The organism is Pantoea sp. sgz302252, from assembly GCF_042610525.1.
Taxonomy (GTDB): Bacteria; Pseudomonadota; Gammaproteobacteria; order Enterobacterales; family Enterobacteriaceae; genus Erwinia.
In genome coordinates, this window is record NZ_JBHDVM010000008.1 from 141004 (window position 1) to 197809 (window position 56806).

Sequence of the window (56806 nt, forward strand, 5' to 3'; positions counted from 1 at the left end):
GCGATCCATACGCTGGCAGTACTGGATGCCGCGCTGCTCAGCGCCAAAGAAGGGCGTCTGGTAACGCTGGATTAAGCCAGTTCTTTATCCGCTTTAGCGAACCGGCGGCGATTATCGATAACCTGCTGCATATTGGTCTCTATCCAGTCGGCAAGGCCGGTAACCCGATCGCGTGCTTCATAGCCAAGCGGCGAGAGTCTGTACTCGACGTGCGGCGGGATCACCTCATAAGCGATACGCTCGACAAAGCCATCCTCTTCCATAAAGCGCAGCGTCTGTGCCAGCATCCTTTCACTGACGCCGCCAATTTTGCGGCGCAGTTCGCCAAAGCGCAGCGTCTCTTCATCCAGCGCGAGCAGCACCAGTAGACTCCAGCGGCCAATCAGACGTTTTAATACCTCGCGCGATGGGCAGTCGCTGTTTAGCAATTCACCCCGCTGCAGCCTGTCGCGCAGCGAAGCCGGAACATTATTTTTCATACTAACAAACCTGTAAGTACTTACTTTTTGTTAGTGTATGGCATAGTCTGGTTGGACACAAGGCTTCCGGCGCCGGGCCGGATCCGCTTTTCTCGCTAAAAAGGAGCACATCATGATTGCAGTAACTGGCGCAACCGGCCAATTGGGCCGCCTGGTGATTGACGCTTTACTGAAAAAAGCCTCTGGCGAAGAGATCGTCGCCGTTGTACGCTCGCCGGAAAAAGCGGCCGATCTGGCCGCGCTGGGAGTACAAATCCGTCAGGGCGACTATACGCAACCGCAAACGCTTATCGAGGCTTTTCGCGGCGTGGAAAAAGTCCTGCTGATCTCTTCCAGCGAAATCGGCCAGCGGGAAGCGCAGCATAAGGCAGTAATCGACGCCGCAAAAGCAGCGGACGTGAAGCTGCTGGCCTATACCAGCCTGCTGCATGCCGACAGCACGCCGATGGGCCTGGGCGGCGAACACCGCACAACCGAACAAGCGCTGATCGCTTCCGGTATTCCTTACGTCATCTTGCGTAACGGCTGGTACAGCGAGAACTATGCTGCCAGCATCGCGCCCGCGCTGGCGCACGGCGTTTTTATCGGTGCGGCGAAAGAGGGTAAAATCGCCTCCGCCAGCCGTCAGGATTACGCGGAGGCGGCCGCCGTAGCGCTGACTGATAAAGAAAGCGTGAATAAAATCTATGAGCTGGCGGGCGACAGCGCCTACACGCTGGCGCAGTTTGCGGCAGAGATAGCCAAAGCCAGCGGCAAAGAAGTCAGCTATCTCGATCTCCCGCAGGCAGATTTTGCCGCCGCGCTGACAAAAGCGGGTCTGCCAGAGGCGATAGCAGAAATGCTGGCAGATTCCGATGCCAACGCGGCGAAAGGCGCGCTGTATGACGATAGCCATACATTGAGCAAGCTGATTGGCCGCGCGACCACGCCCTGGCAGGATGTGGTTAAAGCTTTTGTCGCCAGCGCCTGAGTTAACGCAGGGAGAGCAGTATGCTCTCCCTGGATCGGTGAGCGATCGCTAAAGATCAACGGCGTAAAAAAGATCCAGCCCGTGTCCTTGCCTAATCTTTTTGACAAAGCCGGTCAAATATCTTCACTATCGGGCAAAGAAAGAATCCTGCACTATCCTTAAACACTTCCGGTGAAAATAAGGATAAATCGCATGTCGCTACTCAAAAAAGTTACTCTGCCGTTGTTAATCAGCTCCGCGCTCTGGTCACAATTCTCTACCGCTGCGCCGGTCACTTATGCAATGGATAGCGGACATACCTCCGTAGTGGTTTCCTGGACGCACTTTGGTTTTTCCCATCCAACGGCCGATCTCTCTGATATCACCGGCAACATCGATTATGATGCCGCTAAAGTCAGCGATTCTAAAGTTGACGTAACTATTCCGCTGAACAGCATCGATACGCATGTGGACAAGCTGACCGAAGAGTTTAAAGGCGCGGAATACTTTGACGTCACCAAATATCCGAATGCGACCTTTAAGAGCACCAAAGTGGTCAGCACCGGCAAGGATAAACTGGACGTACACGGCGATCTGACTATTAAAGGCATCACCAAGCCGGTTGTACTGCATGCGGTACTGAACAAGCAGGGCATGCACCCGATGGTGAAGAAAGAGGCGGTTGGTTTTGACGCCACCACCACTTTCAAACGCTCTGACTTTAAGCTGGATAAATACGTGCCAGCCGTCAGCGACGAAGTGAAGCTGACTATTACCACCGAAGCCTACGCGAAGTAAGTTTCCTCCCGGTCGCTGCTATTCAAACGCGGCGACCGGCGCTTTAAAGCGGCTATACATAATAGCGCCTGCGGTCGGCACTACCTCTGCCTCCGCATCCGGCAAGCTGCGCTCGTCCTCCAGCGAAAAGCTGTCCAGCATCAGCTCATTCACCCGATATGGCGTGAGATTGCCGATAACCGCGAAACCGCGTGCGTCAGTAGTAGTGCCGTACTGGTTGATAATGCCGATGCCGCCTGTTTCCGGGACTTCCAGCAGCGCCACTGTCTCGCCCAGAGTTTGTCCGAGCGTAATGCCATCCTGATGCAGCACTGCGCTGCCTGTCAGCCCCAGGTATTTGCTGCCGCCGTGTTTTTTCCGGTTATAAATGCCGAGCGCGTTGCCCGCATTGTACTGATAGTTCAGGCTCATTTTCTGCGTGCTGTTTACGCCCTTTTCTTGCGTATTGCTGAGGCTATAGCTCAGGCTGTAATCCTCCAGCAGCGTGCCGCTGACACCCACGTTACGGCTGGAGGTAGGCAGTCCGCTTTCCAGGTTTAGCCTGGCGTGCGGCAGGCCGAGGCTTTTTAGCGGCAGCGTCAGCGATAAAGTGAACAGGGCCTGTTCCCGCTCGCCCTGCCGTTGCTGCCAGCTGAAGCCCAGCGCGTAGTCCACAGCGCCGTAGCTGCCGCTGTAGCCCGCTTCCAGCAGCCTGTCGCGCTTTTTTTTGCCGCGCAGCGTCTTGCTGGTCAGCGTCAGATAAAGATTATCTTCTTCGGAAAAGTTCTGGCTGTAGCTGAAGGCGAGCGAATGCTTTTTCTCTGTGCCAAACTCGCCGATAAAGCGGTCACCTTCCCAGTCCCACCCGTAGCGGGTTTGTTGGGAAACCGCCTCGCTGAAGCTGCGGTAGCGCTGTTTAGGATACCAGGCGGCGGTCAGGCTAAAGGCGGATTGCCAGTCGGAGAAGGCTTTAATATAGCGCCAGCGGGCCTGAGTACCGCGATCGGCCTGCTGACGGCGAGGATCGGCGGCCTGCGAGAAAGCGATATCCATGGAGACAGCCCCCCATTGCGCGAATCTTTTGCCCGTGCCGATCGCGCCGCTGTGATAAAGCGACGACAGCATGGCGCCGCCGTACAGCGTAATATCGCCCGGCAGCCCATAGCTGAGCGTGGTTTGCGAGAATAGCGGCTGCTGTTCGTCCAGCAGATAATAGGGACGATAGTTGCCAAAGGTGACGGCATATTTCCACTGGCCTTCACGTACCAGATTGGGCATGGCGGTATAGGGAATAGTGCGTACGGTTTCCGTGCCGTCTTCTTCTTTAATCGTCATTTCAAGGTCAGCGCTGGCGTCCACAGGATAGATATCTTTCAGGATGAAAGCGCCTGCGGGCACGGTGATTTGATAGATCAGCGTGCCGTACTGACGAATTTTTACCTCCGCTTCGGTACGGGCGAAGCCGCGGATCCAGGGCGAAAGCGGGCGCAGCTCGTCGGGCAGCATGCGATTGTCAGTGACGAGGCTAACGCCACGGTAGTCTACACTGTCGAAGACGCTATCGGGCGTTGTGCCGTCGCCGAGCGTAAGAAGCGCGCGTAGCGAGCGGAAAGTACGGAACGCGTTCGCTTTTTCTGTCCGCCAGCGCGGATCGCTATAAATATCCTTGCTCCAGACCGGCTGGTAGCGAAAGCGCCAGGCGCCAAGGTTGAGTGCCCAGGTGGTGGCGACCTCCAGCGAATGCTGGCGCAGGCCGTAATTAACGCCGGTGTAGTGCGTGTAGCCGATGTCGTAATCGAGAAAGGCGGCATTGATGCCGTCATCCCAGCGGCTGGTGGCCACGCCGTTGGTAACATGATTGAGTATGTCCTGCGGAATTTGCAGCGTCAGTACCTGCGCTTCGCTGACATACCAAAGGCGAATCTGATGACGGGCCAGCGCCTCTGGCAGCACGCAGCCGGAAGCGGAGAACGTCAGGGAAGCCAGCACGCCGCGCAGCATGCCCCATTCCTGTAGCAGCGGCGCAGTAATGCAAGGCTGCCGACGTTCGTCAACGTCGAGCGTGACGAACCCGCGCCAGCTTTCGTTGACGATAATAAATACCGGGGTGCTTTCAGCCGCGCAGGCAAAAGCCGCAGCGAACAGCAGCGGCATCAGCCGCAGTAAGCCTCTCATCCGTGAACGGTTTTATCCCTGGAAACCCTAACAAAAAGGCGCCAGCGGCGCCTTGAACAGCAAGGAAGAACTTAGCTCAGCGCGGCCAGCTCCGCTTTGGCTTTTGCCAGATCGGCTCGAGCCTCTTTCAGATCCGCCTGCTCCTCCAACAGTTTTTTCTGGTATTTGGCAATTTTTTTGCTGTTGCCGGCCGCCTGAGCCGCGCTTAAATCAGCCTGTGCTTCGGCGACTTCCGCCTGCGCTTTAGCGACTTTAGCCTCCTGTTTGGCGACTTTTTCCTGCGCGCGCACCAGCTTAGCGTCGTCGGTGCAGTTCGCTTTCACCTGCGCCAGCGATTTTTGCAGCCCGGCGACTTTCGCCGTATTGCCGTGCGCCTGCGCCGTAGCGATTTTTGCCTCCAGTACGCTGATTTTAATCTCGCAGTCGGCAAGAGCCATGCCGCTGAAGCCTGTGCCCAAAACCAGAATCAGTAAACTTGATTTCATATTCATGATGACATCCTTGACTGTTGACATAATCGGGCGTTTTTCTTTCCGCCCCGTAGAGCACAGACTACCGCGATAGCGCAGAAGTAAAAACGCGTCGGCGGCTTCATTGTTTTGTAGGAACGGCTTCATTCTCTGTAGTCCCTGAAAGCTGGTGCAGCGCGGCTATCGCCCGGTTCGCCGCCTGCAAAACCTTATCGATGTTTTCAGTCGACGGCGCAGCGTGCAGCTCGCGGCAGGCGGCCTCCAGCTCAGCCGCCTGCATCAGCCGCGCGCCGCCGAGCAGCTTATGCGCCAGCGCGGCTATCGCTTCTTTTTGCCATTGGGAGCGCTGCCTTTCCGCCGCCAGCGTGACCGTATCCTCTTCCAGGCTGGCTAACAGGGTTTGAGTAAATTCGCGGAAAACAGCAGGCGACCGTAGTTCTTCCGGCAGCCTGCTGGCGTCAAAAACGGCGCGCTGCGGCGCGTGCAATTCCTGAAGCTTAAGCCTCAGCGTCTTCAGCCCCACCGGTTTAAACAGACAATCATTCATTCCTGCTTTGATACAGGCTTCGTAAGCACTGCTCTGCGCATCAGCAGTGATTCCCCAGACCAGCGTGGGCGGTTGCTGTTGTTCCTCTTCCAGCTGGCGCAACTGGCGGATAAAGCGGTAGCCGTCGATATCCGGCATATGGCAGTCGGTAATAATCAGATCAAAATGCTGCTGCCGACAGCGCTCAAGTGCCTGCCTGCCATTTTCAGCCGGGACTGCCCGATGCCCCAGGTGGTGCAGCTGTTGCAGCAGCAGGAAGCGTCCAGGCTGGTGATCTTCCGCCACCAGAATAGTTAGCGGCGGCATCTCTTTGGCTGGTTCGGGTAGCGCTGTCGGGAGCGACAGCTTCGCCATGCGCGGCAGGGAAAGCGTTACGCTGAATTCGCTGCCGATGCCAGGCTGGCTGGCCAGCGCGATTTCCCCGCCCATCATTTTTACCAGCACCCGACAAATATAGAGGCCCAGGCCTGCGCCTTCGTCTGGCTGGCCGCCCTGCACAAAAGGCTGAAAAAGCTGCTGCTGCACGGCGGGATCGATGCCCTGGCCGGTATCGGCAAGATGGAAACAGACTTCCAGCCGCTCCTCGCTGCTGGTGATTAGCCGGGCGCTGAACGTCACCTGGCCCTGCGCGGTGAATTTGATGGCGTTGCCGAGCAGATTCGACAGCACCTGTTTAAGCCTCACCGCATCCGTCAGCACGTCACCAGCGATGCCGTTTTCTATTTCCAGCCGGAAGAGCAGCCCTTTCTGCCGGGCGACGCCTTCAAACAGCATAGCGACGGTCTCAATCAGCTGGCGTAAGTCGGTTCGGGCCGGATGCAGGATCAGGCGGTTGCTCTCAATGCGGGAAATATCCAGGATATTGCCGATCAGCGCCAGCAGAGAGTGGGCCGATTCGTGGGCGAGGGTCAGCAGCGGAATATCGGCCTCTTTGCCCTGCTGACGCTGGCGCAGCGCCAGTTCCAGCGTGCCGATAATGGCGTTGAGCGGCGTACGGATTTCGTGGCTCATGGTCGCCAGGAAAGTGCTTTTCGCCCGGTTGGCCTCGTCCGCTTGCTGCTTCGCCTGCCTGTAGCCCGATGTCAACGCCTGCTGGCGGCTCAGCATCCGGCGGTGATAGCCGCACAGCCCCAGCAGCAGCGCCAGACAACAAACCGCCGCCAGCACCGTGGCCCGATCGAAGAGCGGTACGGGCAGGCTTTCGCTGTTTATACGCGTAACGCTGCTGTACCAGCTACGCGTCATGGCATGCATTTCTTCCGGCGTAAGGCTGGAGAGCGCCTTATCAAGAATGGTCGCCAGCGGATATTTATCGGCCGCCACGCCAAATACGAAGCGCGCCTGGTCGGTATTCAGCCCGTTCAGAATCGCCAGCTCCGGCTGCTGCGCCAGCAGATAACGTGCTTCCATCATCGGCAGCGCCAGCGCCTCCACGCGGCGATCCTTTACCGCTTCCAGCCCTTCCCGCGCGGTTTTAAAAGCCAGCGGCTGACTTTGCGGATACTGCTCCCGCAACACATCCTCCAGCCGATGCCCATCGGGCAGCGCGATGTTGCGTAGCTGCCGCGTCTCCTGACCGGATGAATAACCAACCAGCACCCAGGAATTTTGCAGCCACGACCGCGTAGTCAGCAAACCGTTAGGCCAGACGGTGTCTCGCGGTACGCCAGCGATAGCGTCGGCCCGGCCTGCTTTTATTTCGGCCAGCGCCGCCGGCAGGTTGCCTGCGCGGATCAGCGTGAATCGCAGCCCGGTGCGTTCCGCTATAGCGCTGATAATGTCAGCAGTAAGTCCTCGGAAATGGCCGGTGTCGTCAAAGTAGTGCAGCGGTGCGTAATCGTCGTTGACCACCAGCCTGACCAGCGGCGTTTCTTCCAGCCAGCGTTTTTCCTGCGAGGAGAAGAGCTGATTGGTCGCGGCGAAGGAGGAGGGCGCGCCGCCCCGCCAGCGGCCGATAAAAGCGGCAGGCATATTTGGCGGCATAACGGCGAGCAGGGCGTTGAGGATCGCCTGTAGCCGCTGATTTTGCGCGGCCAGGCCGAAGCAAAAGCCGCTGCCTTCTTCCTGGGTCAGAATTTGCAGCCGCAGATTGGTCAGGTTGATCTGGTTGATCAGATAGCGCGCCGCCGTGGCGTCGCCGATCCAGGCATCAAGATGATTAAAGGAAAGCGCCTCCAGCGCCAGACGAGGCGAATCATAAACCCGGATTGTATTGCCGCTGACGTAGCCCGCCAGGCTTTTACGATGGCGATACAGGCGCTCAATGGCTATCCGCTTTTCCGCCACCGGCTGGCCTTCTGTACGCTCCACCAGCGCGGGCATTGAAGGCTGGTAAGGACGAGTCAAGAGTATGCCGCGATCCTGCTGGCTGGCGTTACCGATCAGGTCGATTTCGCCTTCTGCCAGCGCCGCCAACAGCCGCGAGCGATCCGCATAGGCGTATATCACAATCTGGATATTGAGGTTAAAAGCCAGCAGGCTCAGATATTCCGCGTTCAGGCCATCATAATCGTGGTAGCCGGTACTGATGTCGTAAGGTGCGTATTCCGGCGCCGCGAAACCGTAGCGCAGCACGCGTTTATGCCGCAGCCACTGCCAGTCGGCCTGGCTTAACGGCGGTTCGGAAAGCTGGATCTGTTCGCGGCTGGTCAACTGCAGCTCACGCCAGGCCGGAGGCTCCGCCGCCAGCGCAGGCAGGCACAAAAAGAATAAAAGCAGCCAGTTAATCATTGTCCGACCCCGCTGGCTGAGGGGCAAGCAGCGCGCGCAGCGACTCGATATTTTCCTGCTGCAGCTTGTCGAGCAGCCGCCGTTTGTAAGTACTGATGGTTTTGTTGCTCAGCAGCAGGCGCGATGCGATCTCTTTATTGCTCATGCCGCTAACCAGATAACGTAAAACCGTCAGCTCCCGGTCGGAAAGCGCAGCCAGCGGATCCTCGACAGGCGTTACCGCAACCGACGTGGTGGGCAGCGTGCCCTGCGGAAAACAGCTGTAGCCCTGCAACACCAGCTGGCACAGCGGCGCCAGCTGGCGGATATCCGCATCTTTATTACAGAAAGCCGCCGCGCCTGCGCGCATTGCTCTCGGCGCATAGATTTCCGTTGGCAAACTGGTATAGATGACAACCTGAACGTTCACTGCCTGACGTCGGATATGCTGCAGCAGCTGCAAGCCGTCCATCCGGTTGAGCATAATATCCAGAATCACTAAGTCAGGCCGCTGCGCTTTGATAGCGGAAAGCGCGTTAGCGCCGCTGGTGGCGGTATGGATTGTCTCCGCAAGCGGCGTGAGAATGGCCTTAACGGCGAAGCAGATCGCCGGATGGTCGTCAATGACCAGAATGACGGGCATAGTAAAAATCCTTTTTCCGCGCTCTTCCTGAGCAGGCAAATCCTGCCTTAGCGCTTTGTCCGGGATTATTACCCCTGGCTATCGCTTTGCAAACCCGCAAATAATCCTAAATATGCGGTCGCCCTGGCAGGCAGCGCTGACGGGTTGAGATCACTTCCTGAATGACCACGCCAAGAATAGTCGCCTCATGCAGGCCTTTGCCCTCGATCGTTTCGCCTGACATCGTGACAAACTTTTCCGGAGCAAAATGGGCGATAGCCCACTCGCAGCGGCCCGCGATGTCGAGCAGCACGCGGCTGCCCGCTACGGCAGGCCGATAGCGGTCGATAATGCAGAAAAGGCCGTTACAGGCGCTGAGGTAGCAGTCATCATTGGTTGGCACCAGATCCTGCAGCCTGTCGGCCAGGAATTTGAGCTGATGAGAGGCCGCTAATGGCGGCGGTGCGGACGTTGCGCAGGCGCGGTAAACCCGATTTTTCAGCATGCTTACTCCATCGCTTTAATAGTGAAGGTCACGACGCCGAATATCTCTAATTGCTCTTCTTCCGCCAGTTCGATCGGCGGCCAGGCCGCATTCATAGCCAGCAACCTGACACAGGGGCGCAGCTGTAGCTTTTTCACCGTAAACTCGCCGTTAACTGCTGCCACCACAATATCGCCATGTTCCGCAGTAATAGCTTTATCCACTACCAGCAGGTCGCCATCATCAATACCGGCGTCCTGCATAGAGTCGCCGCTGACCCGAATGTAATAGGTGCTTTCCGGCCGCTGCACCAGCAGATCGTTTAAATCCAGGCGCTGTTCAATATGATCTTGTGCGCCGGAAGGCGAGCCGCAGGGGACTCTGGCCAGAAAGAGCGGCAGGCGCACCAGCGCGCGCACTTCGGCAGGACGAAGTAAATTCATGGGGTTGTTCCGTAAATGACTGTATATAAATACAGTATTATCATTTATGGGAAACGATCAAGCCTGGCGAGGTTTTTTTTGGCGGCGGCGACGGCTGAATCAACGACGCAGGCCCGTCGGGCAAGGCATGCCGGGCAGTACAGCAATAATCTGAAAAGGGCGACGGGCAGAAGGGAACGACAGGGGCAGGACTTATGCGTCTTTTTCAGCGCGGGTTTTTAGCCAGAGCGCCAGCAGGGTCTCGGCAAAATCTGCATCAAGGGTATAAAAATAACATTCCGGTACGTTCAGCACTTTAGCGAAAGCGCACATGGTTTCAAAGGTAGGACGATGAATGCCGCCTTCATACTGCGAAACGCGGGAGCGCGCCGTTTCTTCCTCGATGCCCGCCAGGACGCCCAGCTTTTCCTGAGTCAGGCAAGCACGTAGTCGGGCCGCTTTAAGGCGAGCTGGGATCATTCATAGCACCATCAATGTCATACATTGACTTACTGTTTAGCATTACTTAACATCGTAGTTGTTTAGAGATACTCAACAAGTTTTGCCCGACGGAAACGGACAAGGATGATGAAAAAAATCGACAAGGACTGGCATCCGGCAGACATCATTGCCGGGTTGAAAAAGAAAGGCACCTCGCTCTCTGCCGTATCGCGGCGGGCAGGGCTGGCCTCCTCTACGCTGGCGAACGCCCTGAACCGCCACTGGCCGAAAGGCGAAAGGCTGATTGCCGAAGCCCTGGGCGTAAGGCCGGAGAAAATCTGGCCTTCACGTTACCGCTCGCCGTCTTGATGAATGCCTGACGTGCAGTAAACGATTTTTCTTCCCGGCAACAAAGCCGTTAGCCGGGCAGGATCTCGTCAGGTATTTTCAACGCAGTGAACAAAAAACAAACGGGCGCTTACTTTCCTGCTATAGCTAATTAGCGCCTGTGGTTTCCTGCTGCGGCATCTTGTCCGTCAAGGACAGCGACATGTCTGTTTATGGCCTTCAAATTCAACTCATTAACAAGCATTATAGATTTAACAAGAAGCGGTACTGCTCTCAGCCGGAATCTATTAAGATGCAGGCTATCTGGCTACAGACGGAACAAGAGCACCATGAGCGTAGATGTCTTCTTCTTAATATTACCGAATATGATGATGTTGGATATTGTCGGGCCAGCCGAAACGCTGCAGCTGGCAGGCGATCACTTCAAAATTCATTATATTAGCCCTGAGGCGAGCGTGCAGTGTTCGACAGGGATGATGATTGGCGATCTCAAGCCCCTGCCGGAAAAGCTGCCTGAAGGGAGTTTGCTGGTGCTGCCCGGCGTCACTAATTCGCTGGTGGATTTCGATACCGAAGAGGCGTTAGTCACGCTGAAGTGGCTGAAAGGATGGCGGGAAGAGATAAAGCGCCAGGCGTTCAATATTGTCTGCATCTGTTCCGGGGCGCTGTTAGCGGCCAGAGCCGGCCTGCTGGACGGCATCCAGTGTACGACTCATCACGATATTCTGGATCGGCTGCGTGCGCTGGCACCTGCGGCTCTGGTGAAAGAAGACCGCATCTTTATTGAAGATAAAGGCGTTTGTACCTGCGCAGGTATTATGGCGGGCATTGATTTAGCGCTGCATCTGGTTCATCGCTTTTGCAGCCCGCAGGAAGCGATGAAGGTAGCCAGAGAAATGGTGGTTTATTTCCCTCGTGCCGGGGAAGATGCACAAATGTCGCCCTGGCTAAGGTTCCGGCACCACCATCATCCGGTTATTCATCGCGCTCAGGATATTATTGCGATTTCGCCGGAAAAAAACTGGAATATTGAAGAGCTGGCCGCACTTATTCACGTTAGCTCACGCCATCTGTCGCGTTTATTCCGCCAGCATCTTGGTATCAGCGTGCGTGAGTTTCATGAGCAGATGCGGCTGGCGATTGCGCAACAATATATTCAAAGCGGCATGGGCGTTGAAAAAGCCTCGCTGGTAGCCGGTTTTTCCTCCGCTCGCCAAATGCGCCGGGCCAAAATGCGTGCAGAAGGGTAGTCTTAACTTTATAAAAGAATAGCTATCCCCGGAACTGAAATAAAGGCGAATCACTTTCGCCGTCACCGGCACGCCTTTGCCCTGTGAAAATAAATATCATTTAAATTAGCTATTAATAATCAGGGGTGCGCCGATATGGACAATACCAATCAGTCAGCTGTAGCTTTGCAACGTTTCGCCGTTATTGTCGATCCCTTTTCCAGCGGCGCGCTATTAGCCGAAGAATTTAAAAAACGCGGGCTGGAATGTATCGCGCTTATTTCGCAAAAAACAATTCCTGCTGTGTTTGCTGGTTCTTACCGTCGCGATGACTTCTTTATGGAAATCCGTTTTGATGGCGACGCTAAAAAAATTGCTCGGGCGCTAAGCCGCTTAAATATACAGGCGGTGGTCTCCTGTCTGGAAACCAGCGTGGCCTTAGCGGATCGCATAGCGGATTTGCTGGATGTACCGGGTAATAACGTCTTTACCAGCGACAGACGCCGCGACAAATTCGCTATGGGCGAAGCGGTACGCGCGGCAGGCTTACGTGCGCCGCTGCAAAAAATGAGTGCCAGCGCGGATGAGATCCTGCGCTGGGTTGAAGAACATAAGGTCTTTCCGGTAGTGGTTAAGCCCGTGAACTCCGCCGGTTCAGATAGCGTTACCATCTGCAATGACCTTGATGAGGTGAAATACGCCTGCTCGTTGATTTTAGGCAAGCTGAACAAGTTCGAGCAGGAAAACGCTTTCGCGCTGGTGCAGGAGTTTCTGGACGGCCCCGAATATGTCGTGGATACCGTTACGCTTGATGGGCAAACCGTCACCTGCAACGTCTTTGTCTACGACAAGGTAGCGGCAAATAACGTCGCTTTTGTTTATCGCGCTATCCGTGCTCTGGAACTCGACGACCCTGTAGCAAAAAAACTGATCGCCTATAACGATAAGGTGCTTAAGGCGCTGGATATCCACCAGGGCGCGGGCCACAGCGAGATTATTATCAGTAACGGCGAGCCGGTACTGGTCGAAGTTGGTGCGCGTATGCACGGCGGTAATATCCCCGCGGTAGTACAGAAGTGCGCGAAATGGTCGCAAATAGAATTGCTGGTAGATTCTTATGTCGACAGGGCTTCTTTTTATCGTCGTGCTAATGAGCCTTTGCAGCTGGATAAGAAAATACTGATCCACTTCTATATTTCTGGCGAAGGCGGCGAGCTGAAAGCGATTCGTGGGCAAACCGTTGTAGAAAATATGCCCTCCTACTTTGACGCTTTCTGGTATGTAAAACCAGGCGAAGCGATAGCGGAAACCGTTGACCTTTATACCTGCCCGCTAAAAGTTATTCTGACCCACGATGATGTGCAACAGATTGAAAAAGACAAAGAGCTTTTATTAAAGCTCGAAGAAGAGAAGTTAATGTTTGAAGTGTAGCGCTTTCCCTCTATTTTTTAAAAAGGTGAACCAATGAAAAAAATTGCTGTGCTGACCAACGATCTGCAATATGACCTGGTAGAAAAAAATCCTGAACGTATTGCGGCGGTTGATGCCTTTAAAGAACGCTTTGTTTCTTTTATGAATAACATGCGTGAAATGGGCCATATGATTGTTCATCTGCAGCTGGTTAACCTGCCGGACGATCCGAACGTTGAGCGTTACAACGGCTTCCTGCCGGTACAAAAAGGGACTCACGGCGCGGATATTATCAGCGAGTTTTTAGACCCGGCCGATATCGTGGTCGAGAAAAATAAAGACAGCGGCTTTTATGAGACCGAGCTGGATAAAATCCTCAAACAAAACGATGTGGACACGGTAATTATTACCGGTATGCAGACGCAGATCTGCGTGCAGACTACGGCGGCTGATGCGTTCTTCCGTGGCTATAACGTTTGGGTGCCGACCGACGGCGTAGTTTCCGCTCAGGATGAAGATAAGCAGCGCGCGTTGACCTGGCTGGCGGGCTACTGCGCCACCGTCTGTTCCAGCAATGATATTCTGCAGACGCTCAGCGAGAAAGGCCATCTGCCGCGTAAAGAAGTCAAAATTCCCTAAGCCAGAGCGAGCACGAAATGAACCAGCAGGACAAAATTGTTCTCGACCATGGAACGGGCGCAAAATTAAGTCAGGATCTTATTCGCACTATGACCGAGCTTTTGGGCGAGGTGCATATTGGCAAAATGGAAGACAGCGCGATCCTGAATATCGGCAGCGGCAAAATCGCTATGACCACCGACTCCTTTGTGGTTTCACCGGTTTTTTTCGGTAATGGCGATATTGGCAAAATAGCCGTATGCGGCACGGTAAACGATCTGGCGGTGATGGGCGCGAAACCGTTATATATCACGCTGGCGATGATTATCGAAGAAGGCTTTTTAATCGAAGACCTGAAACGCATTGTTATCTCTGTACGTGATACTGCCCGCGAAGCAGGCGTAAAAATCGTGGCGGGCGATACTAAAGTTGTCGGACGCGGCGAGGCGGATAAAATCTTCCTGAATACCACCGGCATCGGCATTTTCGAGCGTGAGCCTTTAAGCATGCAGAACGTGCGCAGCGGCGACAAAATTATTCTGAGCGGCAATATCGGCGATCACTCTATCCATTTGCTCTCTATCCGCGAAGGTCTGGGATTTGAGCAAAGAGTTAAAAGCGATTGCGCGCCGCTGAACAATATTATCGAAGCGTTGCTGAATTCTTCTCTGGCGTCTGCGGTGGTTTCGATGCGTGACGTAACGCGCGGCGGTTTCAGCGAAGTGATGCACGAATATAGCCAGTCGGTAGGGCATGTGGTGCGCTGTGAAGAAGAACAGCTGCCGATCCAGGCCGAGACGCGAATGGCGGCGGATATGCTGGGCGTAAATCCTATCCATTTAGCTAACGAAGGCTGCCTGTGCCTGTTTGTGCGTCCTGAGCAGGCGGATGAAGTGGTCAATTTCCTGCGCGAATTCGACCAGTCAAAAAACGCGGTTATCGTCGGCGAAGTCAGCGCCGAAGCCGGCAGCACGGTTATGATGTGCCAGCCTGATGGCGATGCCTACACCTTAGAACAGCTGGTTGGGGCTGAACTGCCTCGCCTCTGTTAATTTTAAAGCGTTGTTGTAGCGGGCCAGCCTGGTTGGCCCGCCGCTTGCCGTTACCTGTTCCCGATAATAGTGGCTATCCAGCAAAATAAATTATGTCCATACATAAACAAATAAGAGTCAACGGCGTGGTACAGGGCGTTGGTTTTCGCCCCTTTGTGCATAAAATCGCGTTAATAAATAATTTGTCCGGTTGGGTACTGAATGATTCCGAAGGCGTACTTATTGAAGTGCAGGGAAGCATTGAAAACTACGGTAATTTCAAAAAGCAGTTACTGGAAGATAAGCCGCCGATGGCAAGAATTGTCTCCTGTGTAGAGACGACGCCGGAAAGAGTTGCTGATAAATATACTTCTTTTGTGATTAAAGAAAGCCGCGAAAAATTAACCACCATGACGGTGGTGCCGCCAGATGCGAATGTATGCGCTGACTGCCTGGAGGAAATGTTCGATCGTTCGAACCGCCGTTATTTATATCCGTTTATTAACTGCACCAACTGCGGCCCGCGTTTCTCCCTGATTAAAGATATGCCTTATGACCGCAAGCAAACCACTATGGCCTCTTTCGCCATGTGCGCAGCCTGCCAGAAGGAATATCAGGATGTTGCCGACCGCCGCTACCATGCGCAGCCAAACGCCTGCCCGGATTGCGGGCCACGAGCCTGGCTTGCGGACAGTGTAGGACTGGAAATCGCTCACGCTCAGCCGCTGGCCCAGGCCCGCGATATGCTGCGCAGAGGGCATATTCTGGCCGTAAAATCGTTGGGCGGCTTTCATCTTGCGGTAGATGCCACTCAGGAAAGCGCCGTCAATTTGCTGCGCCAGCGCAAACGCCGCGACGGCAAGCCTTTTGCCATTATGGTCAGGGATGTCGCCGCAGCGCGATATTTCTGTGAGGTCAGCGCGGAAGAAGAACGCGTTTTACAATCTCATCAGCGACCCATCGTTATCCTGAAAAGGCGCAGCGATTGCCCGCTGCCCGATGCTATCGCGCCGTCAAATCCTTCGCTTGGCGTCATGCTGCCTTCCGCGCCGCTGCATTATCTATTGCTGGATGACGCAGAACTGCCGGCTCTGGTCATGACCAGCGCTAATCGCTCAGGTAACCCGATAGTGTTCCGCAATGAAGATGCAGTTGCTGAGCTGGGACAGATTGCGGATGGCTTTGTCCTGCATAACCGCGATATTCATACCCGCGTTGACGATTCTTTGGTGCGGCTGGCGCCAACCCGCTGCGGGGAAACGCTGACTATGCTAATCCGGCGCTCGCGCGGCTATGCGCCTTATCCGGTGCAGGTTCGCCAGCAGCTACAGCCGATTATGGCGGTGGGCGCGGAGCTGAAAACCACGCTGGCGCTTGCCAGCAAAGATCAGGTCTTTCTCAGCCAGCATATTGGCGATCTTAAAAATGATAAGGCCTTTAGCGCGCATGAACTCTGTGGGAAAACGCTTGGTCACTTATTAGATATTCAGGCAACGGCCAGGGCGGCGGATTTGCATCCACAGTTTCGCTCTGCGCGCTATCTCGCAGAGCGTGACGATCTGCCGCTTTACCGCATTCAGCATCATCACGCGCATATGGCTTCCTGTATGGCAGAGAACGGGCTGGAAGGGCTGACCATCGGCGTGATATTTGACGGCACCGGCTATGGCGATGACGGCACCATCTGGGGCGGTGAATTTCTTCTGGGCGACTATCGGGAGGCGCGTCGCGTCGCCAGCCTGCATCCGTTTGGGCTGCCGGGCGGTGATAAAGCGGTTAAGGAGCCTTATCGCGTGGCGCTAAGCCTGCTGTTCGAAACCTTTGGTGATGAAGCGCGTCATCTGCCGCTGCCGTTTCTCCAGGCGCTGGAAGCCGACCAGATCAATGTGCTGCTGACCATGCTAAAGCGCGGCGTTAACACCGTAAAAACCACCAGCATGGGGCGGTTATTTGACGGCGTGTCGGCACTGATTGGCGTGCGCGGCAAAATTGATTACGAAGCTCAGGCCGCTATTGAGCTGGAAGGCTTGCTTGGCCGCGATCTTGCCGAGGCGGAAGTTTTCACCTGCGAATTCGTGGCAGATCAGGAATTGCTGCGTCTTGATTACCGGCCGATGATTGCCGAAATAGTAGCCTGTTTGCTTGAGGGGACGCAGAGCGCCGCGCAGCTTTCGCGCCGCTTCCATGCCACTATGGTGGCAGCCACATACCAGCTATGCCAGCGCCTCGCTAAGGCCCATAACATTCACCAGTTCGTGCTCAGCGGCGGCGTATTTATGAATGAATATTTGTTGGCTAATACCTACACAGCGTTAAAACAGGGCGGCTTCGCTGTTTATGTACAGCAGCAGGTTCCGGCTAACGATGGCGGTATTGCTTTAGGGCAATTAATGGTCGCTAACGCCCGGATGACCATGTAAAACAGCAGCCCCATCTGCAAAGGTGGGGCATGACGATGTGATAAACAGACAGGGGAAAGAATATGGAAAACGTTACCAGCCAGAAGGGCAGCCGTTTTGGCGTCGGCTATATACTGATATTTAACCTCCTGTCAGGTATCCAGGCGGTTTATCTGTCGGGCCTGCTGCAAAAGGCAAATCTGTTCGCCACTATTACCATTACTTTTTTCTTTGTCAGCGTTTTCTTTATGGGCGTCTCTTTCTTCTATAAAAAGAAAGAGCAGCCTCAGGCCGCGCCTGAGTCAAAGTTTTATAACGTGCTGGCTATCAATCTGACTACGGCGGGAAGCTGGTTGGGCTTTTTTGTCGCCTTAAAATATATTGAGCCAGCGGTGGTCTCAGCGCTGGCGAACGCAATAGGCCCGCTGCTGATGCTGTTTATTACGGTGAAAATCTACAAAAGCGACAGGCTAAGCCGTGCGGAAGCGTTTGCTGCGACAGGCGTTTTTGTCTGTATGCTGATGATGATCCGTTCTACTATCAACGGCACCAGCGCGCTGGGGAATATTTCAAAGGAGCATGCCATTATCGGGATCGGCATGGCTTTTCTGTGCGGGCTCTCTATGGTGCTGAACACCGTTTTTTCAAAGCGGTTAAATAACCAGGGCGTAAAACCGCACAGCATCATGACGTTTCGTTTTGTGCTGATTGTGCTGGTTGGCGCTTATATCGCGGGCTATCAGGAGATTTGGGCTACGCTGCAGCAGTACTGGCTAACCTTGCTACTGGTCGCGCTGCTGGGCAACGTTTTGCCGCTTTATATTCTGCAGGTCGGCATCAGCAAGGTGCAGCCTTTGGTGGTCTCATTTGCCTTAGTGCTGGCACCGCTGTTCTATTTTCTGTCGCAGCAGTTTAGCCAGCGCGTGGCGTTTTCAGCAGAGACGCTGACCTGGATCCTCTGCTCGCTGCTGCTGCTTTCCTGGGGAATAGTAGCGAAATCCCGGGCAAAAAATCTGCTTGCGCAGAGCGTAGAGGTGAAAGAGTAAGAGAGAAGGCCGGTGGGTTTTGGCCCGCTGGCTATTTAAACGAAACCGCCGCAAAAATAATTTACCCGCATCCAGTCCAGCCCGTTGTACCTGCAGTCGGACGATCTGTGCACCGTTTCACACTTTTATTCCGCATGCGCTCCAGCCGGCTGGACTCGGCAAAAGCCTCGATCCGCTTCACAATTTTTAGCTGCGGCTGCCGCAACACTGAGTCCACTATTCAGGAGTGGAGTCCAGCATGGTGGAATCAAGTAAAGTGCCCGCGCTTACCCGAGCGCTGGATATTCTTAATCTTATCGCCCGTATCGGCCCGTGCAGCGCCGCGACCATAGTTACGGAACTGGCTATCCCTAAAAGCACGGTCTATCTGCTGCTGGGAGAGTTAAAGCGACAGCGTTTTCTCAGCATGGACAGCCACGACAACTACTGTCTGTGGACGGCGCTGGTGGAGCTTGCCGGCCACGCGCTCAACAAACTGGATCTGCGCGATACCGCCCGTCCGGCGCTTACCCGACTGATGCACGAGACCGGGCTGCTTTGCCATCTTGGCATTATCGATCGGGAAAACGCTTACTACATCCTCAAAATCGAATCTTCCTCAACCATCAGCGTGCGCTCGCACGAGGGAAAAAGCCTTTCGCTCTACCGTTCCGGCATTGGCAAATGCCTGCTGGCCTGGCAGCCCCCGGCAACGCGGGAAGCCATTATCAGCCAGCTGAAATGGGAGCAGGCCACGCCAACAACTATTACCGGGCCGGAAAGGCTCAGGGAAGAGCTGACTCTGATCCGCACGCAGGGCTGGAGCTTTGACCGTGGCGAAGATTTCCCGGACGTGCGCTGCGTGGCCGCGCCAATCTTCAATGCCCGCCATGAGCTGACGGCGGCGATTTCCGTGGTCGGCACCCGGCTGCAAATCAATGACGACAACCGTGATTATCTGGCAGGCAGAGCCATTGCCTGCGCCAGGGAGATCTCGCGTTTGCTCGGCTGGAAAAGTCCTTTTGAACAACAGGCCTCATAACAAGGAGAACAGCATGACTTTACCCAAAATCAAACAGGTGCGGGCATGGTTTACCGGCGGCGCAACGGCAGAAAAAGGCGCGGGCGGCGGCGATTATCACGATCAGGGCTCGGGCCACTGGATTGACGATCATATCGCCACGCCAATGAGCAAATACCGCGACTATGAGCAGTCGCGCCAGTCATTCGGCATCAACGTGCTGGGCACGCTGATAGTAGAGGTCGAAGCGGATAACGGCCAGACCGGCTTTGCTGTTTCAACGGCGGGCGAGATGGGCTGCTTTATCGTGGAAAAACATCTTAATCGCTTTATCGAGGGTAAATGCGTTAGCGATATCAAACTGATCCACGATCAGATGCTTGGCGCCACTATGTACTATGCAGGATCCGGCGGTCTGGTGATGAACACCATTTCCTGCGTGGATCTGGCCTTATGGGATCTGTTCGGCAAAGTGCTTGGCCAGCCGGTATATAAACTGCTTGGCGGCGCGGTACGGGATGAAATCCAGTTTTACGCTACCGGCGCGCGTCCCGATCTGGCGAAAGAGATGGGCTTTATCGGCGGGAAAATGCCGACGCACTGGGGGCCGCACGACGGCGATGCCGGTATCCGTAAAGATGCCGCGATGGTGGCGGAATACCGTGAAAAATGCGGGCCGGATTTCTGGCTGATGCTGGACTGCTGGATGAGCCAGGACGTGAATTACGCTACGAAACTCGCTCACGCCTGCGCGCCTTACAACCTTAAATGGATAGAAGAGTCTCTGCCGCCGCAGCACTATTCCGGCTATGCGGAGCTGAAGCGCAACGCGCCAGCGGGCATGATGGTGACCAGCGGCGAGCACCACGGCACGCTGCAATCTTTTCTCACGCTCTCCGAAACCGGTATCGACATCATGCAGCCGGATGTCGGCTGGTGCGGCGGCCTGACTACGCTGGTCGAGATCGCCGCCATCGCCAAAGCTCGCGGGCAACTGGTGGTTCCGCACGGCTCTTCTGTCTATTCCCATCATGCGGTGATCACTTTTACCAACACGCCGTTCAGCGAGTTCCTGATGACCAGTCCGGATTGCTCGGCGCTGCGTCCGCAGTTCGATCCGCTGCTGCTGAACGAACCCGTGCCGGTCAATGGGCGTATCCATAAATCCGTGCTGGATAAGCCGGGATTTGGCGTCGAGCTTAACCGGGACGGCAATCTGATACGTCCTTATCAACACCAGCCGCTGTAAGGAGTCGATGATGAATAGCGCTTTGCTTGAGGGCGCGGTGAAAAAAAATCGCGCGCACCTGATCCCTTTTATGCTCACGCTGTACGTGCTGGCGTTTCTGGATCGCTCCAATATCGGTTTCGCTAAAGAAGCTTACCAGCTTGATACCGGCCTCAGTAACGAAGCCTATGCGCTGGGCGCGGGGATTTTTTTCGTGATGTACGCCTTCCTTGGCATTCCGGCGAACCTGCTGTTGTGCAAACTGGGCGCACGCAAATGGATCGGCTGCACCACGCTGCTGTGGGGATTTTTATCGGTGGCGATGGCCTGGGCGGACAGCGAAGCGAAATTCTTACTGATCCGCACGCTGCTTGGCGCGGCGGAGGCCGGCTTTTTCCCCGGCATGATCTACCTGACCGCGCAATGGTTTCCACAGCGCAACCGCGCCAGCATTATGGGGCTATTTTATATGGGCGCGCCGCTGGCCCTGAGCCTCGGGTCACCGCTTTCCGGCGCGCTGTTGGAGCTGCACGGTTTTCTTGGCTATGCGGGCTGGTTCTGGATGTTTGTGATTGAAGGAATGCTGGCAGTGCTGGCCGGAGCCTTTACTTTCTTCTGGCTGGATGACTCGCCGCAGCAGGCACGTTTTCTCAGCGTAGAAGAGAAACAGGCGCTGACGGCCCAGCTGGCAAGCGAGGAGCAGCAAAAAGTCACTTCGCGTTTTGCCGATGCGCTGCGTAGTGGGCGCGTCTGGCAGCTGGCGATGATCTATATGGCGATTCAGATCGCCGTCTACGGCCTGATTTTCTTTCTGCCGACCCAGGTCGCGGCGCTGCTGGGCACCAAAGTCGGCTTTACTGCTTCGCTGGTCACGGCGATCCCGTGGGTTGCTGCGCTGGCGGGCACCTTGTTTATCCCACGCTATTCTGACCGCACCGGCGAAAGGCGCATTATCGCCGCGCTGACGCTGCTGGCCGCCGGGATCGGCATAGGCATTTCCGGGCTGGTCTCGCCGCTTTTCGCCATCCTGGCGCTGTGCGTGGCTGCCGTTGGTTTTATCGCCGTTCAGCCGGTTTTCTGGACTATGCCGGGCCAGCTGCTTTCCGGCACCGCGCTGGCCGCCGGAATTGGTTTTATCAACCTGTTCGGCGCGGTTGGTGGCTTTTTGGCGCCTCTTATCCGCGTAAAGGCGGAAAGTTTTTTCGCCAGCGATGCCGCCGGCCTGCTGGCGCTGGCGGGTGCCGCTTTAATCGGTACGCTGCTTATCTTCCTGCTGGGCGTGCGCCGCAGCCTCGCTCCCTCTACCCAGATACGCTACTGAAATAAGGAAAAATATGAATCAGGTTCTCGCTAATCCTTTTAAAGCCGGATTACAAAACGGGGAAGTGCAGATTGGGCTGTGGCTAAGCTCTACCTCTTCTTATCTGGCGGAGATTGCCGCCACTTCTGGCTATGACTGGCTGCTGATAGATGGCGAACACGCGCCCAACACGGCGCAGGATCTTTATCATCAGCTACAGGCGATAGCGCCCTATAACAGCCAGCCGGTTATCAGGCCGCTGGAAGGCAGCCGCGCGCTGATTAAACAGGTGCTGGATATCGGCGCAAGAACTCTGCTTATCCCGATGGTCGATGATGCAAAGCAGGCGCGTGAAGTGGTTGCCGCCACGCGCTATCCGCCTGAAGGCGTGCGCGGCGTGGGAGCCAGTGTTGCCCGCGCGGCGCGCTGGGGAAGGGTAGAGAATTATATGGCGCAGGCTAACGAAGAATTTTGTCTGCTGATGCAGATGGAGAGCAAAGCCGCGCTGGAAAATCTGGATGAGATCCTCGAGGTAGAAGGCATTGACGGCGTATTTATCGGCCCGGCAGATCTGTCCGCTTCGCTTGGCTATCCGGATAACGCGGGGCATCCTGAAGTACAGCGCATCATCGAGCAGAGCATTCGCCGTATTCGCAACGCGGGCAAAGCCGCCGGTTTTCTGGCGGTCGATCCGGCGATGGCGGAAAAATGCATAGAGTGGGGCGCGAATTTTGTCGCTGTCGGCGTGGATACGATGCTCTACAGCGAAGCGCTGGATAACAGGCTGGCGATGTTTAAAAAGCGGAAGACGACGAAGGAAGTGAAACAAAGCTATTGAGGTTTTGCTTCTACCTATAATGCTGCCTGTGCGGCTGCTGTGGCCCGCGCGCTGGCGTCCGGCGAATCACCAGCCGACTTTCCAAAAGAAAATTATGAGGTTAGCTGGAAAAAGCGTTTCACTCCCGACCAGCTCAACGCCAACGGACGCCGCAGTCTCGGGCTGGGCTGAATGTCTTTCGGGCGCAGCAACGTGCGCCGCGGACTGGCTTTCTGGTAAGCTTGATGAAAAAGTTTATCGGCCAACACTATGAATTTACGGCATCAAAAGATTATTCAGCTTGTTAGTGAACGCGGCAGCGTCAGCGTCAGCGAACTGTCTCAGATCGCCGGCGTTTCGGAAGTGACGATACGTCAGGATCTGAACGTGCTGGAAAAAAGCGGCCTTCTGCGTCGTGTGCACGGCTCGGCTGTAGTGCCTGAAAGCGATGACGTAGGCGCAAGGATGCGCACCCGCTATGCCGTTAAGAAGCGCCTCGCAGAACACGCCGCTTCGTTGGTGAATGCCGGTGAAGTGGTCTGTATTGAAGGAGGAAGCACTAACGCGCTGCTGGCGAGAGAACTTAGTGAAAGACGTGACATCACTATTATTACGGCCAGCCACTATATTGCCACGCTGCTCAGGGATACGGGCGGAGAAGTTATTCTTCTTGGCGGGCTGTACCAGAAAAGCAGTGAATCCGTAGTAGGGCCGCTTACCCGGCTCTGTATCCAGAATATCAATTTCCACAAAGCCTTTATCGGCATAGACGGATGGGATGCAACGACAGGCTTCACCGGGCGTAATATGCTGCGCTGCGATGTGGTCAACGCCCTGATGGCTAAAGAGACGCAGACCATAGCGCTGACCGACTCGTCGAAGTTTGGCCTGATCCATCCTTACCCACTCGCGCCCGACCGTCCTTTCAGCCGCGTTATTACCGATAACGGTATTCCCGACGCCTGCAAAGAAGCGCTGGCAACGCAGGGAGTGGCTGTTGATGTTGTTGATGCCGCCTGATAGCTGTTTTGCAGCGCTCAGGCCTTAATAGTCATCCTGCTGACGGTGGAAGAGATCGCTTATCCAGTCGATAAACACCCTGACATTAGGTGACAGGTAACGTCTGTCCGGCCACAGCACGGAAACCGGTTTAGACACGGCCTGGAAATCGGGCAGCAGCTCAATCAAATCCCCGGAGCGGATATGCGGCGCCAGAGCAGCCCGAGGCGCATGGAGGATCCCAAGCCCGGCCAGGCCGCTGGTTAGCAGCACATCGGAGTTATTGACCAGCACGCCGCTGGCGGGACGTCGGGAAATGATTTTTCCGTCCTGAACAAATTTCCAGTCCATCACTTCCCGGCTGTGCTCGCTGAAAAAATTGACGGCCTTATGCTGCAATAGCTCATCGGGCGATGTCGGCTGGCCGTAGCGGCTGATATAGTCCGGCGAGGCGCAGGTTACCATGCTGGCCTGACCCAGGCGGCGAGAGATGAAGCTGGAGTCCGCCAGCTCACCCAGACGAATAACACAGTCCACGCCTTCACCGATCAGATCGGTTATTTTGTCTGATGCGGTCAAAACAATCTCAATGTCCGGATACTGTGCCTGGAATTCTGCCAGCGCGGGAACGATCATGGTATGCACCAGCGCCAGCGGCGCATCCAACCGTAGACGACCGCGCGGCGGCTGCGCGGGGGAAAAAGAGGCCATGATGCCCTTTACGTCGGTAATGACCTGGCGAGCGCGCTGGTAGAACTCTTCGCCTTCCGCCGTCATGCTCAGTTTTCGGGTAGTACGGTGAAGTAGTTTTACCCCCAGTTCATCTTCAAGCTGCTGGACAGCTTTGCTGACGGCCGGGCGATGTATCTGCAAGGTGTCCGCCGCACGAGTAAAGCTGCCCTGTCCGACGACCTGCACAAAGATTTCCATGTGTTCCAGCATATTTGAACGCATTTTCTTTCCTGATCTATCCGGATCGTTTACCCGCTACGGGAGCCCAAACCCTGATTTTACAACTTTCCCTGAGTATTAAGCGCGAATTGTTTCCTCTGGAGTACCAGTGAATTATTCCGGCGTCTCTTTTTCATCTGCGTGGCTCTTTTTATGATCGCTATGGCTCTGCATTTTGACCTGCCGTGGCGGGCAGGTGATGAATTCACTGAAATGAGGAAATAACATTATGAAAGCATGGTTACTAAAAGACTTCGGCCTTGAAAAGCTGAAACTCGAAGATGTCCCGACGCCGACACCAGGGCCGGGCGAACTGCTGGTTAAAGTTGGTGCCGTCTCTCTCAACTTTCGTGATAAAGCGATCGTTGAAGGCTTTTACGAGCCTCATCTGGTGCCAAAATCTCTGATCCCGGTTTCCGATGCCGCCGGAACGGTTGTTGCCGTGGGCAGCGGTGTCTCACGTTTCGAAGTGGGAGACCGCGTTAACTCTCATCTGTACTCACACTGGATCGACGGTGAGCCGGCAGCAGATGAACCGGCATGGTGTCTTGGTATGCCGCTGCCGGGCGGCCTTGCCGACTATATGATTATCCACGAGAACGCGGCTGTTAAAACGCCAGCTCATATGTCCGACGAGCAGGCGTCCACGCTGCCAATCGCCGCGCTGACAGCATGGTATTCCCTGATGGATGTGGGCAATCTGCAGCCGGGCCAGACGGTACTGGTGCAGGGCACCGGCGGCGTTTCCGTCTTTGCTGCACAGATTGCGCATGCTCACGGTGCGCGCGTTATCGCCACGTCCAGTAAAGACGAAAACCTTGAACGGATCAAAACCTTGGGTGCCGACGAAGGAATTAATTATAAGACCCATCCGGACTGGGAGCAGAAAGTGCTTGAGCTTACCGATGGCAAAGGCGTTGACATCACTATTGATGTCGCTGGCGGGAACGGGATCAACAAATCCGTAGCGGCCACTAAAGTAGCCGGCATTGTCGCGCAGGTTGGCTTTCTTACCGGGCAGACAGCCCGGCTGGATTTGATGCCGGTTATTTTTCGCCAGACGACTATTCGGGGCATTGCGGTTGCGCCGCGAACTTCTTTCGACCGCATGAATCCCTTTCTGGACAGGCATAAAATCGCTCCTGAAATCGAGCGCGTTTATCCGTTTGAAGAGGCAGTGGAGGCGTTTAATCACCTCTCACGCGGTGCCTTTGGTAAAATCGTTATCAAAGTCGGTGAATAAACCCGAGTCGGCACAATAGTCGTTTTACCCGTTGGTTCTGCTGACGGGTAAAATTGGCCTTTGCTGGCTATTGCCTGTAGAGGTTTCCCGACGCTGATCAAAGGCTTTATAAGCTTAGTTACAGGCTTAAAACGGCTGATAGCGTGCTTGTGGACCACCGGTTTATAACAACAAGAGCGCGCATTGATTATTGTTTTTCATCCTTTTAATGCTTCGCTGACTTATGCCGTCGCTGTGGCTATCGCACGAGACATCACTGAAGAAAATTCAGCAAATACTTTTTTAATCGCCGACTTGATGCAGGAGAAGTTTAATAAGGTTTTTTAGAATGGTGATCTGCACTGATTTTGTCAGAACAGAGTCCGGGCCTTACGGCCAGGACTTTGTGGACAGCACCTGGCTTCAGACTATCAAACGCTCAGGTTATCAATTTCGAACTGGAGGATAATCGGGTAGCTTTTATTAATGTTATTTTTATTAAAGCAATTATCTAATAATTGCTGAACTTCGCCATCCTCCCAAAAATAGTTGTTCCGGTTTGAAAGGCCTGTGTAGCGGCCCAGTTTATACTGGTTATTGCCGATGAAAACGGTTAAAGGTGCTGCCGGGTTGTTTTGCAAGAATTTTATTAACTTGCTTGTATTGTCTTGCGCAATCTGGAATAAAAAGCCATTTTTCTTATTGTAAATAGATTTGTCGTAGCCGCAGCATGTTTTTACCGCTACCGTCTCGGGGTCAAAAATATCGGTTGAAGTTAGCTTAAATTCTCCAATTCCCCATCCGCTGTAGTAACCATAATTGTGTTGAGAGCCAGTATGGAAATAACTTCCTATTGTCACCACTCCTTTGATATGATAAATTTTTTCCTGCGGGGCTCAATTTCTTCTGAATAGCTAATCCAGTCTTCCGCCAGCAAATCTTCATGCGTTTCTTGCCACTTTTTATAACCACCATCCTGATAGACCAGTGAGATAAATTTATCACCCTCGTCTTTGGTGATGGCAAGGTAACCTTCGGCATTATCCCAACCTGAGCGTGCTACTTTATTTCCGGATTTTATTTCCAGTAAGGCCCAGGAAAATCCATTTGAGATACTGTTATTTCCAGTTGTCATCTTTAGTTCCCTCTTGACTGCGGTTATGCTTCCTTATCGTATCATTCAAAAAGGAAAATAGGCAATAAGTAATGTGTATACGTGCATATGCGTTACTATAAACAATATAAAATTATTACTTTATGATTTGTAAGTAGTGCCAGAGATGCTCCATAACTTTATGGGACACTAACTATAAAATTGTACTGAAAGAATAATTTTTCTTATCCGTAATGGCGCCAGCCTGCAGCTATGCTTTAGTGACGGGCAAGCAAAGTGCCAGCACCTCTGCGCTGGCTGCTTTGTAACAAATCGACTGGCGCTTAGCTTTTTCTGAATCTAACAAGCGTTTATTAAGACGCGCCTGAGCGGTAGCAATCATATCCTGAAAAAACGCTACAAAGCAGGCTGGTCTGCTACGGGCCATATGGGCGTTATAACATAATGGCTGGGATTGTCGGATAACGCATTTTTTATACTTTGATAGAAAAAAATCAGGAATTGAAACTGGCGTAAAGAAATATTGATTTCCAACGCCTCCAGCCACTTTTTTTAACTCGCATTCGGTAAGTTCATACATATCAACCTCTTTTGATGGTAATTATCTTTATCACTATAATTTATCTTTTTGATTGTAATGCTATTTTTACGCGCATTTGGAATATCATCTTCTGACATCTACAGCCTGTAAATAAAGCAAGATAGGTTATGGCTGTAATGCAGGAGTAGATACATATTTCTACTAAAAAATATGTGACCTGAATCAAGTAATAAAAAGAGATTGCGATTTAGCCATGCTAAAAGGTGTGCTGATGTTTAACGTGGAGGAATGGGTAATGAGAGCATTAATATATATAGAGCGAAGGCTGTCTGTGTTTATTGAATAGCTACAGGTTATAGTTTCCAGTTGTAGCCTGTAGCTATAGCTGCGCATAATTTTTATAAAACAACTGGAATGTCAATATCGCTAAAATATAAAAAGATCATCAATAATTGGAAAGTTTCGGGGGGGATTTAAAATTAGTCTGGTCGTAGGCATCCTTAAGCCAGCAAGTAACTTACTGGCTTTTGGTAATGGATTTTATTTTTATAAAATAAAAAAATCAATTTGGCTATTGCAGATTAATAACCCTGTCGGCCGAGGCGATAGTCGAGGGCCTATGTGCGACTATAATGCGGGTGATTTTTAGCGAGCAGATCGCTTTATTAATGGCAGTCTCATTATCAATATCGAGATGGCTGGTCGCTTCATCCATTAGCAAAATATTAGGGCGACGGTAAAGAGCACGCGCAATAAAAAGGCGCTGTTTCTGCCCGCCCGATATCCCCGCGCCCAGTTCGCCAATCAAGGTTTCATAGCCCATCGGCATAGCCATTATTTCATGATGGATATTGCTATAAACCGCGCAGGCCATAATCAATTCTTTATCGGCTTCAGGAGAAAAACCGCTAATGTTATCGGCAATTGAACCGGAAAAAAGTCTGTCATCCTGCAGCACGCAAGCGATGCTTTGACGATAATTGTTAAGGCCGATTTTATGTATATCCAGGCCGCCCGCCAGTATCTGCCCGCTGGTGGGATTGAGCAGGCCACTCATTACCTTCAGTAACGTTGTTTTCCCCGCTCCGGACGGGCCGACGATAGCCACGCTTTCGCCTGGCTGAATCGTTATATTGAGATCGCTGAAAATCGGCTTCGACAGGGCGTCATACTGGTAGGTCAGCGCTTTTGCTTCAAGTGCCACGCCAGCGCCGGGTTGAAAGACCGCACGCGGAGAAATATTTACTTCCGCCTCGGTAAAGACAATATCGGAGATCCTCTCGTTATGGAGAGAAAGCATCCGTAAACTCAGCGTCAGATCGATCAGGCTGGAGGCGCGTTGCGAAAACTGCCCGCGGTAGGCGTTAAAAGCCATAAACATCCCGAGGGTCATATTATTATCAATTACCATCGCTGCGCCGAGCCAAAGAATAGCCACCTGATCCAGAGCAGATATCAGCGTATTCAGTCCGCCAAACATCATATTAAAACGGGTGGTTTTAATGCCGGTGTTGGTGGCATCAATATTGAGGTTCAACCAGTGGCTGGAACGAACATTGTCAATGCCCAGCGCCTTAACTGTGGAAATACCGTACAGCGTCTCCATAAAATGCGAGCTGGATTTAGCGCCTTTTACAATCTGCTCTTCTGAGAGCTGTCGAAATATCCGGTAAGTACCAAAACGGATCAGGGCATAACAGGCTGTAAAGCCAACAACAACCCATACCAGCCAGCCGCCGTAAAGCATCATCATGGCAAACAGGCCCAGGGTCATAATGCCGTCGATAATACCGGTGACGATACTGTTGGTAAACGTTGAACGGATAGCGTCCAGCGAAGAAAAACGCGATTGAATATCACCGAGATGCCTTTTTTCAAAGAAGGATAAAGGCAGTTTCATCAGATGATCAAACAACGTAGTTTTCCACTGAATGTCGGTCAGGGTGCCTAAAGTAATGGAAATCCAGGCACGAGCCATACTGACAAGCGATTTAAACAGGGTAAAGATCACCAGGCCAAGACAGATAACGGTAAGCAGATCGTAATCATGCGCCTGTATAACATGGTCGGTAACCAGCTGCGTACCGACCGGTAGCAGCAAATTCACGGCTTCGATAACCACCGACAGCGCGAAAATTTTCAGCAGCGCGCCCGCTAGCCCGTCGATATTTTTCATCAAATCCAGCAGACGCAGCCTGGTTTTGACCGTTTCTTTATGAAACTCTTTATCCGGCCAGAGTTCCAGCGCTACGCCGGTAAAGTGACTGGACATATCCTTCATGCCGACGATACGTCGGCCAAACGCTGGATCGTGGATCACAAAGGATGAGCTACGAACTTTTACCAGCACCACAAAGTGGTTCATATCCCAGTGCAAAATGCAGGGCGTTCTGAGTTTTCTTATCTCATTGATATCTAGCGATAAAGCCCTGTTTTTCAGCTGTAGCCGGGAAGCGACGTTAGCTACCAGTTTCAGCGTTGCCCCTTTGGTTGAGACGTTAAATTTCTGGCGCAGATTAAACAGATCGACGTTAAGGCCATAGTAGCCAGAGATCATTGCCAGGCAGGCCAGCCCGCATTCTGAAGATTCTGACTGTAAAATTTGGGGGACTTTTCGGTGTAGGGTAAAATTTATTTTGCTGTTAATTTTTTCAAAAAGTGACTTAGTTGTCATCAACCACTCCGGTTACGCTGTTTTTAATTTTATTAATTGGCGCAATGGCCCACTGATATAATGGCTTCTTTTCCAGGAAAACAATGGATTTAGCCTGTAGGCCACTGGCTATTTCCAGCCTTTTACCTTTATCGCTAAACTCAGTTGTCTTAATTGAAACCAAAACCTTATAGTATGCGCCTTTTTCCTGACGCAAACCGCTGCTATAGCTGCTCATTTCCTGTGGCGACGCGGGAATAGAAGAAATTGAAGTGATTTTTCCAGGGAACTGGCCAAATTTATCTGCCGGAAAAGCATTGTAGCGAATATTTATGCCATCGCCCTTTTTTACATAGGGAAGACTATGATCAGGAAGCCATAGCATTAAATAATATTCGACATTATCCACGGGTTTTATCTGCGCCAGGCTGGCGCTGGCTTCAACCATCTGCCCCGGCGTAACGCTGAGCGATTCAATGATACCGTCCAGTTTAGCATTAACGATCAGGCTGTTATTGGCTTTATATTCAGCCAGCTGGCGTTCTAGATCGCTGAGTTGCGATTCACTCTGTGAGATCTGGTTATCGAAATCAGCGCCACGGGTCATTTTATCGCTACGCAGCTGGGATAACTGGATATTTTCCTGAATACTTTGATTGCTGAGTGATTGATATGCGCTCAGCTGAGAGAGCGACTGGGCGCGCTGATAGTTAAGTTGGTCCTGAGTAATTAGCCCCCTTTTTAAATGTTTTTCATAATTGTTAAGGCTTTCTTCCATTTTCCTGGCGCTTTCGCGTGCATTTTTTACTGCCTTTTCCGTCTCTTTATGAGCTGCCGCATAATTATCGATCTGCGTCTGCAAATTATCCAGCGTATACTTTTTATTATCTTTTAGTTTACGGATGATTTCGTGTAAATTTTCTTTCTGAACTTTAATAGACTCAACGGCAGCGCTGCTGACATTGCCCGAAGAAGTCGTGCGTGAAACATCAATTTCATAAAGCGGATCGCCTTTTTTTACTCTGTCGCCGACTTGCACGAAATTGGTAATGATATAGCCCTGCTGTGGAGAATAGATATTTATCGAATGAGGCAGGGTGATAACTTCGCCATCAACATCAATACGACGGCTATAATCGAAAAACGCCATACACAGTGCAATAGTAATGACGAAGGCCAGGCAGGATCCCGTAATAGCGAGTGCGGGAATTTTAGAGATAAGCAGCGCTTTGCCTACCCATTTTTGCCGCTGGTAGTCAATAGCCTCGCTACGGAATATACTTTTATTTTTATTGTCGGTCATGAAAACTTCCGGAAAGGAAAAAAGAGCCACAAATGTGGCTCTGTAAAAAAATTAAACAAGAGTACCGTTGGTAAAACCGTCAATAATTTTATCAAACAGCTCATTGGTATTATCCCAACCGGTAGTTGCACCATATATGCCGCCACTAATTCCACCCAGGATGCCACCTGCGATCAATCCCACTCCTTCTGCAATAATACCGAGACCAAGCAGACCACCGCCGTCACCGCCATGGCGACCACCAACGTAAGCTCCGCCTGTGGCGCCGATTGAAGCGCCTAAAGTTGCAGATGCTACCAATTCAACTGCATTCGCGGCAAGATTGCCAAAAAAAGACAGGGGATCTGTAAAGTTCCAGCTGTATGCACCAGATACATCATCCATTTCAATGACGGAAAGTTCTTTCATAGTGAAGCTCCTTTTTTTAACATACCGGCCTTACAATAAGGCCTTCCTTGGTAATTACCCGGTTTTTCCGAGTCCTTTAAAAATAGGGTTTATACCTTTCTTTTATCAACTCATTTAATATCATCTCATTTTAAATGAGATTTTATTTTTTCTAAAATTCGTGAACTATAGCTATGAACTATCTCTGATAGTGATTTTTTATAACCTGTGGTTGTTATGTCCTGATGTCAGGGATTTATGCATTAATTCTGCGTAATCGTAAACGTCATTGCAGCGTTTGCTGTGCCAGTGCCGATCGTTCCGGTTTGCTTATAGCGCGCGACTAGCGGTATTTCAATGGTTCTCTCGGAGGCGTTGTGATAAGTTTTAGCCGTCGCAAAGCTTAGCGGCGTACGGCTTGCATCAAGAACTTCTACAGCAACGCCTGTTGCTGAATTGGTTTCCGAACTGATGGCTAATAAACCGTCGCCTGAGACATCTCCTACGGGATCGAAAGTAACCTGAACAGGAATATTATCAGCCTGGCATTGGAGCAGTACGCTAAAATTGCGCTCTGACGAGGCGGCGACGCTGCCTATTCCGCTAAATTCGCTACGTACTGGGCTACCTAAATCAACAATTTTATTTTGTGAATTCACATCGGCCAGACAGCTTTTTTGCGTTACCTTCATACTGTTCATTTTTATACTCGCGAATACCTGCGAATTCAGATAAAAACTAGCAATGGTTTTACTTCCCGCTGTTCCTGGCGTGATCGGGCCTGTTTTTACAAAGGTTAACCTTACTTCATTTTGGTTTAGCCACGGCGTTAAAACATTGGGCGACAGCGAAGTGGTATAGGGAAGCGTCATTGCTGGTTTATAAATATCGCTGATAAAAACGCCGACTCCGGCAATATCCGTTTCATAGGCGCCCTCTACCGTGGTACTGGCGGTTAATAGCGGCACCGCACGATAGGGCGAGCTGCCAGTACAGGTCACTACCAGCATTTGGCCCGTAAGGCCTTTACTATAGCGATAGCCTAATATATCACCTACGTTAACGCGTGGATCGATTGCTAATTCCAGTGCGCCCGTAGTTACATTTGGTGTCGTTCCCATTATACAATTGCCAGCATATGATATTGAGGGTAATAGAAATATTATAAGTAGTACTTTCATTTTAAGAATCATTTTGATTATTTTCATGCTTTTACTCCAGACAGGGCCGCGAGGTTATCTTTAGTCTTGCTGACAAACGCCTTTTAACATCTGAACACCACTTAGCGCTTTCTTTTCAGGCAAGACGTAAGCGACACGGCATTTTTTATCGGCCGATTTTCCCCACTGAACCAATAAATTACCTGTAGGTTTTAAACCACTCAGATAGACCTGGCCATCGTCGCCGACAATATTGATTTGTTGATCGGGCAGCGCTTCATTAACAACCAGCGCGCCAAAGGGCACCGGCTGGCCTTTCAGCGTCAAGGTCATAATAGCTCTCGCGCCGACCTGCGCAGCAAAAGTTGCCCGGACGATTGCACCTCTGGTGGGCACAATGCTTTTAGTTGTTAGCGTCAGATCGACATCTTCAGGTAGAGACGTGGTATCAAGCATGATGTCCGATACGCGATAGGGCGTAATATCTGGCACAACGGTATAGCCTCTGAAATCTGTTTTAACGCCAGTACGGCTGGCCACCCGAACGCCGCTGGCGCCGGGCGCAATAACCAAAGCCGCCGTATTACTAAAAGCCTGGCTCAGAGTAGCGCCATCCCGATGTATCAGTAATCCGCCTTCCAGGCCATAACTCAGTCTGTGCATCTCTTTGTCGTAGCCGTACCCTGCGGTAATTTCGCCATAGCTTCCGCGGTAGTTGGCATCGAGATTGCCGCTGTTGCCAACTCCCTGGCTGCCATATCCTTCACGGGCGTTCCAGGATAATCTGTTACCTTCAAGCGCGGTCCCGTTTAAGCTAATACTTTGGCCGGTATTGCCCGGTTTGCTGCTGGTCAAGGTGTAGCTTGCCCATGTATTGGAGAGCCAGCGATCCAACGGCATGGAAAGATTAAAAGAGAAAATCTGATCTTTACTGTGTCTTTCGCCGGAACGGCTCGAGGTATTACGATTAAAGCTATAGTTAAAGCCATAGCTGATGCCGTTATAGCTGTTATTGTAACTGGTTGCGAAAGATTCCATGCGGCGATGAGTTCGCCAGTAATCTTCTCTTAATAAATTTACGCTGAGAGAACCTGCCGATGGCCCCAGGTTCTGGTTGAGTGTTAATTCAGTACGGTTACGTGCCTGTTCACGCCATAAAAGGGAACGATCATGGCGAAAAGTATCCATTAATTCCGGCAGTGAGTAATAATCGCGCGTTGAGTAGCGATAGCCGGCAATGGCAAAATTAGTTCCGGTTTCATAGAAATTCTTGCTGTAGCGCATCCTTAAAGACTGGCCGACCTTTTTTTCACTGTCTTTAGCGGTTGCCCAGGAGTTAATGATATCGGTAGAAAATGCGCCAAACCCGCCGAAGTTTTTCCCAATGCCAAAGGCGAGCGACTGATAATGAGCGGAAAATTGTCCCCCGCCGAATAGCGTGATATTCCAGGGAAGGCCATAGACCATCGTCGCCTGGCTAAAATAGTTTTTTTCCACGCTGGAATCATAAGGACGATACTGGCCAGAGGTCAGGCTGTATCTGAGATGCCCCTCGCGCACCAGAACCGGCAGCGAAGCATAGGGCACCACCAAATGCTGTTCGCTGCCGTCAGCTTCTTTGATAGTGACATAAAGATCGCCGCTGCCGCCGGTAGCATAGAGATCGGCGATCTCAAAGGCGCCAGGCGCGACATAGCTTTGATAAATGATATATCCGTTTTGCCTGACAATTACCTGAGCATTGGTTCGGGCCGTGCCGTGAACCACAGGAGCGTAGCCGCGCAGGCTTTCCGGCAGCATCTCATCATCTGAAGCCAGCTGCGCGCCACGGAAGGGGACGCCCTCGAAAATGTCGGAAGGCGCAGTGCTTTCACCCAGCGTCAGCTGCGACCGGGCAGAGATAATATTACGTTGTAGATAAGTATAAACCGAGTCCCATTTTCCCCCTTCTGATGAGGTACTACTGCGATTCCAGGTCGTGTAGTTGCGCAGGCGCCAGGCGCCGATATTGAGGCCTGGCCGCAAATTAAGATATTGGCTCTGGCTATTTTGCGCATATTTATTACGAGCGGTATTGCTGGCGCCGGAAAAATGGTAGTTCATCAGAAAAGCGTTAATCCCTTCATCAAACTGTGTCGGTGATACGTAACCTCTGGCGCTGGCCAGCAACGCAGCCTGAGGGATACTCAGAATCAGGCGCTGATTGTTGAAATTAAATGTCGCCGAAGCCTGCGGGATAACCGTGATATCAGTACAACCGCGTTCGTCTTCTTTAAGACTGGGAAAAGCTTTTATCCGGACACCGTAAGATTCCAGTGTTGTTAGCTTTAAACAGGGCACCAGATTAGCATTGCCTTCACCAGCAGCAGAAAAGAAGGTGATTTTTTTAGATTCAACAAAATGATTGTTCAACCATACGTCGACAATATAGTCACCCGGTGCCTGCGAATGACTGTTCTCGAAAACAGAAAGATCGTAGGTGGCGGTACTGCCCGTGCCGGTCTGTAAAAAAGCAGGATTGAAAGTTAATCCTGCTACAGATTTGTTCGGGCACAAAAAAAGTACAACAACCGGGATAATCACAATAAAAGTTAAGTATTTCTTCCCATTTTTATTATTTTTTTCTTTGCTGGATTTGTTCATGTCGACATTCCATTGTGCAATTCTGATAAAATCACATGCCAAATGGCTACGCTATGTACCGGCGCCCGATAACATATACTTTTATCAGATCTTATTGAGGTGAACCGGGCCTGTACCACCGTAATCATTGATTAGCTTCCAGCTAATCTCACCAGCTGTTTCACCAGACGGAAGGTCAAAAGCAGCTGAAGACTCAGGCATAACAACGCCGCCATCCACAACTTTTTTGTTATTAATCCTGATAAACATAAAGTTCATTAAATATTTTGATGGGTTTATTACAACCAATTGGTTTCCTTTCTTTTTCCACTCCAGCTTCTGAACATGCTGCTCGGGAGTTTCATCAACTAAACTTTCAGGGCGAAAGATCAGCTTTAAGCGTGTGCGTACAGCAATTTGTAAAGTATTATGCTCTGTATCAGATTTAGCAGGAATAGATTTTATGTTTAGCCAGAGCAGGGTTTCCCTGTCCTGAGGTAAACTATTTTCCGTTCTGATAATCCGTAACAGGTTTTTTTGCTTGCCATCAAGCCTGAATAAAGGCGGGGTAACGATAAATGGCGCGTTATCTTTTATCATGTTCCCTGTTGCATCTTCGATCCATGACTGGATAAGAAAAGAAAAAGCATCGGGATTTTCCACACTAATAGCTTTTTCTTTTTCATTGCCTTCATATACCATTCGGCTGCCGCCAATTATTACTCCGGCATGCGCGCTGGCCAGGCCAAAGGCAAGCATCAGGATGAAAAACAAAGTGGTTTTACGCATGTTATAACCTTCTGTAAAAATCAGGCACCACTCTTAAACATCAGAATGGTGCCGGCATACATCTATTAATAATTAACAGTAAAAGTTGCTACAGCGTTGGCCGGTCCAACCGTAACTGCCGCATCTTTCTGAATATAGCGGGCATAAAAATCCAGGGTATTAACATTGTTACCGGAGACCAGCGTATAACTGGCTGATTCAGAGAAAAGCGGCAGTACACCTGATTTATCGGACAGCTGAATACCTACGCCAGTGGCGACACCGGTTTCCTCGGTCAGCGCCAGAACCGTGTTATCGCCCGAATAGGCAATGCCATCAAATTTGACTGTTGCAGCTTTAACGGTATCAGGACAACCTTTCAGAAGAATATTAAATTTTGTTGCGCTTGCTGTTCCGCCAGCGGTAGAGCCAACGCCAGTAAAGGCATTTTTATAAACATTGCCCAGCAGTACATCCATGGTCGTTGCGCCTGCGCCGTCCAAATCAACGGTACAGGCAGCATCAATAATTTTCCCTTTGAAATTGATCGTTCCATCAACTGCTAAAGCGGGCGCTGCTGCGACAGCGTTGATTAGAGCCAGAGTGGCAATCATCTTTTTCATAATTATGTTCCTTATTTGGTTATCCAGGGTATGTATCTTCCTGAAAGCATACCCTGTTGATAACAGCGTTTATTTCCCTTTAGGCACAAAACAAATGTTTGTGGTTAACCTCTGCAACTAACTTATGCGTTGCAGTAGCAAGAATTATAAACTTTACAGGATTGCTTAATCTAATGAGATTTTTCTTAAGCGCAATAATTCATCTTTAATACAAATAGTAGAATATATATTTTTTTTATGATTTTTTTTTAAATCAAAGCCTGCTATCAGCATTATCATTAGTTCTTTTGTATATAGGCTGGCATGCTGTGCTTTTTATTTGTAATCTCAGGTTATATTAAACGCAATAAAATCAATGGGTTTGTCCGGTGTTGGGTGAGACTTCAATATGTTCTTTATTCGGGCAGGCTTAACTTTAGCCGCGTCCGGGAATGAAGGACAATAATTATGTCTAACCCACATGCAGGCATAATCCATTAAGATTATTATGAGGTGATGAAGTGAACTCTTTACAGATAATTCTGTGATATATATTTGTGATTCAGACTGAAGAGAGACGTAGTATCTGCTCATCCAATTTCATTGAGTAACTTTTCACAGATACAGGTTGAAGTTTTATCGTATCCTGGACGGCATTCACAACTTTGAGGCGGCATGAATAAATCTCAGACAAATAGCATCTTGCCGCCTTTCATCAAGCCTTTCTTTACTTAGTTTGTTTACTGTTATTAGCGAAAATGCGTTCCCTCCAACAAGTACAATGACCCGATATGAGAGTAGATCCCATCGTCGTTGACTTAGTTTCTTAAGGATGGCCAGGAAAATATATTTACGTTAATTTAACTTTTTATTTGTAGGCATAAGACAATGCACCCGGTATCATTCGGACTGTCCTTATAGTTTTCATGTGCCTGCACGTAAAGCTGCATGATCTTGCTCGAGAGCAAAATGAGCAAAATAGTAGATAAAATAAATATATTAAATTTCAACAAGGTGTATTCGCTCAGCGCAGGCAGAGATAAAAAAAATGAGCCTTTCTTCGCGCGATCTTTTTCATGTTTTTGGGTGGATAGTGGCTGCCCGGCGGTTGCTTCCGGAACGGGTATAGTTCCTTGCTGTTCATTTGGCGTTACGACGTTTTTTTGCTGGGGCAAGGCAAATGGTTCTGCAACAGAATGATTTTGCGGCGGGTGACCAAAAGCAACCGCGGCAGAACTCGTTAGTCTTATCGCGTCACTAGTCATCTCATTTTCTGACTGTGCTATTCTGATATCAATATTTTTAGAGAGCGATAAACCAATGCGTGGGATTGTAATAACAATGTTGCTACCCAATCCAACCTTTTTTAGCCCTTTACGCAATATCGAGATGTTCTGATAATAGGTATTAGGCGCGACAAATATTCCTTGTTTTTGCCATACTTCGTCCATAATTGACTGTTGACTCAATATATTCCCTTGTTGTTTAAGCAGCATCAACAGGCAGCGGCTGGCGGGAGAGTTAATAATAACTGTTTCTTTTTCTCCATCCAATCTTTCAAGCTTGTTCTCTATAGGGCAAAATTTCACTAAGCCATTAATTATATAATAGTTTTTCATATTCCCTCTGAAAAAGAAAAATCACATCCGGTGATTGTTGTTGTTTTTTTGTGAAAAACTCGTTTTTAGTTTTAAGGGAGGTTTCTTCCCGTTCAACAGATTACTACCAGGTATTTCTGCTTCAGGTAAATTACCCTAGGTCTTTTTTTTTAAAAAGTCAATTTACAAAATCATCGTAATTCATATGAAATTTAGACGTGATGCAAAAAATTAATGAATTGCAATTGCAGCTATAACCTAATAGCTTGTTGAGTATAGGTCACGTTTTTGCTATGTAAAAACGCATATTTTAAATCATTATTCTCTTTTATTTATTCAGGTGTACAGCAGGTAGCATAATATTTTTATTATATAAAACTTTTTTATACAAATGGCATAATTACAGGTTAAGTCTTTATTGATTTACTGTTGTTATTTCAGTGCCGAAATACCACAGGTAGATAATAAAGGCTGTGCGTACGCTCAACATTTATTTCTGTTGAAGCGAACTTTCAGCGGGTCTTCCCCGCAGGTTGCTTAAGCGGAAACTGTCGCAATAAAATGCATTTCGCATTTTCAGCTAACTTAGCTCTGCTGGTTTAGCCACAGTATGCACCTACTCAATCCTTCACCGGTTTACGTAACAGGGAGCTTCTGGCATGCATGCATTGATCGTTATTTCTCATCCGCTTGATACCTCATTAACTCATGCCGCGGCTGCGGCTATCGCACAGGGTATTGCTGAAGCAAATCCGGCAAATACTTTTGAAATCGCCGATTTGACGCAGGAGAAGTTCAATCCGGTTTTTTCTGCGGAGGATATGGCGGCTTTTCAACAAACGGCTGTGCCGCCGTCCGACGTGACCGCAGAGCAGGCCCGCATTGATAACGCAGATGCGCTGGTGCTGGTGTTTCCGGTTTACTGGTGGTCAATGCCGGGTTTGTTAAAAGGCTGGATCGATCGCGTCTTTGCGAACGGCTGGGCTTATGAAGAAACGGCAGAAGGGAAGGTAGTAAAAAAGCTGGGCCATCTGCCTGTGCATCTGGTGGCGCTGGGCGCGGCAGGAAAGGGCGTTTATGAAAGGCATGGCTACACCAGCGCCTTTAACGCGCAGATCGCCCACGGAATTTTTGATTACTGTGGTGCACCGGTGATAACTAATGAAATCTTGCTGATGCCTGAGCTTAAAACGCCGGAAGCCTGCCTTGAGGCGGCGCAAGATATTGGGCGTGGTGTTTTCAGATAAAACAACAGGTCGCAATGAGCTAAGGGCTTCCCGAGGCGCTGTCGTTATTTTCGGGAGTTCGCAGGCAAGCGGCTATCAGGGTTGCTGTCAGCGAACAGGGCGCCTGGTGGACTATCAGGAAAGTTGTAAGCAGCGGCTAAATGCCCAAAAGCAAAAACCCGCCACGGGGGCGGGTTCTTTAAATAGTGGTGCCCGGACTCGGAATCGAACCAAGGACACGGGGATTTTCAATCCCCTGCTCTACCGACTGAGCTATCCGGGCAACGGGGCGCATTAAACCGTAAAGGCCGCTCGCCGTCAACGGCTTTGTTATAAAAAAGCGGTAAAGCGTGACTGATTGCGTGCTTTTCGGACAGTTAGCCTGAAAGTCACGCAAAGCAGCCTGCCATTTTCAGGTCAGCGCACCATTCTTGCGGCACAGCGCGATACTCAGCACATCTTCCGCCAGCGAACGGGCCGTGACCACTTCCTGCACGTTGCGCTTCACCAGCAGGCGGCTCAGGCAGCCTTCCAGAATCAGCTCCATCTGATGAGCGAGCAGTTCGGGATTATCGGTTTCCAGCTGCGTCAGCAGCTCATGGGTATATTGCCAGGAAGCGCGTTTCTGCTGCTCGGCAACCTGATGGATAGGGTGATCCGGCTGCGGATAGAAGCTGCATGCCGCGACAAACAGGCAGCCGGGATAGCGATTATTGTTAACCGCCTCTTCCAGCACCTGATAGCGCGCCAGCAGTTTTTTCGCCGGGCTCAGGGGCTCATCCAGCAGCAGCCTGCGCCGCCAGATATCTACCTGCTGACTGTGATAGCGCAGGGCGTCGTAAAGCAGCGCCTCGCGATCGGGCCAGTAACGCTGTAAATCTTCCTGCTGGCAGGCTGCGGCATTCGCCATCATGGCGAAAGACGTCGAGGCGGCCAGCCCGTTTTGCTCGAGTACGTTCAGTGCATGCTCGAGTACCTGTTCACGCTGCAAGTGACTCTCCTCTTGAATGCATTATTTACGGCCGTGACCGTAAAATTCCTCTCTAGTGTCGTTTACTGCGCTACTTTCTGCAAATGCTGCCGGAAAGCTGCCGCGTCCATAAAACCGGTCACGCGCGAACCAGGGATCTCTTTACCCTCGGCGTCGAAAAACAGGATGGTAGGCAGTCCCAGCACCTTTAGCTGTGCCAGCAGCGCTTTGTCCTGAGCGCTATTGGCGGTGACATCAGCCTGCAATAACTGAGTTTTATTCAGCGCATTCTGTACCGATGACTGGCTAAACGTGTATTTTTCGAACTCTTTGCAGGCCACGCACCAGTCGGCATAAAGATCGAGCATGGTTATGCCGCGATGCTGGCCTAACGCCTGATTAAGCCGATCGACATTATCGATGCGGGTAAAATTCAGTGCCGCATGATTTTGCACGGCAGGCGTGCCAAATGCCCAATCCTGTAAAGGTCGGGCTGCGACCAGCGCCGCCACCAGCATTAGAATTTGCGCCAGACGCTGCCAGCCGTTAGCGGATTTAAAGCTGATAAAGGCCCAGCCAAAGAAAGCGACGGCCAGCAGGCTCCAGAGACGCATGCCCCACATATCGCCAACCACGCGCTCCAGCAGGAAAACGGGCAGCGCCAGGATCACAAAGCCGAAGCCTTCTTTCACCGTCTGCATCCAGGGGCCGCTTTTCGGCAGCAGGCGATTGCCGAACAGCGTCACTGCTATCAGCGGCAGCCCCATACCAACGGCATAGAGCCAGAGCGTTCCTGCACCAGCCAGCATATTGCCGCTTTGTGCGATGTAAAGAAGGATGGCGCTGAGCGGCGCGGTGGTGCAGGGCGAGCAGATTAAACCAGCCAGCGCGCCCATCAAAAATACGCCGGGCAGGGATCCGCCTTGCTGACGATTACTAAGCAGCGTCAGCCGGGTTTGCAGCGAAGAGGGAAGCTGCAAGGTAAACAGCCCGAACATCGATAATGCCAGCAGTACAAATAGCGCGGAAAGGCCGATCAGTACCGCAGGCGACTGCAATGCGGCCTGGAAGCGCAGCCCGGCTGCCGCGACGATGACGCCCAGCGCCGTATAGGTCAGCGCCATGCCCTGCACATACACCATGACAAGGGCAAACAGCCGTTTCAGCGAATAGCGGCGGCTGCTGCCCAGGATAATGCCGGAAATCAGCGGATACATTGGCAGCACGCATGGCGTAAAGGCAACGCCAATACCGATCAGCAAAGCCCATAGCGGTGAGAAGGGCAATTTGTTTTCAGCGGGAACAGGCTGCGCATCCTGAGCTGATTTAGCGGACGCATTGCTGCCAGCGGCGACCTCATTCAGCGGCACGCTGCGGGTTTCCGGCGGATAACAAAAACCGGCGGCGGCGCAGCCCTGATAAGTCACGCTAAGCGTTGCGCCCTTGTCTGCCTGCAGGATGGTCAGCGGCACTTTCAGGCTGTCGGGATAAATTTCCGTTTTGCCGTAAAACTCATCCTCATGCGGCTTGCCCGCAGGCAGCGTCCAGTCCGCGAGCTTTGCGCCGTGAGCCGTCAGGGTAATCTGCTGGCGATAAAGATAGTAGCCGGGTTTGACCTGCCAGTTGAGGGTGAGCCGATCGGCCTGCTGGGAAAAATCAAAGCTGAAAGCCTGATCGACGGTGCCAAAATGGCTGCTGGCGCGCTGGTCAAACAGCGAGGCGCTGGCGCCCAGACTGAAAATCAGGGCCAGCGCCAGCAGCAGAAAGGGGGTAATGCGCTTAATCATGGCTGGGATCTTTTTCACTATTGATATAAACCAACGGGCGATCCCCGGCCAGGCCAGGGATCTTGTACAAGGCGCAGACTATATCACGGGCTGACAGCCGCTGCTTTTGCAGGATGTAACCGGCTACAGCGCATTGAGAACCGGTTTACAAAGTGGCTACAGGAAAAGATGGGCGAAAACAAAACCAAAGGCGACCGACAGCGCGATCGCCAGCGTGCCCGGCACGATAAAAGAGTGGTTGAACACGAATTTGCCGATACGAGTGGATCCGGTATCGTCCATTTCTACGGCAGCCAGCAGCGTAGGATAGGTCGGCAGCACGAACAGCGCCGAAACGGCTGCGAAAGAGGCGATGGCGGTGTGCGGCGAAACGCCAAGCAGCAGCGCCGCAGGCATCAGCGCTTTGGTGGTGGCCGCCTGCGAGTAAAGCAGCGTTGAGGCGAAAAAGAGGATCACCGCCAACATCCACGGATAGTCGCGCAGCAGGCTGCCTGCCACGTCCTGAATCTCGCCGATATGTGCCTTAACAAAAGTGTCGCCCAGCCAGGCTACGCCCATTACGCAGACGCAGGCGCTCATACCTGAGCGGAAGGTGCTGGCAGAAAGGATTTTCGCGGTATCGACTTTACAGCTCAGGCAAATCAGCGAGGCTATGGTCAGCATAAAGATCACGATGGCTTCATTGCGCGGCAGTACGGGATTTTTTATCAGGCCGACGGTATCGCTGATCGCCGTGGCATACAGCACGACGGCGACAATGCCCAGTAGAAAAAGCAGCACCGAACGTTTAGCGCCGGGCTTTTCTTCAAACTGTGTCTCGCCACGCAGCGTGACCTCGCCTTTTGCCACCCGCTGCTGGTAAACCTGGTCCTCGTGCAGCTCTTTTCCTAAAAAGTTGGTGATCATTGCGGCGACAAAGATAGCGACCATAGTCGAAGGAATAGCGACGGCCAGCAGGCCCAGATAGCTGACGCCTTTGGGTTCCAGAATGCCGGAAAGAAAGACCACGGCGGCAGAGATAGGCGAAGCGGTAATAGCGATTTGCGAGGCGACCACCGCGATAGAAAGCGGACGCGAAGGGCGCACGCCTTGTTCTTTCGCTACTTCGGCAATTACCGGCAGCGTGGAAAACGCAGTGTGGCCAGTACCTGCCAGCAGCGTCATGGCATAAGTCACCAGCGGCGCCAGGAAAGTGATATAGCGCGGATGCTTTCTCAGCAGGCGCTCGGCCAGGCTGACCAGGTAATCCATACCGCCCGCGACCTGCATCGCTGCGATAGCCGCAATTACACCCATTATGATTTCAATCACGTCGAACGGAATGACGCCCGGCTTGATCTGAAAACCCAGCGTCAGGATCAGCATGCCGACCCCGCCAGCGAAGCCAATCCCGATACCGCCCAGCCGTGCTCCCAGATAGATCGCCGCCAGCACGACAATAAGCTCTGGTAAAATCATAGTTTGCTCCCCTGGTCTCTTTGGTTAGAAATTAGTTGATGGCATGTTGCCAGCAGCATAAAAAAAGGCACGTTGTTCAGCGAACCAACGTGCCTTGTCTGTTTAACGCCGATAATTACTCTTCATCGGTATAGCGTTTGGCCTTGTAGACCGGATACATCAGGTTTTGCGTGGAGAAAATGTCGTCCAGTTCCGCTTCGGTCAGCAGGCCGCGCTCCAGCACCACTTCACGCACGCTTTTGCCCGTTTCGGCGCAGATTTTGCCGACGATATCGCCGTTATGGTGGCCGATATAAGGGTTCAGGTAGGTGACAATGCCGATGGAGTTAAATACATAGGCTTCGCACACCGCTCTGTTAGCGGTAATGCCATCCACGCATTTCTCCAGCAGGTTAGCGCAGGCGTTGGTCAGGATATCCACCGATTCGAACAGCGCCTGGCCAATTACCGGCTCCATCACGTTCAGCTGAAGCTGGCCCGCTTCCGAAGCCATGGTCACGGTGACATCGTTGCCGATAACTTTAAAGCAGACCTGGTTCACGACTTCCGGCACGACCGGGTTAACCTTGGCGGGCATAATGGAAGAACCAGCCTGCAGTTCCGGCAGGTTTATCTCATTCAGGCCAGCGCGCGGGCCGGAAGAGAGCAAACGTAAATCGTTGCAGATTTTCGATAGCTTGACCGCCAGACGCTTCAGCGAGCTGTGCACCATTACGTAAGCGCCGCAGTCTGAGGTCGCCTCGATCAGGTCCTCTGCGGGTACGCAAGGCAGATTGCTGACTTCCGCCAGCTTTTGTACCGCCAGCTGCTGGTAGCCGTCCGGCGTATTCAGACGTGTGCCGATAGCCGTCGCGCCCAGGTTTACTTCCAGCAGCAGTTCGGCGGTGCGCAGAATATTTTTAATCTCTTCTTTCAGCAGCACGTTGAAAGCGTGGAATTCCTGGCCCAGCGTCATCGGCACCGCATCCTGTAGCTGGGTACGGCCCATTTTCAGGATGGTGTTAAATTCAATCGCTTTTCGTTCGAAACCTTCGCTGAGTTTGCCGATGGCTTCCAGCAGCTGCAGGATGGAGCTGTAAACCGCGATGCGGAAACCTGTAGGATAGGCATCGTTGGTGGACTGGCACTTATTGACGTGATCGTTGGGGTTTAGATACTGATATTCGCCTTTCTGGTGCCCCATCAGCTCCAGGCCAATATTAGCCAGCACTTCGTTAGTGTTCATATTTACCGAAGTACCGGCGCCGCCCTGATAGACATCAACCGGGAACTGATCCATGCATTTGCCGTTGATCAGCACTTCATCGCAGGCTTTGATGATCGCGTTGGCAACGTTGCGGGGAATGGTTTGCAGCTCTTTATTAGCCATCGCTGCGGCTTTTTTCACCATGACCATGCCGCGCACAAAAGCCGGGATATCGCTGATCTTACTTTTACTGATATAAAAATTCTCAATCGCACGCAGCGTATGAACACCATAATAAGCATCCGCCGGAACTTCTCGCATACCTAACAGGTCTTCTTCGATACGAATGTCGTTAGCCATGAGCACCTTCTTGTTATTACTGCCGGTTATACTAGCCAGTGTCAGAGTGATTCGTTTGTCGCCATCAGTCCGGGGCGATATGTTAACGTTTTCCCCGGCGGGAGCACGACTATATTCTGTGAATTATTGACGTGTTTCACTTTAAAGCGCGCTTTTTTTGTCGCTGTATCCCTGCTGTTTATTTGATGAGAGCGCAGGGAATTTCCCGCTCGTGGTTGAAAAGGGCGCGAGGCATGCCCATCTTTAACCGATACGATCTTTTTTTCGCCGTTGCGCGTGTTGCGGGGCGGCTCTAACCGACAGGAGACTGCGGTGCGCTGGTTACCGTTTTTACTACTTTTCGTTCTGGCCTGGATCGAGATCTCTATTTTTATCCAGGTCGCCCACGTATTAGGCGTGCTGGTGACGTTGCTGCTGGTGATCTTCAGCTCTGGCATCGGGATCTCGCTGGTGAAAAACCAGGGCATGAAAAACTTTATGCTGATGCAGCAGAAGCTGGCCGCAGGTGAAAGCCCGGCGGCAGAGATGCTGAAGAGCGTTTCGCTGATTCTGGCGGGCTTCCTGCTACTGCTGCCCGGCTTCTTTACGGATTTCCTGGGGCTGCTGCTGTTACTGCCGCCAGTGCAAAAACACCTGACGCTGAAACTGATGCCGCACCTGCGTAGCTGGCGCGGGCCGGGCGCAGGCCCGGATAGCGGCTATACCGTCGACGGCGAGTATGAGCGTAAAGACACTACGCTGATCGAGCATGACGACAAACGCGACGATCGCTAAACGCAAAAAGGCGGATCCCCACGCCTTTTTCAGACTGCTGACAAAGCTAAAAAAGCTCAGATAAACATCTGTTTTTTATAGCAACTTCGCAGCTTTATGGCGGCAGAGGCTGAGCGGATAAGCGGACCGTTTGGCGCATGGACGCGCCAACCGAGCCTACATGGAAGTATTTACGGCGTGTCCGTGTTCCGATCTGCCTCTGCTGCTCTGTCACTGATTTAAACGCGACCAGGGGTTCGTCATCAATCTTAAAAAGGCGGATCCCCGCCTTTTTTCTTTTTTCCCGCCGGTTGTTATTTGCTCAGTTGTGACGCAGAAGCAAAATTTTTATTTTTTGCCCCTTGAAAGGGGCAGAGCCTGTCCCTATCTCTTTCGTCACGAAGCCGAGCCGGTGAAGCGAGGCGTTCATCCCAAAATGACTGATTGGACTTCTCAAAGGAGAGCTATCAATGAAAATTCGTCCATTGCACGACCGTGTTATCGTCAAGCGTAAAGAAGTGGAATCTAAATCAGCTGGCGGCATCGTTCTGACCGGCTCAGCAGCAGGGAAATCTACCCGCGGCGAAGTGCTGGCTGTTGGCAATGGCCGTATCCTGGAAAATGGCGAAGTGAAACCGCTGGACGTTAAAGTCGGCGACGTCGTGATTTTCAACGAAGGCTACGGTGCGAAAACTGAGAAAATCGACAACCAGGAAGTGCTGATCATTTCTGAAAGCGACATTCTGGCAATTGTTGAAGCGTAATTTACGTAACTCATTGAACGAAACGAATTTAAGGGATATTAACAATGGCAGCTAAAGACGTAAAATTCGGTAACGACGCTCGTGTAAAAATGCTGCGTGGCGTCAACGTACTGGCAGATGCAGTAAAAGTTACCCTGGGCCCGAAAGGCCGTAACGTGGTTCTGGATAAATCTTTTGGTGCACCGACCATCACTAAAGATGGCGTGTCCGTAGCGCGTGAAATCGAGCTGGATGACAAGTTCGAAAACATGGGCGCGCAGATGGTGAAAGAAGTTGCCTCTAAAGCGAATGACGCGGCAGGCGACGGCACCACTACCGCGACCGTACTGGCTCAGTCTATCGTTAACGAAGGCCTGAAAGCCGTTGCTGCGGGCATGAACCCAATGGATCTGAAGCGTGGCATCGATAAAGCCGTGGTTTCTGCCGTTGAAGAGCTGAAAAAACTTTCTGTTCCTTGCTCTGATTCCAAAGCTATCGCTCAGGTTGGTACCATCTCCGCTAACTCCGACGAGAGCGTGGGTACCCTGATCGCTCAGGCGATGGAAAAAGTGGGCAAAGAAGGCGTTATCACCGTTGAAGAAGGCACCGGCCTGCAGGACGAGCTGGACGTGGTAGAAGGTATGCAGTTCGATCGCGGCTACCTCTCTCCTTACTTCATCAACAAGCCAGAGACCGGCGCGGTTGAGCTGGAATCCCCATTCATCCTGCTGGCTGACAAAAAAATCTCCAACATCCGCGAAATGCTGCCAGTTCTGGAAGCAGTAGCTAAAGCAAGCAAGCCTCTGCTGATCATCGCTGAAGATGTGGAAGGCGAAGCGCTGGCTACTCTGGTGGTCAACACCATGCGCGGCATCGTGAAAGTGGCTGCGGTTAAAGCACCAGGCTTCGGCGATCGCCGTAAAGCTATGCTGCAGGATATCGCTGTACTGACCGGCGGTACCGTGATCTCTGAAGAGATCGGTATGGAGCTGGAGAAAGCGACCCTGGAAGACCTGGGCCAGGCAAAACGCGTTGTGATCAACAAAGACACCACCACCATCATCGATGGCGTGGGCGAAGAGTCTCTGATCTCCGGTCGCGTTACCCAGATCCGCCAGCAGATCGAAGAAGCCACTTCCGATTACGATCGTGAAAAACTGCAGGAGCGCGTAGCTAAACTGGCAGGCGGCGTAGCCGTTCTGAAAGTAGGCGCGGCAACTGAAGTCGAAATGAAAGAGAAGAAAGCACGCGTTGAAGATGCTCTGCACGCTACCCGTGCAGCAGTAGAAGAAGGTGTGGTTGCCGGCGGCGGCGTGGCGCTGGTACGCGTTGCGGCCCTGCTGTCCGAGCTGAAAGGCCAGAACGAAGATCAGAACGTGGGTATCAAAGTTGCGCTGCGCGCGATGGAGGCTCCACTGCGCCAGATCGTTTCCAACGCAGGCGAAGAGCCATCTGTGGTTGCCAACAACGTGAAAGCGGGCGACGGCAACTACGGCTACAACGCGCAGACCGAAGAATACGGCAACATGATCGACTTCGGTATCCTGGACCCAACCAAAGTGACCCGTTCTGCACTGCAGTACGCGGCTTCCGTTGCGGGCCTGATGATCACTACCGAGTGCATGGTTACCGACCTGCCTAAAGCGGATGCCCCGGATATGGGTGCTGCCGGCGGTATGGGTGGCATGGGCGGTATGGGCGGTATGATGTAAGACGACGCCCGTCGTTGATAAGCTAAAAAACCTGCCAGCGATGGCAGGTTTTTTTATGGGCGGCTGCGGGCAACTCCCGCGACTGCCAGGCAAGCATGGTTGCCCGCAAACATTTTGCATGTAGCGCTTCTTGTGCCACCCCGTCAGAAGTACAGGCACACAGGTCATTTTATGTTAGTCTGCGGGGGAGTCTGTTAATAATAATGGAGATTAAAATGCGGATTAACGTCTTGCTGGGGCTCTCTGTGGCGGCGTTGCTGCTGGCTGGCTGCAGCAGTTCTACCCACCTGAGCCCGGCAGGTGAGCGGGTTACCTTCACCGATCAACAACCGGCAAGCAATTGCCAGCTGCTGGGCAACCTGACCGGTTCGCAAAGCAACTGGTTAAGCGGCGCGGGCGGCGGCGAAAGCAGTTCACTACGCGGCGCGGCTAACGATTTGCGCAACCGCGCGGCGGCAATGGGCGGCAATGTGATTTATGGCGCTACCAGCCCGACGCAAAATATCTGGTCGAGCTTCGCACCGCTGGACAGCAAAATGAGCGGCCAGGTCTACAAATGCCCCTGAGCCGTTAAAGGCGTCTATTAAATTACAGACAGGAGAGAAGCCTCTCCTGTTTTTTTATTGCTGGCGCAGCTGTAAATCCAGCGGCGTTTTGCTCGGCTCGCCGCCAATCTCTCTTGCCAGCTTCGGCACCATATAACCGGAAACCTGGCTCAGCAGCTCCCGCATTATCTTCCTTGCCCGCTCGTCGTCCACATAGAAGTGCGCCGCGCCCTGGACTTTATCCAGCACGTGCAGATAGTAAGGCAGGATACCGGCATCAAAAAGCGCGTTGCTCAGCTCGGCCAGCGTGGCGGCATCGTCATTGATACCGCGCAGCAGCACGCTTTGGTTCAGTAAGGTTACGCCAGCCCGTTTTAGCTGCTGCATGGCTTCCCGCAGCTCATGGTCAATTTCACGCGCGTGGTTGATGTGGGTCACCAGCAGCATTTGCAGCCGCGATTCTGCCAGCCGCTGACAAAGCGCGGCAGTGATCCGCGACGGAATGACCACCGGCAGCCGACTGTGAATCCGCAGCCTTTTCAGGTGGGGGATCTGCTCCAGCTCGCTAATCAGCCACGCCAGTTCACTGTCTTTAGCCATTAACGGATCGCCGCCGGAGAAAATAATTTCATCCAGTTGCGGCTGCTGTCGGATATACTCCAGCGCCTGCTGCCAGTTACGCTTGTTGCCCTGATTTTCCGCATAGGGAAAATGACGGCGGAAACAGTAACGGCAGTTGACGGCGCAGCCGCCTTTGACCAATAGCAGCGCGCGATTATGATATTTATGTAACAGACCCGGCACTACGCTGCTTTGCTCATCGAGCGGATCGGTACTGTAACCCGGTGCATCAATAAATTCCTGGCTTTGGGTGATCACCTGAAGCAGCAGCGGATCCTGCGGATCGCCTTTGCGCATTCTTGCTGCAAAGGCGCGCGGCACGCGTAGAGCGAAAAGACGCCGCGCGTCGCCGCCAGCCCGCAGCTCGGGATGCGAATCAAGGCCTAAAAGCTGGAGTAATTCATCTGGGTCAGTGATTACATCTGCAAGTTGATGCAACCATTCTTCTCGCGAAGGGGTATTTAGGGTTACAATGTGTGCCATTTTTTTGGCTAAGTACCAGTATTAAATTGTAGAGGGCCTTTATGGCGACTTATTCTAGCAACGATTTCCGTCCCGGTCTTAAAATCATGTTCGAAGGCGAACCATACGCCGTCGAAGCCAGCGAGTTTGTTAAACCAGGTAAAGGCCAGGCTTTCGCACGCGTTAAAATGCGTCGTCTGCTGACCGGCACTCGCGTTGAGAAGACCTTTAAATCTACCGACTCCGCAGAAGGCGCGGACGTAGTAGATACCAACCTGAACTACCTGTACAGCGACGGCGACTTCTACCACTTTATGCACCCGGAAACCTTCGAACAGCACCCTGTTGAAGCGAAGACCGTGGGCGATGCGGCAAAATGGCTGCTGGACAACGCAGAGTGTATCGTAACGCTGTGGAACGGCAAACCGATTCAGGTTCTGCCACCGAACTTCGTTGAGCTGGAGATCGTGGATACCGATCCAGGCCTGAAAGGCGATACCGCAGGTACCGGCGGCAAGCCAGCCACGCTCTCTACCGGCGCGGTAGTGAAAGTGCCACTGTTCGTGCAGATTGGCGAAGTGATTAAAGTAGACACCCGCTCGGGCGAATACGTTTCTCGCGTAAAATAAGCCGTAGGGGCCTGCGCCAGCGGGCCCTTATCTTTCAATGAGCCAGCCCACCATGTCCCGTATCCTGTTAATTGCTGCGGCCCTGTTTATCACCTGCGCGCTGAGCGCCTGCAACACCTTTCGCGGTTTCGGCGAAGATGTCCAGCATCTGGGCGGCGTTATCTCACACGCAGCCAGCTAAGTTTTTCTCTCTTTCGCCTTACCAGACGCATTCGCAAAATTACGACTATGCTTAACACGCTGTACTTTATTTCTAATTAAAAGGATCTGGTTATGCTAAAGAAAAGTATTGTCGCGATCTTTTCCGTTCTGGTGCTTTCTTCTGCGCTTACCGCCTGTAATACCACCCGTGGGGTAGGCGAAGACGTTTCCGCAGGCGGACGGGCGATTCAGCGAAGCGCGCAGTAGCAGTAAAAGCGAGGCCGGTGGTTACACCGGCCCTTTTGTTTCATGGTCAGGCAAATTTAGTCCTGTTTTACCCAGATCAGCTGGCTAACGTCGAAACCGGCCTGGCGTGCTTTTGTGGTCAGCTCTTCTTTGACTTTGGCATCAAGCTGCGGCGTGCGCGATAAGATCCACAGATAGTTTCTGTTGGGCCCGCAGACCAGCGCGTGCTGATAGGCGTTATCCAGAGCGATAACGTTATAGCCGCCGTAGAACGGGCCGAAGAAAGAGACTTTCAGCGCCGCCTGGCTCGGTGAGCCGGTAAAGTAAGCTTTGCCGATGCTTTCCTGCCAGCGCTGTTTCTTCACGTTAAAGCCGCGGTTAATCACCTTGAGGCCGCCGTCGTCGCGCTTGCTATAGGTAGCGGTGACGTGATCCAGACCGCGCTCGAAGCGGTGATCCAGACGGGCTATTTCATACCAGCTTCCCAGGTAAAGATCGGCATTAAAGCCTTCTACAGGCGTTACGCCTTTGGGCGGCGTGGTGGTGCAGGCAACAGAGAGAAGGGCGCCGGCGCCTGCCGCCAGCATTTTCCACAGAGACATAAGCGATTCCTTTGCGTTTGAACCGCTTAAGTATAGGCGCATTTTGCGCCGCGCGGCGATCACAGCGTCAGTACACCGATGGCGGAGACCACGGTCAGGATTGCGGCCAGGCCGTAGAAGAGCCATTTGCTGGCTGGCAGCGTGATTTTTAAATCGTGCATCATATGATGCAGGCGATGCAGCGCGCACCAGAGCGGCAGAACGATAGCCAGAAACAGAAAAGCGCGGCCCGGCCAGCTTTGGGCGAAGCTGAGGATACGCTCAAAGCTGAAGGCCCGCGGCGAAGCCAGCCCCAGCGGCATAATTACCCCGAGCAGCAGCGCCACAACCGGTGAAACCAGCGCCGCCCACATGCCGCCTGCGCCAAACAGCCCCCAAAACAGCGGCTCGTCAGAACGATGTTGTTTTTTCATTATCCCTCCCGTGCCAGCAGCACTACGGCCAGAATCACCAGGCTGATCAACACCATTGCCGCCCACAGCCCTTTGACTATCGGGCCGGACGACAGCTTTTTATCGCCGACTACGATAACCGCCGCTTTCGGCGCCAGATCGAACCAGGTTTTACTGTGCAGCAGCGCGGCCGCCAGCACCATCATATTCAGCAGCAGCACTACAGGGTGCTGGAGGAAATCGACAAAGCCCGCCCAGCTTTCCGCGCCGCGCTTGAGGGCAAACAGCCCGAAAATCATCTCCAGGCTGAACCACAGCGCTGGCAGGGCGGTGCCTTCGCGCAGCATATAGAAACGGTAAAAAGCCGATTTTTGCCACCAGTCGGCCGTAACCGGACGGTGATAAGGGTTGCGTTTAGAACTCATCTGCGGCTCCTTATTGTGGCCTGAGGCTGGCGATCAGAAAGTCTTTGGCGCTCTCTACCTTGCTTTGCTGGATAGCGGCAGCCGGATCGACATGTTTTGGACAGACTTCCGAACAGAAGCCGACGAAGGTGCAGGGCCAGACGCCGTTATCGCCGTTGAGCTGCGGCATACGCGCTTTTTTGCCCTTGTCGCGGCTATCCAGGTTATAGCGGTGCGCCAGCGTAATGGCGGCGGGCCCAATAAATTCTGGGTTAAGACCGAACTGGGGACAGGCCGCGTAGCAAAGGCCGCAGTTTATGCAGCCGGAAAACTGGTGATAGCGGGCCATTTGCGCTGGCGTCTGGCGGTTGGGGCCGTTCTGCGCCTGTTGCGGATTGTCGATGATGTAAGGCTTGATCGCCGCCAGGCTTTCGATAAAGCGGCTCATATCAACAACCAGATCGCGTTCGACAGGGAAATTTGCCAGCGGCTCTACACGCATGCCCTGTGGATAGTGGCGCAAAAAAGTTTTGCAGGCGAGTTTAGGCACGCCGTCCACCATCATGCCGCAGGAGCCGCAAATAGCCATACGGCACGACCAGCGGAAAGAGAGATCGCCGGCCAGGTTATCTTTTATATAGCCCAGCGCGTCCAGCAGCGAGGTCTGCTCGTCCCACGGCACCTGATAAGTTTCGACATGCGGCGCTTTGTCCGTCTCCGGGTTATAACGCTGGATGGCAATATTGCAGTCAGTCATGCTGCACCTCCTTATGTTCTGACTCCGCGCCATAGACGCGTTTCGCTGGCGGCAAGCGGGTGATGGTGACCTTATCCCAGGCAATAGTTGGCGTGCCCTGCGCGTTGAAGTAGCTTAGCGAATGCTGCAGGAAACGCTCGTCGTCCCTTTCGCGGCAGCCTTCATCCAGGCGCTGATGCGCGCCGCGCGACTCTTTGCGTGCAAAAGCGGCATGCGCCATGCATTCCGCCACGTTCAGGCCGTGCTCCAGCTCGATGGCATAAAGCAGCTCGGTATTAAAAACGCTGGAGGTGTCACGGATGCGCACGCGCTTAAAGCGCGCTTTCAGCTCCGCCAGCTTATCGATGGTTTGCTGCATTAGTTCCGGCGTACGGTAGATGCCGCAGCCTTCTTCCATCGCCATGCCCATCTCATCGCGCAGCGTTGACCAGCGCTCGTCGCCCGGCTGATTGACCAACGCCTGCAGCCGCTGCTCGCAGTCGCGGCTCTGTGCTTGCAGTGCGGAGGTGGCGAAGTCAGGCGTTTCCAGCGCTCTGGCTGCGGCTTTCTCTCCGGCCAGGCGACCAAATACCACCAGTTCCGCCAGTGAGTTTGAGCCGAGGCGGTTAGCGCCGTGCAGCCCCACTGAGGAGCATTCGCCCACGGCGAACAGGCCGCGTACGGTGGTTTCACAGCTGGCATCTGTGGCTATGCCGCCCATGGTGTAGTGCGCGGTTGGCCGAATAGGGATAGGGCTGGTGACGGGATCGACGCCGACGTAGGCTTTGCTCAGCTCGCAGATAAAGGGCAGCCGCTCCAGCAGCTTTTTTTCGCCCAGGTGGCGTAAATCGAGATGGACGACCTCGCCGCGCGGCGTATGAATGGTGCGGCCTTTCTGCGACTCGTGCCAGAAAGCCTGTGACACTTTATCGCGCGGCCCCAGCTCCATGTATTTATTTTTAGGCTCGCCGAGCGGCGTTTCCGGCCCCATACCGTAATCCTGCAAATAGCGGTAGCCGTCTTTATTAACCAGAATGCCGCCCTCGCCTCGGCAGCCTTCCGTCATCAGAATGCCGGAGCCAGGCAGACCGGTTGGGTGATACTGCACAAACTCCATATCCCGCAGCGCTACGCCGTGACGCAGCGCCATGCCCATGCCGTCGCCCGTAACGATGCCGCCGTTAGTGTTATAGCGATAGACGCGCCCTGCGCCGCCCGTGGCCAGCACCACCGACTTCGCCAGGATAGTGATCAAAGCCCCTTCCATCATATTCATTGCTACCAGCCCGCGCGCCTCGCCCTCGTCCACCAGCAGATCCAGAACGAAATGTTCGTCGAAGCGGGTAATTTGCGGGTATTTCAGCGAGGTCTGAAACAGCGTATGCAGCATATGGAAGCCGGTTTTATCGGCGGCGAACCAGGTGCGTTCAATCTTCATGCCGCCAAAGCGGCGCACGTTGATAGTGCCGTCCTGGCGGCGGCTCCACGGGCAGCCCCAGATTTCCAGCTGTGCCATTTCCTGCGGGCAGTGTTGCACGAAGTAGTCCACCACGTCCTGCTCGCACAACCAGTCTCCGCCGGAGACAGTATCCTGGAAATGCAGATCGAAGCTGTCATGCGCCTGGGTGACAGCGGCAGAACCGCCTTCGGCCGCTACGGTATGGCTGCGCATGGGATAGACTTTCGAGACCAGCGCAATGGAAAGGGTGGGATGAGCTTCCGCGGCGGCGATAGCCGCTCGCAGCCCGGCGCCGCCCGCGCCGACAATCACCAGATCGGCAGTAAAAGTTTGCACGATATTCTCCCTGTCAGGCCGTGATGGGAAAGGGGAGCCGCGCTCCCCGATTTGCGAAAACGCCAGTATAAAACCGGCTATGGCGGGCAAAATTGATATGCTCAGGCATTAAGGTCAAAAAACAGCCGTAAAAGTGTTAAAACGTTAACCCGTCGCGGCGAATTTTTTAACGGCGCGGGTTTGTTTGTCCGTGTCGCCTCGGGTAGACTGCTTCACCCTGATCCCTGAGGAGTACAAACTATGAGCGATACGGCCAGCTGGCAGCCGAGCGCGCCCGTCACGAACTTATTAAAACGGGCGGCGATTATGGCTGAAATCCGGCGTTTTTTTGCCGATCGTGGGGTGCTGGAAGTGGAGACCCCGGCGATGAGCCAGGCAACCGTAACCGACGTCCATCTGTTTCCTTTTCAGACGCGCTTTGTCGGGCCCGGCGCCGCGCAAGGTCTGGATCTCTATCTGATGACCAGCCCCGAGTACCATATGAAGCGGCTGCTGGCCGCCGGCAGCGGGCCGATTTTTCAGCTTTGCCGCTGCTTCCGTAATGAGGAAGCGGGCCGTCATCACAATCCTGAATTCACTATGCTGGAATGGTATCGTCCCCATTACGATATGTACCGGCTGATGAACGAAGTGGACGATCTGTTGCAGCAGGTGCTGGAGTGCGCGCCCGCGGAGACGCTTTCCTACCAGCAGGCGTTTATTCGTCACCTGGAGATGGATCCGCTGTCGGCGGATAAAGCGCAGATGCGGGAAGTGGCGGAAAAGTTGGGCGTAGGCGATCTCGCCAACCGCGAGGAAGATCGCGATACGCTGCTACAGCTGCTGTTCGTGACCGGCGTGGAGCCGCAAATCGGCAAAGAGAAACCGGCTTTTGTTTACCACTTTCCGGCCAGCCAGGCGGCGCTGGCGGAAATCAGCACCGAAGATCACCGCGTGGCGGAGCGTTTTGAGGTCTATTTCAAAGGCATCGAGCTGGCAAACGGTTTCCGCGAACTAACCGACAGCCGCGAACAGCGTCAGCGCTTCGAGCAGGATAACCGCAAGCGCGCGGCGGTGGGCCTGCCGCAGCAGCCTATTGATACTAATCTGCTGGATGCACTGGCGCACGGCATGCCGGAATGCTCCGGCGTAGCGCTGGGCGTGGATCGTATCGTGATGCTGGCGCTAAAAGCCTCGCAGCTTAGCGAAGTCATCGCTTTCTCCGTTGACCGCTGCTAACGGGTCAGCGGCAAGAAAAAAGGCCCGGAATCGCTTCCGGGCCTTTTTTTATAGTCCGCCTGACTTGTAAGTGCGGGCGGCCGGTGCGCCGTTATTGACCGGCGTTTTGCGGCCAATGGTTTCCATTCGTACCTGGAAAGGCGGGAAGGGCATCTCCAGCCCGTGCTCGTGATACCCTTGCAAAATCAGCTGGTGCAGCTCATGGCGCAGCGGCATGCGATGCCCCATCTCCGCTGCATGAATGCGCAATTCAAACAGCTGAATACCCTGTTGCAGATCCACCAGGAAAGCTTCCGGCTGCGGCGTATCCAGCACGTACTGACAGCGCTGCGCGGCGGTCAGCAGCACACTGGTAACTTCTTCGCTATCCGCTTCCGCTGCGGCAGGAATGGTCAGGAC

Annotated in this window: 56 protein-coding genes, 1 tRNA gene and 1 pseudogene (2 of these 58 running past the window's edge); 26 read left to right on the forward strand and 32 right to left on the reverse strand. The window is 52.7% G+C overall.

Going from position 1 to position 56806, the window contains the following annotated elements; genetic code table 11:
- A protein-coding gene (locus ACETPC_RS15840; protein WP_380182909.1) for a Gfo/Idh/MocA family oxidoreductase crosses the window boundary here: on the forward strand, positions 1-75 show its 3' portion. It extends 951 nt beyond the left edge of the window; the window shows 75 of its 1026 coding nt (coding positions 952-1026); its start codon lies off the left edge, out of view; it ends in the stop codon at positions 73-75.
- On the opposite strand, the gene ACETPC_RS15845 is transcribed toward ACETPC_RS15840, so the two are convergent.
- On the reverse strand, positions 72-479 hold the full coding sequence (locus tag ACETPC_RS15845) for a winged helix-turn-helix transcriptional regulator (RefSeq protein ID WP_380182911.1): 408 nt from the start codon (positions 477-479) through the stop codon (positions 72-74). The genes ACETPC_RS15840 and ACETPC_RS15845 overlap by 4 nt on opposite strands.
- 112 nt (positions 480-591) lie before the next feature.
- Here ACETPC_RS15845 and ACETPC_RS15850 point away from each other — a divergent pair, with 112 nt between their 5' ends.
- Positions 592-1449: an SDR family oxidoreductase gene (locus ACETPC_RS15850; RefSeq protein ID WP_380182912.1), complete on the forward strand. Its 858-nt coding sequence runs from the start codon at positions 592-594 to the stop codon at positions 1447-1449.
- Between the two features lie 192 nt (positions 1450-1641).
- On the forward strand, positions 1642-2226 hold the full coding sequence (locus ACETPC_RS15855) for a YceI family protein (RefSeq protein ID WP_380182913.1): 585 nt from the start codon (positions 1642-1644) through the stop codon (positions 2224-2226).
- Positions 2227-2244: 18 nt separating this feature from the next.
- Here ACETPC_RS15855 and ACETPC_RS15860 read toward each other — a convergent pair whose 3' ends face one another.
- The 7 genes from ACETPC_RS15860 to ACETPC_RS15890 form a co-directional block, all read right to left on the reverse strand.
- Positions 2245-4380, reverse strand: a complete 2136-nt coding sequence (locus ACETPC_RS15860; RefSeq protein WP_380182914.1) for a fimbria/pilus outer membrane usher protein — start codon at positions 4378-4380, stop codon at positions 2245-2247.
- Between the two features lie 71 nt (positions 4381-4451).
- Positions 4452-4871, reverse strand: coding sequence for a DUF1090 domain-containing protein (locus tag ACETPC_RS15865; protein ID WP_380182915.1), 420 nt, complete (start codon positions 4869-4871; stop codon positions 4452-4454).
- A gap of 100 nt (positions 4872-4971) precedes the next feature.
- Entirely contained in the window at positions 4972-8127 is a 3156-nt protein-coding gene (locus tag ACETPC_RS15870) for an ATP-binding protein (protein ID WP_380182916.1), read from the reverse strand.
- Positions 8120-8749 (reverse strand): response regulator, encoded by a 630-nt coding sequence (locus tag ACETPC_RS15875; RefSeq protein WP_380182917.1) that lies wholly within the window; start codon positions 8747-8749, stop codon positions 8120-8122. The genes ACETPC_RS15870 and ACETPC_RS15875 overlap by 8 nt, the downstream gene beginning before the upstream one ends.
- A 106-nt stretch (positions 8750-8855) precedes the next feature.
- Positions 8856-9233, reverse strand: a complete 378-nt coding sequence (locus ACETPC_RS15880; protein WP_380182918.1) for a hypothetical protein — start codon at positions 9231-9233, stop codon at positions 8856-8858.
- Between the two features lie 2 nt (positions 9234-9235).
- Positions 9236-9655, reverse strand: a complete 420-nt coding sequence (gene umuD, locus ACETPC_RS15885) for a translesion error-prone DNA polymerase V autoproteolytic subunit (protein ID WP_380182919.1) — start codon at positions 9653-9655, stop codon at positions 9236-9238.
- 192 nt (positions 9656-9847) lie between these two features.
- Positions 9848-10114 carry a helix-turn-helix domain-containing protein gene (locus ACETPC_RS15890; RefSeq protein WP_380182921.1) on the reverse strand — a complete coding sequence of 89 codons (267 nt, stop codon included), beginning with the start codon at positions 10112-10114 and terminating at the stop codon, positions 9848-9850.
- A 108-nt stretch (positions 10115-10222) separates the two neighbouring features.
- Here ACETPC_RS15890 and ACETPC_RS15895 point away from each other — a divergent pair, with 108 nt between their 5' ends.
- The 13 genes and pseudogenes from ACETPC_RS15895 (at position 10223) to ACETPC_RS15955 (ending at position 23521) form a co-directional block, all read left to right on the forward strand.
- Complete coding sequence (locus ACETPC_RS15895; RefSeq protein ID WP_380183053.1) at positions 10223-10444, forward strand: helix-turn-helix domain-containing protein; 222 nt, start codon at positions 10223-10225, stop codon at positions 10442-10444.
- Positions 10445-10752: 308 nt separating this feature from the next.
- Complete coding sequence (locus ACETPC_RS15900) at positions 10753-11673, forward strand: GlxA family transcriptional regulator (RefSeq protein WP_380182923.1); 921 nt, start codon at positions 10753-10755, stop codon at positions 11671-11673.
- Positions 11674-11808: 135 nt separating this feature from the next.
- The gene (locus ACETPC_RS15905; RefSeq protein WP_380182925.1) at positions 11809-13083 is read left to right on the forward strand and encodes an ATP-grasp domain-containing protein; all 1275 of its coding nucleotides are present in this window, start codon (positions 11809-11811) and stop codon (positions 13081-13083) included.
- A 33-nt stretch (positions 13084-13116) separates the two neighbouring features.
- Entirely contained in the window at positions 13117-13701 is a 585-nt protein-coding gene (locus ACETPC_RS15910; protein WP_380182927.1) for a cysteine hydrolase family protein, read from the forward strand.
- 17 nt (positions 13702-13718) lie between these two features.
- On the forward strand, positions 13719-14732 hold the full coding sequence (hypE, locus tag ACETPC_RS15915; protein WP_380182929.1) for a hydrogenase expression/formation protein HypE: 1014 nt from the start codon (positions 13719-13721) through the stop codon (positions 14730-14732).
- A gap of 92 nt (positions 14733-14824) precedes the next feature.
- Positions 14825-17131: a carbamoyltransferase HypF gene (gene hypF / locus ACETPC_RS15920; protein ID WP_380182931.1), complete on the forward strand. Its 2307-nt coding sequence runs from the start codon at positions 14825-14827 to the stop codon at positions 17129-17131.
- 62 nt (positions 17132-17193) lie between these two features.
- Positions 17194-18156, forward strand: a complete 963-nt coding sequence (locus tag ACETPC_RS15925) for an EamA family transporter (RefSeq protein ID WP_380182933.1) — start codon at positions 17194-17196, stop codon at positions 18154-18156.
- Between the two features lie 238 nt (positions 18157-18394).
- The gene (locus ACETPC_RS15930) at positions 18395-19177 is read left to right on the forward strand and encodes an IclR family transcriptional regulator (RefSeq protein ID WP_380182935.1); all 783 of its coding nucleotides are present in this window, start codon (positions 18395-18397) and stop codon (positions 19175-19177) included.
- A gap of 13 nt (positions 19178-19190) precedes the next feature.
- Positions 19191-20405, forward strand: coding sequence for an L-rhamnonate dehydratase (rhmD, locus tag ACETPC_RS15935; RefSeq protein WP_380182937.1), 1215 nt, complete (start codon positions 19191-19193; stop codon positions 20403-20405).
- Positions 20406-20415: 10 nt separating this feature from the next.
- On the forward strand, positions 20416-21705 hold the full coding sequence (locus ACETPC_RS15940; protein WP_380183055.1) for an MFS transporter: 1290 nt from the start codon (positions 20416-20418) through the stop codon (positions 21703-21705).
- A gap of 13 nt (positions 21706-21718) precedes the next feature.
- Complete coding sequence (yfaU, locus tag ACETPC_RS15945) at positions 21719-22522, forward strand: 2-keto-3-deoxy-L-rhamnonate aldolase (protein WP_380182939.1); 804 nt, start codon at positions 21719-21721, stop codon at positions 22520-22522.
- A 24-nt stretch (positions 22523-22546) separates the two neighbouring features.
- Positions 22547-22693, forward strand: a pseudogene (locus ACETPC_RS15950) (DUF1479 domain-containing protein); the annotation flags it as partial.
- Positions 22694-22771: 78 nt separating this feature from the next.
- Positions 22772-23521: a DNA-binding transcriptional regulator YciT gene (locus tag ACETPC_RS15955; protein ID WP_380182941.1), complete on the forward strand. Its 750-nt coding sequence runs from the start codon at positions 22772-22774 to the stop codon at positions 23519-23521.
- Positions 23522-23545: 24 nt separating this feature from the next.
- Here ACETPC_RS15955 and ACETPC_RS15960 read toward each other — a convergent pair whose 3' ends face one another.
- A complete protein-coding gene (locus ACETPC_RS15960; RefSeq protein WP_380182943.1) occupies positions 23546-24454 on the reverse strand; it encodes a LysR substrate-binding domain-containing protein in 909 nt (302 codons plus the stop codon).
- Between the two features lie 226 nt (positions 24455-24680).
- Between ACETPC_RS15960 and ACETPC_RS15965 the strand changes: the two genes are divergently transcribed.
- On the forward strand, positions 24681-25694 hold the full coding sequence (locus tag ACETPC_RS15965; protein WP_380182945.1) for an NAD(P)-dependent alcohol dehydrogenase: 1014 nt from the start codon (positions 24681-24683) through the stop codon (positions 25692-25694).
- A 410-nt stretch (positions 25695-26104) separates the two neighbouring features.
- On the opposite strand, the gene ACETPC_RS15970 is transcribed toward ACETPC_RS15965, so the two are convergent.
- The 11 genes from ACETPC_RS15970 to ACETPC_RS16020 all read right to left on the reverse strand — a co-directional run bounded on the left by ACETPC_RS15970 (position 26105) and on the right by ACETPC_RS16020 (position 38442).
- Positions 26105-26533 carry a hypothetical protein gene (locus tag ACETPC_RS15970; protein WP_380182947.1) on the reverse strand — a complete coding sequence of 143 codons (429 nt, stop codon included), beginning with the start codon at positions 26531-26533 and terminating at the stop codon, positions 26105-26107.
- Positions 26530-26808, reverse strand: coding sequence for an MW1434 family type I TA system toxin (locus ACETPC_RS15975; protein WP_380182949.1), 279 nt, complete (start codon positions 26806-26808; stop codon positions 26530-26532). The genes ACETPC_RS15970 and ACETPC_RS15975 overlap by 4 nt, the downstream gene beginning before the upstream one ends.
- 229 nt (positions 26809-27037) lie before the next feature.
- Positions 27038-27367, reverse strand: coding sequence for a hypothetical protein (locus ACETPC_RS15980; protein WP_380182951.1), 330 nt, complete (start codon positions 27365-27367; stop codon positions 27038-27040).
- 532 nt (positions 27368-27899) lie between these two features.
- Positions 27900-30002: a peptidase domain-containing ABC transporter gene (locus tag ACETPC_RS15985; protein WP_380182953.1), complete on the reverse strand. Its 2103-nt coding sequence runs from the start codon at positions 30000-30002 to the stop codon at positions 27900-27902.
- The gene (locus tag ACETPC_RS15990) at positions 29992-31284 is read right to left on the reverse strand and encodes an HlyD family secretion protein (protein WP_380182955.1); all 1293 of its coding nucleotides are present in this window, start codon (positions 31282-31284) and stop codon (positions 29992-29994) included. The genes ACETPC_RS15985 and ACETPC_RS15990 overlap by 11 nt, the downstream gene beginning before the upstream one ends.
- A gap of 51 nt (positions 31285-31335) precedes the next feature.
- Positions 31336-31692, reverse strand: a complete 357-nt coding sequence (locus tag ACETPC_RS15995) for a hypothetical protein (RefSeq protein WP_380182956.1) — start codon at positions 31690-31692, stop codon at positions 31336-31338.
- Positions 31693-31934: 242 nt separating this feature from the next.
- Positions 31935-32879: a fimbrial protein gene (locus ACETPC_RS16000; RefSeq protein ID WP_380182958.1), complete on the reverse strand. Its 945-nt coding sequence runs from the start codon at positions 32877-32879 to the stop codon at positions 31935-31937.
- A 33-nt stretch (positions 32880-32912) separates the two neighbouring features.
- The gene (locus ACETPC_RS16005; protein ID WP_380182959.1) at positions 32913-35474 is read right to left on the reverse strand and encodes a fimbria/pilus outer membrane usher protein; all 2562 of its coding nucleotides are present in this window, start codon (positions 35472-35474) and stop codon (positions 32913-32915) included.
- Positions 35475-35558: 84 nt separating this feature from the next.
- Positions 35559-36242 carry a molecular chaperone gene (locus ACETPC_RS16010; RefSeq protein WP_380182961.1) on the reverse strand — a complete coding sequence of 228 codons (684 nt, stop codon included), beginning with the start codon at positions 36240-36242 and terminating at the stop codon, positions 35559-35561.
- A gap of 65 nt (positions 36243-36307) precedes the next feature.
- Positions 36308-36844 carry a fimbrial protein gene (locus tag ACETPC_RS16015; RefSeq protein ID WP_380182963.1) on the reverse strand — a complete coding sequence of 179 codons (537 nt, stop codon included), beginning with the start codon at positions 36842-36844 and terminating at the stop codon, positions 36308-36310.
- Between the two features lie 839 nt (positions 36845-37683).
- The gene (locus tag ACETPC_RS16020; RefSeq protein ID WP_380182965.1) at positions 37684-38442 is read right to left on the reverse strand and encodes a transcriptional regulator; all 759 of its coding nucleotides are present in this window, start codon (positions 38440-38442) and stop codon (positions 37684-37686) included.
- A 638-nt stretch (positions 38443-39080) separates the two neighbouring features.
- On the opposite strand from ACETPC_RS16020, the gene ACETPC_RS16025 reads away from it, so the two are divergent.
- Entirely contained in the window at positions 39081-39668 is a 588-nt protein-coding gene (locus ACETPC_RS16025; protein ID WP_380182967.1) for an NAD(P)H-dependent oxidoreductase, read from the forward strand.
- 186 nt (positions 39669-39854) lie between these two features.
- Here ACETPC_RS16025 and ACETPC_RS16030 read toward each other — a convergent pair.
- The 5 genes from ACETPC_RS16030 to aspA all read right to left on the reverse strand — a co-directional run bounded on the left by ACETPC_RS16030 (position 39855) and on the right by aspA (position 45408).
- A tRNA-Phe gene (locus tag ACETPC_RS16030) sits at positions 39855-39930 on the reverse strand.
- A 129-nt stretch (positions 39931-40059) separates the two neighbouring features.
- Entirely contained in the window at positions 40060-40638 is a 579-nt protein-coding gene (locus ACETPC_RS16035) for a transcriptional regulator (RefSeq protein WP_380182969.1), read from the reverse strand.
- 62 nt (positions 40639-40700) lie between these two features.
- Positions 40701-42404 (reverse strand): protein-disulfide reductase DsbD, encoded by a 1704-nt coding sequence (locus ACETPC_RS16040; protein WP_380182971.1) that lies wholly within the window; start codon positions 42402-42404, stop codon positions 40701-40703.
- Between the two features lie 156 nt (positions 42405-42560).
- Positions 42561-43862: an anaerobic C4-dicarboxylate transporter gene (locus tag ACETPC_RS16045; protein WP_380182973.1), complete on the reverse strand. Its 1302-nt coding sequence runs from the start codon at positions 43860-43862 to the stop codon at positions 42561-42563.
- Positions 43863-43977: 115 nt separating this feature from the next.
- On the reverse strand, positions 43978-45408 hold the full coding sequence (aspA, locus tag ACETPC_RS16050; RefSeq protein ID WP_380182975.1) for an aspartate ammonia-lyase: 1431 nt from the start codon (positions 45406-45408) through the stop codon (positions 43978-43980).
- A gap of 312 nt (positions 45409-45720) precedes the next feature.
- Here aspA and ACETPC_RS16055 point away from each other — a divergent pair, with 312 nt between their 5' ends.
- The 4 genes from ACETPC_RS16055 to ACETPC_RS16070 all read left to right on the forward strand — a co-directional run bounded on the left by ACETPC_RS16055 (position 45721) and on the right by ACETPC_RS16070 (position 49182).
- A complete protein-coding gene (locus ACETPC_RS16055; RefSeq protein ID WP_380182977.1) occupies positions 45721-46182 on the forward strand; it encodes an FxsA family protein in 462 nt (153 codons plus the stop codon).
- A 449-nt stretch (positions 46183-46631) separates the two neighbouring features.
- Positions 46632-46925: a co-chaperone GroES gene (locus ACETPC_RS16060; protein ID WP_336142515.1), complete on the forward strand. Its 294-nt coding sequence runs from the start codon at positions 46632-46634 to the stop codon at positions 46923-46925.
- Between the two features lie 44 nt (positions 46926-46969).
- A complete protein-coding gene (gene groL / locus ACETPC_RS16065; protein ID WP_380182979.1) occupies positions 46970-48616 on the forward strand; it encodes a chaperonin GroEL in 1647 nt (548 codons plus the stop codon).
- Positions 48617-48831: 215 nt separating this feature from the next.
- Positions 48832-49182, forward strand: a complete 351-nt coding sequence (locus ACETPC_RS16070; protein ID WP_380182981.1) for a DUF4156 domain-containing protein — start codon at positions 48832-48834, stop codon at positions 49180-49182.
- Positions 49183-49236: 54 nt separating this feature from the next.
- Here the strand turns inward: ACETPC_RS16070 and epmB are convergent, their stop codons facing one another.
- Positions 49237-50265 carry an EF-P beta-lysylation protein EpmB gene (gene epmB / locus ACETPC_RS16075; RefSeq protein WP_380182983.1) on the reverse strand — a complete coding sequence of 343 codons (1029 nt, stop codon included), beginning with the start codon at positions 50263-50265 and terminating at the stop codon, positions 49237-49239.
- 41 nt (positions 50266-50306) lie between these two features.
- On the opposite strand from epmB, the gene efp reads away from it, so the two are divergent.
- The 3 genes from efp (at position 50307) to ACETPC_RS16090 (ending at position 51281) form a co-directional block, all read left to right on the forward strand.
- A complete protein-coding gene (efp, locus tag ACETPC_RS16080; RefSeq protein WP_380182985.1) occupies positions 50307-50873 on the forward strand; it encodes an elongation factor P in 567 nt (188 codons plus the stop codon).
- A 52-nt stretch (positions 50874-50925) separates the two neighbouring features.
- Positions 50926-51054 (forward strand): entericidin A/B family lipoprotein, encoded by a 129-nt coding sequence (locus tag ACETPC_RS16085; protein WP_380183057.1) that lies wholly within the window; start codon positions 50926-50928, stop codon positions 51052-51054.
- 92 nt (positions 51055-51146) lie between these two features.
- The gene (locus tag ACETPC_RS16090) at positions 51147-51281 is read left to right on the forward strand and encodes an entericidin A/B family lipoprotein (RefSeq protein ID WP_034939964.1); all 135 of its coding nucleotides are present in this window, start codon (positions 51147-51149) and stop codon (positions 51279-51281) included.
- Positions 51282-51337: 56 nt separating this feature from the next.
- Here the strand turns inward: ACETPC_RS16090 and ACETPC_RS16095 are convergent, their stop codons facing one another.
- The 5 genes from ACETPC_RS16095 to frdA are packed head-to-tail and all read right to left on the reverse strand — an operon-like array spanning position 51338 to position 55189.
- Positions 51338-51862 carry a lipocalin family protein gene (locus ACETPC_RS16095; RefSeq protein WP_380182988.1) on the reverse strand — a complete coding sequence of 175 codons (525 nt, stop codon included), beginning with the start codon at positions 51860-51862 and terminating at the stop codon, positions 51338-51340.
- Between the two features lie 59 nt (positions 51863-51921).
- Positions 51922-52275 carry a fumarate reductase subunit FrdD gene (gene frdD / locus ACETPC_RS16100; protein ID WP_380182990.1) on the reverse strand — a complete coding sequence of 118 codons (354 nt, stop codon included), beginning with the start codon at positions 52273-52275 and terminating at the stop codon, positions 51922-51924.
- The gene (frdC, locus tag ACETPC_RS16105; protein WP_380182992.1) at positions 52275-52679 is read right to left on the reverse strand and encodes a fumarate reductase subunit FrdC; all 405 of its coding nucleotides are present in this window, start codon (positions 52677-52679) and stop codon (positions 52275-52277) included. Before frdC ends, frdD begins: the two co-directional genes overlap by 1 nt.
- A gap of 10 nt (positions 52680-52689) precedes the next feature.
- Complete coding sequence (locus ACETPC_RS16110; protein WP_380182994.1) at positions 52690-53415, reverse strand: succinate dehydrogenase/fumarate reductase iron-sulfur subunit; 726 nt, start codon at positions 53413-53415, stop codon at positions 52690-52692.
- On the reverse strand, positions 53408-55189 hold the full coding sequence (frdA, locus tag ACETPC_RS16115) for a fumarate reductase (quinol) flavoprotein subunit (RefSeq protein ID WP_380182996.1): 1782 nt from the start codon (positions 55187-55189) through the stop codon (positions 53408-53410). The genes ACETPC_RS16110 and frdA overlap by 8 nt, the downstream gene beginning before the upstream one ends.
- Before the next feature lie 240 nt (positions 55190-55429).
- Between frdA and epmA the strand changes: the two genes are divergently transcribed.
- Complete coding sequence (epmA, locus tag ACETPC_RS16120; RefSeq protein ID WP_380182998.1) at positions 55430-56407, forward strand: elongation factor P--(R)-beta-lysine ligase; 978 nt, start codon at positions 55430-55432, stop codon at positions 56405-56407.
- Positions 56408-56455: 48 nt separating this feature from the next.
- Here epmA and mscM read toward each other — a convergent pair whose 3' ends face one another.
- Positions 56456-56806: the 3' end of a miniconductance mechanosensitive channel MscM gene (gene mscM / locus ACETPC_RS16125; protein ID WP_380183000.1), read on the reverse strand. 2979 nt of this gene lie beyond the right edge of the window; the window shows 351 of its 3330 coding nt (coding positions 2980-3330); the start codon falls outside the window, past its right edge; the stop codon is at positions 56456-56458.

Coding starts and splice junctions, on each gene's coding strand:
- ACETPC_RS15845 (WP_380182911.1), bottom strand. CDS start 479: ATGAAAAATAATGTTCCGGCTTCGCTGCGCGACAGGCTGCAGCGGGGT.
- ACETPC_RS15850 (WP_380182912.1), top strand. CDS start 592: ATGATTGCAGTAACTGGCGCAACCGGCCAATTGGGCCGCCTGGTGATT.
- ACETPC_RS15855 (WP_380182913.1), top strand. CDS start 1,642: ATGTCGCTACTCAAAAAAGTTACTCTGCCGTTGTTAATCAGCTCCGCG.
- ACETPC_RS15860 (WP_380182914.1), bottom strand. CDS start 4,380: ATGAGAGGCTTACTGCGGCTGATGCCGCTGCTGTTCGCTGCGGCTTTT.
- ACETPC_RS15865 (WP_380182915.1), bottom strand. CDS start 4,871: ATGAATATGAAATCAAGTTTACTGATTCTGGTTTTGGGCACAGGCTTC.
- ACETPC_RS15870 (WP_380182916.1), bottom strand. CDS start 8,127: ATGATTAACTGGCTGCTTTTATTCTTTTTGTGCCTGCCTGCGCTGGCG.
- ACETPC_RS15875 (WP_380182917.1), bottom strand. CDS start 8,749: ATGCCCGTCATTCTGGTCATTGACGACCATCCGGCGATCTGCTTCGCC.
- ACETPC_RS15880 (WP_380182918.1), bottom strand. CDS start 9,233: ATGCTGAAAAATCGGGTTTACCGCGCCTGCGCAACGTCCGCACCGCCG.
- umuD (WP_380182919.1), bottom strand. CDS start 9,655: ATGAATTTACTTCGTCCTGCCGAAGTGCGCGCGCTGGTGCGCCTGCCG.
- ACETPC_RS15890 (WP_380182921.1), bottom strand. CDS start 10,114: ATGATCCCAGCTCGCCTTAAAGCGGCCCGACTACGTGCTTGCCTGACT.
- ACETPC_RS15895 (WP_380183053.1), top strand. CDS start 10,223: ATGAAAAAAATCGACAAGGACTGGCATCCGGCAGACATCATTGCCGGG.
- ACETPC_RS15900 (WP_380182923.1), top strand. CDS start 10,753: ATGAGCGTAGATGTCTTCTTCTTAATATTACCGAATATGATGATGTTG.
- ACETPC_RS15905 (WP_380182925.1), top strand. CDS start 11,809: ATGGACAATACCAATCAGTCAGCTGTAGCTTTGCAACGTTTCGCCGTT.
- ACETPC_RS15910 (WP_380182927.1), top strand. CDS start 13,117: ATGAAAAAAATTGCTGTGCTGACCAACGATCTGCAATATGACCTGGTA.
- hypE (WP_380182929.1), top strand. CDS start 13,719: ATGAACCAGCAGGACAAAATTGTTCTCGACCATGGAACGGGCGCAAAA.
- hypF (WP_380182931.1), top strand. CDS start 14,825: ATGTCCATACATAAACAAATAAGAGTCAACGGCGTGGTACAGGGCGTT.
- ACETPC_RS15925 (WP_380182933.1), top strand. CDS start 17,194: ATGGAAAACGTTACCAGCCAGAAGGGCAGCCGTTTTGGCGTCGGCTAT.
- ACETPC_RS15930 (WP_380182935.1), top strand. CDS start 18,395: ATGGTGGAATCAAGTAAAGTGCCCGCGCTTACCCGAGCGCTGGATATT.
- rhmD (WP_380182937.1), top strand. CDS start 19,191: ATGACTTTACCCAAAATCAAACAGGTGCGGGCATGGTTTACCGGCGGC.
- ACETPC_RS15940 (WP_380183055.1), top strand. CDS start 20,416: ATGAATAGCGCTTTGCTTGAGGGCGCGGTGAAAAAAAATCGCGCGCAC.
- yfaU (WP_380182939.1), top strand. CDS start 21,719: ATGAATCAGGTTCTCGCTAATCCTTTTAAAGCCGGATTACAAAACGGG.
- ACETPC_RS15955 (WP_380182941.1), top strand. CDS start 22,772: ATGAATTTACGGCATCAAAAGATTATTCAGCTTGTTAGTGAACGCGGC.
- ACETPC_RS15960 (WP_380182943.1), bottom strand. CDS start 24,454: ATGCGTTCAAATATGCTGGAACACATGGAAATCTTTGTGCAGGTCGTC.
- ACETPC_RS15965 (WP_380182945.1), top strand. CDS start 24,681: ATGAAAGCATGGTTACTAAAAGACTTCGGCCTTGAAAAGCTGAAACTC.
- ACETPC_RS15975 (WP_380182949.1), bottom strand. CDS start 26,808: ATGACAACTGGAAATAACAGTATCTCAAATGGATTTTCCTGGGCCTTA.
- ACETPC_RS15980 (WP_380182951.1), bottom strand. CDS start 27,367: ATGTATGAACTTACCGAATGCGAGTTAAAAAAAGTGGCTGGAGGCGTT.
- ACETPC_RS15985 (WP_380182953.1), bottom strand. CDS start 30,002: ATGACAACTAAGTCACTTTTTGAAAAAATTAACAGCAAAATAAATTTT.
- ACETPC_RS15990 (WP_380182955.1), bottom strand. CDS start 31,284: ATGACCGACAATAAAAATAAAAGTATATTCCGTAGCGAGGCTATTGAC.
- ACETPC_RS15995 (WP_380182956.1), bottom strand. CDS start 31,692: ATGAAAGAACTTTCCGTCATTGAAATGGATGATGTATCTGGTGCATAC.
- ACETPC_RS16000 (WP_380182958.1), bottom strand. CDS start 32,879: ATGAAAATAATCAAAATGATTCTTAAAATGAAAGTACTACTTATAATA.
- ACETPC_RS16005 (WP_380182959.1), bottom strand. CDS start 35,474: ATGAACAAATCCAGCAAAGAAAAAAATAATAAAAATGGGAAGAAATAC.
- ACETPC_RS16010 (WP_380182961.1), bottom strand. CDS start 36,242: ATGCGTAAAACCACTTTGTTTTTCATCCTGATGCTTGCCTTTGGCCTG.
- ACETPC_RS16015 (WP_380182963.1), bottom strand. CDS start 36,844: ATGAAAAAGATGATTGCCACTCTGGCTCTAATCAACGCTGTCGCAGCA.
- ACETPC_RS16020 (WP_380182965.1), bottom strand. CDS start 38,442: ATGAAAAACTATTATATAATTAATGGCTTAGTGAAATTTTGCCCTATA.
- ACETPC_RS16025 (WP_380182967.1), top strand. CDS start 39,081: ATGCATGCATTGATCGTTATTTCTCATCCGCTTGATACCTCATTAACT.
- ACETPC_RS16040 (WP_380182971.1), bottom strand. CDS start 42,404: ATGATTAAGCGCATTACCCCCTTTCTGCTGCTGGCGCTGGCCCTGATT.
- ACETPC_RS16045 (WP_380182973.1), bottom strand. CDS start 43,862: ATGATTTTACCAGAGCTTATTGTCGTGCTGGCGGCGATCTATCTGGGA.
- aspA (WP_380182975.1), bottom strand. CDS start 45,408: ATGGCTAACGACATTCGTATCGAAGAAGACCTGTTAGGTATGCGAGAA.
- ACETPC_RS16060 (WP_336142515.1), top strand. CDS start 46,632: ATGAAAATTCGTCCATTGCACGACCGTGTTATCGTCAAGCGTAAAGAA.
- groL (WP_380182979.1), top strand. CDS start 46,970: ATGGCAGCTAAAGACGTAAAATTCGGTAACGACGCTCGTGTAAAAATG.
- ACETPC_RS16070 (WP_380182981.1), top strand. CDS start 48,832: ATGCGGATTAACGTCTTGCTGGGGCTCTCTGTGGCGGCGTTGCTGCTG.
- epmB (WP_380182983.1), bottom strand. CDS start 50,265: ATGGCACACATTGTAACCCTAAATACCCCTTCGCGAGAAGAATGGTTG.
- efp (WP_380182985.1), top strand. CDS start 50,307: ATGGCGACTTATTCTAGCAACGATTTCCGTCCCGGTCTTAAAATCATG.
- ACETPC_RS16085 (WP_380183057.1), top strand. CDS start 50,926: ATGTCCCGTATCCTGTTAATTGCTGCGGCCCTGTTTATCACCTGCGCG.
- ACETPC_RS16090 (WP_034939964.1), top strand. CDS start 51,147: ATGCTAAAGAAAAGTATTGTCGCGATCTTTTCCGTTCTGGTGCTTTCT.
- ACETPC_RS16095 (WP_380182988.1), bottom strand. CDS start 51,862: ATGTCTCTGTGGAAAATGCTGGCGGCAGGCGCCGGCGCCCTTCTCTCT.
- frdD (WP_380182990.1), bottom strand. CDS start 52,275: ATGAAAAAACAACATCGTTCTGACGAGCCGCTGTTTTGGGGGCTGTTT.
- frdC (WP_380182992.1), bottom strand. CDS start 52,679: ATGAGTTCTAAACGCAACCCTTATCACCGTCCGGTTACGGCCGACTGG.
- ACETPC_RS16110 (WP_380182994.1), bottom strand. CDS start 53,415: ATGACTGACTGCAATATTGCCATCCAGCGTTATAACCCGGAGACGGAC.
- epmA (WP_380182998.1), top strand. CDS start 55,430: ATGAGCGATACGGCCAGCTGGCAGCCGAGCGCGCCCGTCACGAACTTA.